Source organism: Thiohalocapsa sp. ML1, assembly GCF_001469165.1.
Classification (GTDB): domain Bacteria; phylum Pseudomonadota; class Gammaproteobacteria; order Chromatiales; family Chromatiaceae; genus Thiohalocapsa.
The window spans coordinates 57,672-114,149 of the sequence record NZ_JABX01000014.1 but is presented as its reverse complement, the minus strand read 5'-3'; the positions used below and the strand labels follow the sequence as shown (position 1 = coordinate 114,149).

At 69.6% G+C, this 56,478-nt stretch carries 50 protein-coding genes (2 of these 50 running past the window's edge); 18 read left to right on the top strand and 32 right to left on the bottom strand.

Going from position 1 to position 56,478, the window contains the following annotated elements:
* The 4 genes from hypE to ML01_RS11195 all read right to left on the bottom strand — a co-directional run.
* Window positions 1-815: the 5' portion of a hydrogenase expression/formation protein HypE gene (hypE, locus tag ML01_RS11210; RefSeq protein ID WP_058555475.1), read on the bottom strand. The gene continues 244 nt to the left of window position 1, outside the view; only the first 815 of its 1,059 coding nucleotides appear in the window; its start codon is at window positions 813-815; its stop codon lies off the left edge, out of view.
* Complete coding sequence (gene hypD / locus ML01_RS11205) at window positions 815-1,969, bottom strand: hydrogenase formation protein HypD (protein ID WP_058555507.1); 1,155 nt, start codon at window positions 1,967-1,969, stop codon at window positions 815-817. The genes hypE and hypD overlap by 1 nt, the downstream gene beginning before the upstream one ends.
* Window positions 1,970-1,983: 14 nt before the next feature.
* Window positions 1,984-2,253: a HypC/HybG/HupF family hydrogenase formation chaperone gene (locus ML01_RS11200; RefSeq protein ID WP_058555474.1), complete on the bottom strand. Its 270-nt coding sequence runs from the start codon at window positions 2,251-2,253 to the stop codon at window positions 1,984-1,986.
* A gap of 239 nt (window positions 2,254-2,492) precedes the next feature.
* On the bottom strand, window positions 2,493-3,776 hold the full coding sequence (locus tag ML01_RS11195; RefSeq protein ID WP_058555473.1) for a hypothetical protein: 1,284 nt from the start codon (window positions 3,774-3,776) through the stop codon (window positions 2,493-2,495).
* Window positions 3,777-4,273: 497 nt separating this feature from the next.
* Here ML01_RS11195 and ML01_RS11190 point away from each other — a divergent pair, with 497 nt between their 5' ends.
* Window positions 4,274-4,861 carry a class I SAM-dependent methyltransferase gene (locus ML01_RS11190; RefSeq protein ID WP_058555472.1) on the top strand — a complete coding sequence of 196 codons (588 nt, stop codon included), beginning with the start codon at window positions 4,274-4,276 and terminating at the stop codon, window positions 4,859-4,861.
* Between the two features lie 18 nt (window positions 4,862-4,879).
* Here the strand turns inward: ML01_RS11190 and ML01_RS11185 are convergent, their stop codons facing one another.
* From ML01_RS11185 to ML01_RS11175, 3 genes are read right to left on the bottom strand one after another with little or no spacing between them, the layout of a single operon-like run.
* A complete protein-coding gene (locus tag ML01_RS11185) occupies window positions 4,880-5,227 on the bottom strand; it encodes a Rieske (2Fe-2S) protein (RefSeq protein ID WP_082674170.1) in 348 nt (115 codons plus the stop codon).
* Window positions 5,224-6,207, bottom strand: a complete 984-nt coding sequence (locus ML01_RS11180) for a PfkB family carbohydrate kinase (RefSeq protein WP_058555471.1) — start codon at window positions 6,205-6,207, stop codon at window positions 5,224-5,226. Before ML01_RS11180 ends, ML01_RS11185 begins: the two co-directional genes overlap by 4 nt.
* Window positions 6,197-6,835, bottom strand: a complete 639-nt coding sequence (locus ML01_RS11175) for a hypothetical protein (RefSeq protein WP_058555470.1) — start codon at window positions 6,833-6,835, stop codon at window positions 6,197-6,199. The genes ML01_RS11180 and ML01_RS11175 overlap by 11 nt, the downstream gene beginning before the upstream one ends.
* A gap of 211 nt (window positions 6,836-7,046) precedes the next feature.
* On the opposite strand from ML01_RS11175, the gene ML01_RS11170 reads away from it, so the two are divergent.
* Window positions 7,047-8,594 (top strand): gamma-glutamyltransferase, encoded by a 1,548-nt coding sequence (locus ML01_RS11170; protein WP_254045221.1) that lies wholly within the window; start codon window positions 7,047-7,049, stop codon window positions 8,592-8,594.
* A 100-nt stretch (window positions 8,595-8,694) separates the two neighbouring features.
* Here the strand turns inward: ML01_RS11170 and ML01_RS11165 are convergent, their stop codons facing one another.
* Window positions 8,695-10,725: a PAS domain S-box protein gene (locus tag ML01_RS11165; RefSeq protein WP_058555469.1), complete on the bottom strand. Its 2,031-nt coding sequence runs from the start codon at window positions 10,723-10,725 to the stop codon at window positions 8,695-8,697.
* 470 nt (window positions 10,726-11,195) lie between these two features.
* On the opposite strand from ML01_RS11165, the gene ML01_RS11160 reads away from it, so the two are divergent.
* The gene (locus tag ML01_RS11160; protein ID WP_058555468.1) at window positions 11,196-11,657 is read left to right on the top strand and encodes an Lrp/AsnC family transcriptional regulator; all 462 of its coding nucleotides are present in this window, start codon (window positions 11,196-11,198) and stop codon (window positions 11,655-11,657) included.
* 60 nt (window positions 11,658-11,717) lie between these two features.
* Entirely contained in the window at window positions 11,718-12,161 is a 444-nt protein-coding gene (locus ML01_RS28645; protein WP_156427665.1) for a hypothetical protein, read from the top strand.
* A gap of 144 nt (window positions 12,162-12,305) precedes the next feature.
* Here the strand turns inward: ML01_RS28645 and ML01_RS11155 are convergent, their stop codons facing one another.
* From ML01_RS11155 to ML01_RS11135, 5 genes are all read right to left on the bottom strand, one after another.
* Window positions 12,306-13,991 (bottom strand): nuclease domain-containing protein, encoded by a 1,686-nt coding sequence (locus ML01_RS11155; RefSeq protein WP_058555467.1) that lies wholly within the window; start codon window positions 13,989-13,991, stop codon window positions 12,306-12,308.
* A complete protein-coding gene (locus ML01_RS11150; RefSeq protein ID WP_058555466.1) occupies window positions 13,972-16,245 on the bottom strand; it encodes an McrB family protein in 2,274 nt (757 codons plus the stop codon). Before ML01_RS11150 ends, ML01_RS11155 begins: the two co-directional genes overlap by 20 nt.
* 372 nt (window positions 16,246-16,617) lie before the next feature.
* Window positions 16,618-17,061, bottom strand: coding sequence for a glutaredoxin domain-containing protein (locus tag ML01_RS11145; RefSeq protein ID WP_058555465.1), 444 nt, complete (start codon window positions 17,059-17,061; stop codon window positions 16,618-16,620).
* Between the two features lie 192 nt (window positions 17,062-17,253).
* Window positions 17,254-19,443 (bottom strand): catalase/peroxidase HPI, encoded by a 2,190-nt coding sequence (gene katG, locus ML01_RS11140; protein WP_058555464.1) that lies wholly within the window; start codon window positions 19,441-19,443, stop codon window positions 17,254-17,256.
* 452 nt (window positions 19,444-19,895) lie between these two features.
* The gene (locus tag ML01_RS11135; RefSeq protein WP_156427664.1) at window positions 19,896-21,452 is read right to left on the bottom strand and encodes a DUF4139 domain-containing protein; all 1,557 of its coding nucleotides are present in this window, start codon (window positions 21,450-21,452) and stop codon (window positions 19,896-19,898) included.
* Window positions 21,453-21,865: 413 nt separating this feature from the next.
* On the opposite strand from ML01_RS11135, the gene ML01_RS11130 reads away from it, so the two are divergent.
* The 3 genes from ML01_RS11130 (at window position 21,866) to ML01_RS11120 (ending at window position 25,612) form a co-directional block, all read left to right on the top strand.
* Complete coding sequence (locus tag ML01_RS11130; RefSeq protein ID WP_058555504.1) at window positions 21,866-23,320, top strand: circularly permuted type 2 ATP-grasp protein; 1,455 nt, start codon at window positions 21,866-21,868, stop codon at window positions 23,318-23,320.
* A gap of 310 nt (window positions 23,321-23,630) precedes the next feature.
* Window positions 23,631-24,650, top strand: coding sequence for an alpha-E domain-containing protein (locus ML01_RS11125; protein WP_082674169.1), 1,020 nt, complete (start codon window positions 23,631-23,633; stop codon window positions 24,648-24,650).
* Window positions 24,647-25,612: a transglutaminase family protein gene (locus tag ML01_RS11120; protein ID WP_058555463.1), complete on the top strand. Its 966-nt coding sequence runs from the start codon at window positions 24,647-24,649 to the stop codon at window positions 25,610-25,612. Before ML01_RS11125 ends, ML01_RS11120 begins: the two co-directional genes overlap by 4 nt.
* An 82-nt stretch (window positions 25,613-25,694) precedes the next feature.
* Here the strand turns inward: ML01_RS11120 and ML01_RS11115 are convergent, their stop codons facing one another.
* The 14 genes from ML01_RS11115 to def form a co-directional block, all read right to left on the bottom strand.
* The gene (locus ML01_RS11115) at window positions 25,695-25,877 is read right to left on the bottom strand and encodes a hypothetical protein (RefSeq protein ID WP_058555462.1); all 183 of its coding nucleotides are present in this window, start codon (window positions 25,875-25,877) and stop codon (window positions 25,695-25,697) included.
* 207 nt (window positions 25,878-26,084) lie between these two features.
* Complete coding sequence (locus ML01_RS11110) at window positions 26,085-26,411, bottom strand: tetratricopeptide repeat protein (RefSeq protein ID WP_058555461.1); 327 nt, start codon at window positions 26,409-26,411, stop codon at window positions 26,085-26,087.
* 125 nt (window positions 26,412-26,536) lie between these two features.
* On the bottom strand, window positions 26,537-26,986 hold the full coding sequence (locus ML01_RS11105; protein ID WP_058555460.1) for a hypothetical protein: 450 nt from the start codon (window positions 26,984-26,986) through the stop codon (window positions 26,537-26,539).
* 221 nt (window positions 26,987-27,207) lie between these two features.
* Window positions 27,208-27,648 (bottom strand): TA system VapC family ribonuclease toxin, encoded by a 441-nt coding sequence (locus tag ML01_RS11100; RefSeq protein ID WP_058555459.1) that lies wholly within the window; start codon window positions 27,646-27,648, stop codon window positions 27,208-27,210.
* Window positions 27,649-27,655: 7 nt separating this feature from the next.
* A complete protein-coding gene (locus tag ML01_RS11095) occupies window positions 27,656-27,895 on the bottom strand; it encodes a hypothetical protein (RefSeq protein ID WP_058555458.1) in 240 nt (79 codons plus the stop codon).
* 395 nt (window positions 27,896-28,290) lie between these two features.
* Window positions 28,291-29,748, bottom strand: a complete 1,458-nt coding sequence (locus ML01_RS11090; RefSeq protein ID WP_058555457.1) for a TrkH family potassium uptake protein — start codon at window positions 29,746-29,748, stop codon at window positions 28,291-28,293.
* Window positions 29,749-29,826: 78 nt separating this feature from the next.
* Window positions 29,827-31,272 carry a TrkH family potassium uptake protein gene (locus tag ML01_RS11085; RefSeq protein WP_058555456.1) on the bottom strand — a complete coding sequence of 482 codons (1,446 nt, stop codon included), beginning with the start codon at window positions 31,270-31,272 and terminating at the stop codon, window positions 29,827-29,829.
* Window positions 31,273-31,323: 51 nt separating this feature from the next.
* Window positions 31,324-32,697 carry a Trk system potassium transporter TrkA gene (gene trkA / locus ML01_RS11080; RefSeq protein ID WP_058555455.1) on the bottom strand — a complete coding sequence of 458 codons (1,374 nt, stop codon included), beginning with the start codon at window positions 32,695-32,697 and terminating at the stop codon, window positions 31,324-31,326.
* A 98-nt stretch (window positions 32,698-32,795) separates the two neighbouring features.
* A complete protein-coding gene (locus ML01_RS11075; RefSeq protein WP_058555454.1) occupies window positions 32,796-34,163 on the bottom strand; it encodes a sigma-54 dependent transcriptional regulator in 1,368 nt (455 codons plus the stop codon).
* The gene (locus ML01_RS11070) at window positions 34,160-36,379 is read right to left on the bottom strand and encodes an ATP-binding protein (RefSeq protein ID WP_058555503.1); all 2,220 of its coding nucleotides are present in this window, start codon (window positions 36,377-36,379) and stop codon (window positions 34,160-34,162) included. Before ML01_RS11070 ends, ML01_RS11075 begins: the two co-directional genes overlap by 4 nt.
* Window positions 36,361-36,927 (bottom strand): DUF4390 domain-containing protein, encoded by a 567-nt coding sequence (locus tag ML01_RS11065; RefSeq protein ID WP_058555453.1) that lies wholly within the window; start codon window positions 36,925-36,927, stop codon window positions 36,361-36,363. Before ML01_RS11065 ends, ML01_RS11070 begins: the two co-directional genes overlap by 19 nt.
* Window positions 36,924-38,216, bottom strand: coding sequence for a 16S rRNA (cytosine(967)-C(5))-methyltransferase RsmB (gene rsmB, locus ML01_RS11060; RefSeq protein ID WP_058555502.1), 1,293 nt, complete (start codon window positions 38,214-38,216; stop codon window positions 36,924-36,926). Before rsmB ends, ML01_RS11065 begins: the two co-directional genes overlap by 4 nt.
* A gap of 100 nt (window positions 38,217-38,316) precedes the next feature.
* On the bottom strand, window positions 38,317-39,264 hold the full coding sequence (gene fmt / locus ML01_RS11055; protein ID WP_058555452.1) for a methionyl-tRNA formyltransferase: 948 nt from the start codon (window positions 39,262-39,264) through the stop codon (window positions 38,317-38,319).
* A gap of 99 nt (window positions 39,265-39,363) precedes the next feature.
* Window positions 39,364-39,900 (bottom strand): peptide deformylase, encoded by a 537-nt coding sequence (gene def / locus ML01_RS11050; RefSeq protein WP_058555451.1) that lies wholly within the window; start codon window positions 39,898-39,900, stop codon window positions 39,364-39,366.
* A gap of 206 nt (window positions 39,901-40,106) precedes the next feature.
* Between def and ML01_RS11045 the strand changes: the two genes are divergently transcribed.
* From ML01_RS11045 to ML01_RS11015, 7 genes are all read left to right on the top strand, one after another.
* Window positions 40,107-41,378, top strand: coding sequence for a LysM peptidoglycan-binding domain-containing protein (locus tag ML01_RS11045; RefSeq protein ID WP_082674167.1), 1,272 nt, complete (start codon window positions 40,107-40,109; stop codon window positions 41,376-41,378).
* 64 nt (window positions 41,379-41,442) lie between these two features.
* Complete coding sequence (gene dprA / locus ML01_RS11040; RefSeq protein WP_058555500.1) at window positions 41,443-42,621, top strand: DNA-processing protein DprA; 1,179 nt, start codon at window positions 41,443-41,445, stop codon at window positions 42,619-42,621.
* Between the two features lie 66 nt (window positions 42,622-42,687).
* The gene (locus ML01_RS11035) at window positions 42,688-43,164 is read left to right on the top strand and encodes a DUF494 family protein (RefSeq protein WP_058555450.1); all 477 of its coding nucleotides are present in this window, start codon (window positions 42,688-42,690) and stop codon (window positions 43,162-43,164) included.
* Between the two features lie 249 nt (window positions 43,165-43,413).
* A complete protein-coding gene (gene topA, locus ML01_RS11030) occupies window positions 43,414-45,741 on the top strand; it encodes a type I DNA topoisomerase (protein ID WP_058555449.1) in 2,328 nt (775 codons plus the stop codon).
* A 150-nt stretch (window positions 45,742-45,891) separates the two neighbouring features.
* On the top strand, window positions 45,892-46,485 hold the full coding sequence (locus ML01_RS11025) for an L-threonylcarbamoyladenylate synthase (RefSeq protein WP_058555448.1): 594 nt from the start codon (window positions 45,892-45,894) through the stop codon (window positions 46,483-46,485).
* A gap of 168 nt (window positions 46,486-46,653) precedes the next feature.
* The gene (locus ML01_RS11020) at window positions 46,654-46,941 is read left to right on the top strand and encodes a type II toxin-antitoxin system Phd/YefM family antitoxin (RefSeq protein WP_058555447.1); all 288 of its coding nucleotides are present in this window, start codon (window positions 46,654-46,656) and stop codon (window positions 46,939-46,941) included.
* Window positions 46,938-47,399, top strand: a complete 462-nt coding sequence (locus tag ML01_RS11015) for a type II toxin-antitoxin system VapC family toxin (RefSeq protein WP_058555446.1) — start codon at window positions 46,938-46,940, stop codon at window positions 47,397-47,399. The genes ML01_RS11020 and ML01_RS11015 overlap by 4 nt, the downstream gene beginning before the upstream one ends.
* Before the next feature lie 442 nt (window positions 47,400-47,841).
* Here the strand turns inward: ML01_RS11015 and ML01_RS11010 are convergent, their stop codons facing one another.
* From ML01_RS11010 to ML01_RS30555, 3 genes are all read right to left on the bottom strand, one after another.
* On the bottom strand, window positions 47,842-48,477 hold the full coding sequence (locus tag ML01_RS11010) for a hypothetical protein (RefSeq protein WP_156427663.1): 636 nt from the start codon (window positions 48,475-48,477) through the stop codon (window positions 47,842-47,844).
* 345 nt (window positions 48,478-48,822) lie between these two features.
* Entirely contained in the window at window positions 48,823-48,975 is a 153-nt protein-coding gene (locus ML01_RS28640) for a hypothetical protein (protein WP_156427662.1), read from the bottom strand.
* Window positions 48,976-48,979: 4 nt separating this feature from the next.
* Window positions 48,980-49,648, bottom strand: coding sequence for a Fic family protein (locus ML01_RS30555; RefSeq protein ID WP_254045220.1), 669 nt, complete (start codon window positions 49,646-49,648; stop codon window positions 48,980-48,982).
* 22 nt (window positions 49,649-49,670) lie between these two features.
* On the opposite strand from ML01_RS30555, the gene ML01_RS30550 reads away from it, so the two are divergent.
* From ML01_RS30550 to ML01_RS10995, 3 genes are all read left to right on the top strand, one after another.
* A complete protein-coding gene (locus ML01_RS30550; RefSeq protein ID WP_254045219.1) occupies window positions 49,671-50,336 on the top strand; it encodes a hypothetical protein in 666 nt (221 codons plus the stop codon).
* Window positions 50,337-50,592: 256 nt separating this feature from the next.
* Window positions 50,593-51,639 (top strand): cyclopropane-fatty-acyl-phospholipid synthase family protein, encoded by a 1,047-nt coding sequence (locus ML01_RS11000; RefSeq protein WP_058555444.1) that lies wholly within the window; start codon window positions 50,593-50,595, stop codon window positions 51,637-51,639.
* Between the two features lie 293 nt (window positions 51,640-51,932).
* Window positions 51,933-52,481 carry a hypothetical protein gene (locus ML01_RS10995; protein ID WP_058555443.1) on the top strand — a complete coding sequence of 183 codons (549 nt, stop codon included), beginning with the start codon at window positions 51,933-51,935 and terminating at the stop codon, window positions 52,479-52,481.
* A gap of 113 nt (window positions 52,482-52,594) precedes the next feature.
* Here the strand turns inward: ML01_RS10995 and ML01_RS10990 are convergent, their stop codons facing one another.
* Both ML01_RS10990 and rpoZ read right to left on the bottom strand, forming a co-directional pair.
* Window positions 52,595-54,961 carry a bifunctional (p)ppGpp synthetase/guanosine-3',5'-bis(diphosphate) 3'-pyrophosphohydrolase gene (locus ML01_RS10990; RefSeq protein ID WP_082674165.1) on the bottom strand — a complete coding sequence of 789 codons (2,367 nt, stop codon included), beginning with the start codon at window positions 54,959-54,961 and terminating at the stop codon, window positions 52,595-52,597.
* Window positions 54,962-55,094: 133 nt separating this feature from the next.
* Window positions 55,095-55,382 carry a DNA-directed RNA polymerase subunit omega gene (gene rpoZ, locus ML01_RS10985; RefSeq protein WP_058555442.1) on the bottom strand — a complete coding sequence of 96 codons (288 nt, stop codon included), beginning with the start codon at window positions 55,380-55,382 and terminating at the stop codon, window positions 55,095-55,097.
* A gap of 690 nt (window positions 55,383-56,072) precedes the next feature.
* Here rpoZ and ML01_RS27175 point away from each other — a divergent pair.
* Window positions 56,073-56,478 carry the 5' end (the start) of a DNA methyltransferase gene (locus ML01_RS27175; RefSeq protein ID WP_371258206.1) on the top strand. Its footprint extends 779 nt past the window's final position, so the window shows 406 of its 1,185 coding nt (coding positions 1-406); the start codon lies at window positions 56,073-56,075; the stop codon falls past the right edge of the window.

The window sequence follows — 56,478 nt, the reverse complement described above, 5'->3', positions numbered from 1 at the left end:
GCGGCGGCGACCTCGGGGCGCACGGGGATGGCGGGCTCCCTGATCTGCATGCCGACTTGGGACTGCTGGGCGAGCTCGTTCAGCGTGTTGGCGAGGCCGCCGCGGGTGGGGTCGCGCAGGCAATGGATCTCCGGCACGGCCTCCAGCATGGCGGCGACCAGGTCGTGCAGCGCGGCGGTGTCGGAGCGGATCTCGGTCTCGAAGCCCAGATTCTCGCGCTTGGACATGATGGCCACGCCATGGTCGCCGATATGGCCGGAGACGAGGATGGCATCGCCGGGCCGGGCGTTGCTGCCGGCGATGTCGATGCCGTCGGCCAAGACGCCGACGCCGGTGGTGGTGATGAAACAGCCGTCGCCGTGGCCTCGCTCCACCACCTTGGTGTCGCCGGTGACCACGGGCACGCCGGCGGCGTTGCAGGCCGCGGCCATGCTCTTGACGATGCGCGCCAAGTCCGCGAGCGGCAGGCCCTCTTCGAGGATGAACCCGGCGGCGAGGTAGAGCGGCCTGGCGCCGCACATGGCCACGTCGTTGATGGTGCCGTGCACGGCGAGACAGCCGATGTCGCCGCCCGGAAAGAACAACGGCGAGATCACATGCCCATCGGTGCTGATGGCGAGTCGGCCCGGCGGCGGCGTGAACAGGGCTTGATCGTTGCCCTGGGCCAGCAAGACGTTGTCCAGATGCGCGCGGAACAGCTCATCAATGAGCTGCGCCATGGCCCGCCCGCCGCTGCCGTGGCTCATGTCCACGGCGCCGTGCGCGATGTCGAGCCGCCCGGCGTAGCGCGGGCGCGGGTTGTCCGAGCCGGCCATCAGGCGGTCGCACCCGCGGCGGGGCGCTTTAGGTCGCGGAAGCGCCCGTAGCTCCAGTAGGCGGCGCAGGCGCCCTCGGACGACACCATGCAGGCGCCCATGGGGTTCTCGGGCGTGCACACCGTGCCGAACAGCTTGCAGTCCGTGGGCTCCATGACGCCGCGCAGCACGCTCGGGCACTCGCAGCCCTTGATCTCCTTGCCCCATTTGCCACTTGGCCCCGGCGCCACCGGAAAGCGCTGCTCGGCATCGAAGTCCGCCCAGCCGTCGGCGAGCCGCAGCGCGCTGTGCGGCAGGTGGCCCAGGCCGCGCCACTCGAAGCTGTCTCGCGGCGCGAAGACCTCCGCCATCAACGCCTGCGCCTTGCGGTTGCCGTCGCGGGTGACGGCGCGGGTGTACTGGTTCTCGACGGTGCAGCGCCCCTCGTTGAGCTGGCGGATCAGCATCAGCGTGCTCTGCATGACGTCGAGCGGCTCGAAACCCGCGATGACCACGGGCTTGGCGAATTGCTCCGGCACGAATTCATAGGGCCGGCTGCCGATGATGGTGCTCACATGCGACGGCCCCAGGATGCCGTCGAGCTGCACGCCGTCCGGCCCGGCGGTGGCGAGGATGGTCTTCAGTGCCGGCGGCGTCAGCACGTGGTTGCAGAAGGCGAAGAAGTTGGCGAGCCCCTCGGCGCGGGCGGCCTTGAGCGCGACGGCCGTCGGCGGCGTCGTGGTCTCGAAGCCGATGGCGAACAGCACAACGTGGCGCCCGGCATCCTGCCGGGCGATGGCGAGCGCGTCCTGCGTGGAGTAGATCATGCGGATGTCCGCACCGCCGGCCTTGGCCTTCAGCAGGCTCCGGCGCTCGCTCGCCGGCACCCGCATCAGGTCGCCGTAGGTGCAGAGCGTGACGCCGTGCTCGACGGCCATGGCGATGGCCTGATCGATACGGGCCATCGGCAGCACGCAGACCGGACAGCCCGGGCCATGGACGAACTTGACGTTGTCCGGCATCAGATCCTGCACGCCGTAGCGGTAGATGGCGTGCGTATGGCCGCCGCAGAACTCCATCAGCCGATAGTCCCGGGCCGGGTCCGCCTCGGCGGCGATGGTGCGGGCGAGCTTGCGCGCCAGCGTGCCGTCGCGGAACTCGTCGATGTACTTCATCGTGCTGGCGTCGTTCATTGCGGCAGCTCCCCGGTGACGGTATCGAGGTCGAATTCGGCCGGGTCAAGCTCGCCCGCGGCCTGGATCAACGCCAGCGTGCGCGCGGCTTCCTCCGGACTCACCTTGTTCAGCGCATAGCCCACGTGCACCAGCACGTAGTCACCGACGGCGGCGTCGTCCACCAGCGCCAGAGAGATGGATTTCTTCACGCCGCCCAAGGACACGGCGGCGGTTTCGCCGCTCGCGTCGACGGCGAGGATCTGGGCAGGGATCGCAAGGCACATGGCGGGCTCCAAGGGGTTTGGTCACCGGCTGGGGAAGCACCGCGGTCGGCGCTTTCCGTGCGGGGCAGGCTGCCCCGTCGTGTCCGTGGCCAGGCTGGCCGGACTGTTTTCGTTGTCGTTATCGTTCGGTTCGTTTCGTCATCGGATTCCACAACATCCGAGCACGACTAGGAGCGGACGCTGCGATCACGGGGCTTGGTTCCGGCCGTGCCGCGTTGGGGCAGCGTGTCGATCCCGCGTCAGCATACCGACATGCAGTATTCGACGCAGGGGTCGACGGCGGTGATGACAAGCCCCGCGTGGGCGGCGAGCAGCGCATCACCGCCGCCGGCGTCGCGTGCGAGCGCAGACAATGCCGTTGCGACGACGCCCTGCGGGTGGAAGTTCCACTCCGTCGGCGCCAGGATGCGATAGCCCATCACGCACGCGGACTCCGGTGCACCGCCCGTGTCCACATCCACCCGGTGCACGAGCAATCCGCGGGCGGCCGGTGCGGCGCCGATCCCGACGCGGTGGTGGTTGCCCGATGCCAGCGCGAAGCCGGCCCCGAGCGGGGCGGCGGCCTCCCGGGCTGGTGCCGCGAGCGCCGCGCTGGCTCGCGCGAGCTCCACCAGCAGCGCCGCGAGTCGCGGCAGCAGCCCGTTGCCGTGGTGCGCCGCGAGCGCGGCCACCAGCTCGCCCCGGCCGAGCTCGCGCGAAAAGGGCGTGGTCTCGGTGGGCCAGCCGTCCAGCGTTGGCGCGCCGACGAAGGCATCCGCGTCCGGCGCCGCAAGCGCGGTGGCCAGCCGCCGCAGCAGGTCCGGGTCCAGGTTGCCGTCGGCCTGCTCCGCCGGCAGGACGCCGACCTCGCAGCGTCCCAGGTCCGCAAGCCCGCCCGCCTGCAGGGCGCGCGCCAGGCCGGCCGCGGGCGTGCTGCCGGTCGCCGCCCAGCGGGTCAGATCGGCCTCCGTGCAGGTTGCCGCGAGCCAGTCGGCCGGCGGCGCGCCGAAGATCCACTCCGCCGCGATCGTGGCGAGCGTGCCGGCCGCCGACTCCAGCAGCGCCGGCACCGGCCGGGTGCTGCGTGCGCCGGGGAGGAAGGGGTCGCCGTGCGTCGCCAACGTCGCCCGCAGGGTCAGGAAGGCACGCAGGGCGCCGGCGATCGCCGACTCGTGCGCGGCGTCCGCGCCGGGCGGCGGCACCGGCGCGGCGACGCCGAGCGCGGCCAGCGCCCGCGGCCAATCCAACAGCAGCCGCCACAGGTGCTCCTTGACCGTCTCGGCGCGGAGCAGCAGATCGCGCGCAGCCTGTGCCGAGGGCGCCGGTGCGAGCCCGAGCGCCGCCTCGCAGGCGCGCACGCAGGCCAGCCCCTGGGCCGTGCCGCAGACGCTGTACAACAGCGGCAACTGGCTCGCGACGGTGGCGACCCGCTTGCCGTCGAAGACCCGCGCCGCCGTCACCGGGCGGCTCGACTGGATGCGGGCGGCGGGGGTCGGGCCCCGCGCGAGCAGGGTGATATCGAGTTGGCCGGCGAGGTCGGACACTGGCGGATGCTGCTTAAGGTGGCTTGTGGTGATGTGCTGGCGGACTAGATGGCTTGACGGCGCCGAATGCTTGCAGATGAGTCAAGCTTCGCGACGACACGGCGCTTGCAGGCGAAAGGGCCGAGGGCCGAGGGAGCCCGCCTCGGCCCTTGGCCCTTGGCCCTTGGCCCTTGGCCCGTGCTTCAATGCGCCGACGAGCGGGCGGCGCAAGACCAGGCGCCGTGCCCTGGTCGGTCTGAGGCTCTGCCTCGCTAGATGGCTTGACGGCGCCAGGTGCTTGCGGAGCACGAGGAACAAGGGAGCCCACCTCGGCCCTCGGCCCTCGGCCCTCGGCCCTTCTCACGTGCGGCAACAAGCGGGCTCCGCAAGAAGATGCTACGTGCCCTGGTCGCTCTAAGGCCTGCCTCGCTCGCCAGTGTAGATGAGATCTTTACCGGCGATCGCCATGTAAACTGCGCGCTTTCCCCAACGCCCCGCCCGGCCCGGCCGGCCCGACGATGCAGCAGCCCCCCGACCTCGCCGCCCTGCGCGCGCCCATCCGCTTCGAGGCGGAGCTCGCGGGCCGCCCGTTGCGCTTCGAGTCCACCTGGGGCCTCTTCTCGCCGCGCGAGATCGACGCCGGCACGGCGCTCTTGCTCAGCCGCGTGGAGGTGCCCGAGCACGCCGACTGCCTGGACTTGGGCTGCGGCTACGGCCCCATCGGCTGCACGCTGGCGGCACTCGCCCCGCAGGGGCGCACGCTGATGGTGGACAAGGACTTCGTCGCCGTCGAGCTCGCCCGCCGCAACGCGCAACTGAACGGGCTCGCCAATGCCGAGGCGGCGCTCAGCAACGGCTTTGAGCACATCGACCCGGCACGGCGTTTCGACCTCATCGCGAGCAACATCCCGGCGAAGGTCGGCAAGGAGCTGCTGACCCTGCTGCTCTACGACGCCCGCGCGCGCCTGAACCCCGGCGGTCGGCTGTACGTGGTCACCGTGAACGGTCTGCGGGAGTTCATGCAGCGGTATCTGCGCAACGTCTTCGGCAACTACGACAAGCTGAAGCAGGGGCCCCATTACACCGTCGCGATGGCGGAGCGCTGAGCGGCGCCGGCGGCGAGCTCAATCCACGTCGTCGAGGTCGTCCTCGTGCACCAGCACGCGCCCGTCCTCGACCAGCACTGGCAACGGCGTCAGAAAGCGCCCCAGGCAGGGGCCGTGGATGCACTCGCCCGTGTCCGGCAGGAACAAGGCCCCGTGCAGGCTGCATTGCAGCAGCTCGCCGGCGGCGTCGAGATAGCTGTTGGGCGCCCACGCCAGCGGCACCCCCGTGTGCGGGCAGCGGTCCACGTAGCCATGCAGCGCGCCGCCGCGGCGGACCACGAAGCCGCCGACGCCGTCCACCTCGAAGCCGACCGCGCCCGGGTCAGGCAGGTCCGCGAGCAGGCAGATCTCGTGATACTCGCTCATGCCGGCCGCCCCGTTGCAGGCAGCAACCCGGCGGCGCGGGCGCTCGCCACCAGCCCGCCGAGCCCGTCCTGCCCGCACTTGTGGCCGGCGAGGCGGTTGGCGCGCGCGAGCAGACCGGCGAGGCCGTCAGCATCGGCAGCGAGCCCCGTGGCGAGCCCCATGGCGAGCCCCATGGCGAGCAGGCCGTCGATGACGGCGGCGTTGAAGACATCGCCGGCGCCGAGGCTGTCGCGCAGCACCGCGGGCGGGCAGGCGCGCGCAAACACGGGCTCGGCGGCCCCGCGCGCGAGCCCGTAGGCGCCATCGGCACCCCAGGGCAGCAGCAACAGCCGCGCGTCGGTCAGCGCCGCCATGTGCAGCAGAAAGGCCCGCGGGTCGCCGGCATCTGCGCCGTCCGCGGCCTGCACGAAGGCGCGCGCGAAGATCAGCACGTCGGCGCCCTGATACAGCGCCTCGATGCCCGCGCGCGGCTTCTCGATCTCGACGGAGATGGGCAGCCCCGGCCGCTCGTCGCGGACCCGCGCGAGCATCCGTGCCGTCTCGGCCGGATTGCGCCCCTCGAAGTGCGCCCACGCGATGCCTTCGAGGGGCACATCTGCGAAGTCGGCGGCGGTCAGCTCCGGCAGGTCGCGATGGTGGACGATGGTGCGGCTGCCGGTGGCGCGGCTCAGCGCGATGTAGGAGGTCGGCGTGGCGCCGCCCGGCACGCGCACCGCGTGGCCGTGATCGATGGCGTCGGCGGCGAAGGCTGCGCTGATCCGCCCGGCCGCGGCATCCGTGCCCAGCACGCCGGCCCAGGCGCAAGGCCGACCGAGCTGAGCCAGCACTTGGAGCGTATTGGCAACATTGCCGCCGCGGGCGATGCGCTGGCCTGCGGCCCTAACCTCCGCGTCTTCGGGCGGATAGGCGGCGACGACGTTGACGATGTCGAGCGTCGCGATGCCCACGCCGAGCACCCTGCCGGCGTCGTCAGCCGACATGGGCGCTCCGCGCCGGTGCGGCGGCGGCGCTCTGCGCCGGCTGATCGATAGCCGGCATTGCGCCACCGAAGGCCGGCGGCGGCGGCAGGTGACCCGTCCACCAGAGGCCCACCGCGGCTGCCACGGCCAAGAGCGCGCCGACGAGCATGCCGATGCCGAAGGCCACCGCATCGGCCTTTTCCGGCGGCGGCGGCGGAGGAGGAGGTGGTGGCGCGTGTGAGGTCGGCTCGACACGCGGCGGCGGGGGCGCCGCGCGCTCGACGCGCCGGGAGGTCAGCTCCGCCTGCCGGCGCGCGTCCTCCAGCTCGACCTCGCGCTGCTCCAGGCGGCGGCGAAGCTCGTCGAAGCGGCGGTACTGGTCTTCAAGCTGGTCTTCCAGGGCGCGCACCTGTTCGGTCAGCTCCTTGACCACGCGGTCGCGCTCGCGCAACGCGCCACGCAGCACGTCGAACTCCTGCTGCGCGGCGATGTTCTGCGTGACGGTGCGCGGGTCGCGCCGCTCCGGCAGCGCGCTCTGCGCGAGCCTGAGGCGGCGGTCGAAGCGCTCGCGCTCGGCCTCGGCCTCGGCACGCACGCTGGCGAGCTCGGCCTCTAAGGCGACGATGCGGGCGGCGGCATCTCGTTCCACGGGTGCTGGACCTCCGTCGCAAACGTTATCCTGCTGCGCCGCGTGCACCCGCGGCAGACGCGCGGCAGGCTGACCAACACGGGCGCATCCACGACCCGTGGCAGGCGCTGGGTCGCTGGATGACATCGCGAACAGACGACACTATATCGGCTTTGCGACGCGTAGAGCCATGCTCGGGCTCGTTTCTGCGGCGCCCGTCAGGATTTCCGCCATGCCCCGCGCCATCATCGCCGCCGGCCACCCCGACACCGCCGCCGCGGCTGCCGCGGTCATCGGCTGCGGCGGCAACGCCTTCGACGGCGCAGTGGCGGCGCTCGCCGCCGCTTGCGTCGCCGAGCCGGTGCTCGCGTCCTTGGGCGGCGGCGCCTTCCTGCACGCGCGCGCCGCCGGCGCGGCACCGGTGGTCTACGACTGCTTCACGCAGACGCCGAAGGCGCGGGCGCCGACGGCGGGGCTCGACTTCCGCGGCGTGCACGCCGACTTCGGCGATGCGACCCAGGAGTTTCACATCGGCCGCGGCGCCATCGCCACGCCGGGGGCCATTGCCGGGCTGTTTGCGATCGGGCGCGAGCTGTGTCGGCTGCCCATCGCGGACCTGCTCGCGCCGGCCCGGCGGCTCGCGCGCGCCGGCGTCGTCGTCAACGCCTTCCAGCGCGACATCGCCGAGATCGTGCTGCCGATCCTCGCCGCGGACCCGGCCACCTTTGCGCTCTACGCGTCCCAAACCGACCCCGGCCGGCTTGCGCACGTTGGCGAGCGCGTGCCCTGGCCGGAGTTTGCCGAGGCGCTGGACGAGCTCGCGTCCGTTGGCCCGGGGCTCTTCTACGGTGGCGCCTGGGCCGATCGGCTCGCCGCGGACTGCGCCGCCGGCGGGCATCTCGGCGTCGCGGATCTGGCCGGCTATCGGGTGGAGCGCCGCGAGCCGCTGCCGGTCCACTACCGCGATGCGCGGCTCTATCTCAATCCGCCGCCGTCCCTCGGCGGCGCACTGCTGGCGCTGACATTGGAGCTGCTCGATGCGGTCTCCTGCGAGGGCCTCCGCTGCGGCAGCAGCACGCACCGGCTCCTGCTCGCCGAGGCCATGGCGGCGACGGCGGCGCTGCGCGCGGCGGTCGCGACCGGCGGTACCGACGCCGACCGTCGCGAGGCCGAGCGGGCGCGCTTTCGCTCGCGCATCGCCGCGATCCGGCAAGCCGGACCGCCGGCGACGCGCGGCACGACGCAGATCAGCATCGCCGACCGCGACGGCAACCTCGCGAGCCTGACGCTTTCCAACGGCGAAGGGGCGGCCTACGTGCTGCCCGGCACGGGCATCGTGCTGAACAACATGCTCGGCGAGGCAGACCTCGCCGCCGACGGCTTCCACCGCTGGCCGACGGACACGCGGCTCGGCTCCATGATGTGCCCGACCCTGGTGGAGCACGCGGACGGCGGCTGGACCGTCACCGGCTCCAGCGGCTCCAACCGCATCCGCAGCGCCATCCTGCAGGTGCTGGTGAACCGCATCGACTTGGGCCTGTCGCTGCCCGAGGCCGTCGCCGCCCCGCGCCTGCATCTCGAAGACGGCGTGCTGAGCCTGGAGCCGCCGGTCGCGGCGGACACCGTTGCGGCGCTGGCGGCGCAGGGGCTCGATGTGCGGGTGTGGCGGACGCAGAACGTCTTCTTCGGCGGCGCCCACAGCGTCGGCATCGATGCCGATGGGCGGCTGCATGGCGCGGGGGACGGGCGCCGCGGCGGGGTGGTGCTGGCGGTTGAGTAGAGGGGCTAGGGCCGAGGGCCGAGGGCCGAGGAGAGCTCCCTTGGCCCTTGGCCCTTTTGCCTGCAAGCTCATCTGCAAGGATTTGGCGCCGCCAAGCGATCTAGGGGCTAGCCCCTAGCCCCTGCTCCCGGATGCTCTTGACCAGCTCCTCGCAGGGGCCGCCCTTGCTCAGGTAGGCGACGGCGCCGGCGTCGCGCATGGCGTTGGCGACAGCGCTGTCGAGGTGCATCGAGAGGCCGATGATGCGTAGCGCCGGGCGCGCGGCCAAGAGTCGGCGCGTGGCCTCGATGCCGTCCATGCCCGGACCCAGGTTCACGTCCATGATGACGACGTCGGGATTGAGCTCCGCGGCGCGCGCGAGGGCCTGCTCGCCGCTGTCCGCCTCGCCGATGACCTCGATGTCGGTCTCGAACCGCAGCAGCCCGGCCAGCCCCTGGCGCATGATCTGGTGGTCGTCGACGATCAGCACGCGCAGCGCGTCCAGGCGCGGGCACAGATCCGCACCGTGCGCCCAGGCCGCTTGCCGCGTGGTGGCGACGGCCGTCGCCTTCACCTGCGCCATGGTCGCGGGCAGCGTCAGCGTCACCCGGGTGCCGCGACCGGGCGCACTGTCGAGGTCCATGCGGCCGCCGAGATGGGCAAGGCGCTCGCGGATGCTGAAGAGACCGAACCCGGTATCCTCGGTGCGCCGCCGGGTGACGATCACCGGGTCGAAGCCGCGGCCCTGGTCCGCGACGCCGAGCACGAGGCTGCCGGCACCGGGGCGCCGCAGCGACAGCTCGGCCTGGTCGACGCCGGCGTGCTTGGCGATGTTCCGCAGCAGCTCGCTCGCACAGGCGAACAGCAGGTAGCGCAGCTCCTCGTCGGCGGGCTCGGCGTCGGGCTCTGCATGCAGGTCGAGCCGACAGCCATGCTCCGTCTCCATCCGCTCGGCGAGCCAGGCCAGCGCGTCGATGAGGCCCGCGTCCTTCAGCACCGGCGGACTCAGCTCCAGGGTCAGAGAGCGCGAGGTCTCGAGCGCGCCGGCGAGCGCCTGCTGCGCGGCGCTGGCGGCTTGGCGCAGCCGCTCCGTGTCGGCCTCTCGGGCAATGACCCCCGTTTGCATCTGCGCCGCGACGATCAACTGTTGGATCTGCTCGTGCAGGATGGTCGCGAGCCGCTGGCGCTCGCGCTGCTCGACGCGGGCGAGCTCGGTGGCGAGCGCGCGGAGCTGCTGCGCCTGTTCGCCGACCTCGGCCGTGCGCGCGGCGATGCGCGCCTCCAGCGTGTGGTTCAGCTCTTCGAGCGCGGCCTCGGCGGCCTTGCGCTCGGAGATGTCGAGGTTCATGCCGACCCATTTGCGCACTCGGCCGTCGCCGTCGCGCAGCGGTGCCGCCCGGACGTTGGTCCAGCGCCAATCGCCGTTGGGACCCCTCAGGCGATACTCGCAGTCGAGGTTCCGCTGTGCCGCTACCGCCTCTTCCCAGTGTCGGCGAGCATGCGCGCGGTCATCCGGGTGAATGGCATCGAGCCAGCCCCAGCCCAGGGACTGCGCGAGCGTCTGACCGGTGTAGGCGCGCCAGGTGGGCGAATCGATGACGGCCTTGCCCGCCGGGTCGGTCTCCCACACCGCCTGTGCCGCGGCCTCGACCAGCGCGCTCACGCGCTCGGCGCTCTCCCGCAGCGGGTCTTCGGCCAGCCGCTGGTTGGTCACATCGAAGATCGCGCGGAGCGTGCCCGCGAGCGCGCCGCCGTTGTCGTACTGTGCAATGACATGGGTGCGCGTATAGCGCCGCCGGCCGTCCTGGGTGTGGTGCACGGCCGCCAGTACAACGAAGCCCTGCGTCTGGAGCCGGTCTAAGGCCTCATCGTCGCGCATCGAGGTGGGCTCGGCGCGCAGCAGCTCGTCGATGTGTCGGCCGAGCGCCTGCTCGGCGGGCCAGCCGTAGATGGCCTCGGCGGCGGCGGGCCAGCTTTGGACGCGCAAGCCGCCGTCCGTGCCGACGACGGCGTCCGCGATGCGCTCAAGCAGATGGCGCCAGGCGAGGTTGCCGGCATCCCACGCGTTGCCCGCGCTCGGCGAGGAAGCCGGGACGGCGTCCGCGCGAGCGTGGCGGCGGTGTCCGGGCAACGCATCGTTATCGTCGATCATGTTGCGGGCTTGCTCTGTCGGCGCAGTACGCCGCGCACCACGCGCTGCCGCTGCGGCGAGGGTCGGCGATGGCGGTTGGCAGCAAAGCCCAACAGCCTACTGCCGTCTGTCTGGTGGTGCCGGACACGTTTGCGAGCAAAAGGCGCAAGCGGCGGCGTTGAGGTGCCGATCGGTGGGGACAGAGTCCGAGCGCGAGTGCCGCGTCGACCGCATGGCAGAGTGCGCGCGCTCGGCGCCGCAGACCGGCCGCCTTGGTGGTTGCCGCGCCGAGCGAAGGCGCGTACGAAGCTGGATGCTTGCAGGCCGACCGCGCATGCGACCGAGGCGGCGACTACGCCGGTGCTCAGAAGGGCTGAATACTGCATGCGAGCGCCGCGCTCTGCTTGGGCAGCCGGGGGGCGAATGTATCCGCCCATCGCCCTCAGCCGAGCCCCTGCGCCAACGCAACCAACCCCACCCAAGCCACGCCCATGCTCGACCCTTACGACAAACGCATCCTTGAGATCCTCCAGCAGGAGGGCCGCATCAGCAATCAGGACCTCGCCGACCGCATTGGTCTGTCGCCGTCGCCGTGCCTGCGGCGCGTTCGCGCGCTGGAGGAGAGCGGCATCATCGCCGGCTACCGGGCGCTGCTCGACGCCAAGGCGCTGGGGCTCAACCTCATCGCCTTCATCAGCATCTCCATGGACCGGCACACGCCGGAGCGCTTCGCGAACTTCGACGCCCGGGTGGCCGCGCTGCCGGAGGTGCTCGAATGCTCGCTCATCACCGGCCGCGACGCGGACTACCAGCTCAAGGTCATCGTCCGCGACATGGAGGGCTATCAAGACCTGCTGCTGAACAAGCTGACCCGTATCGAAGGGGTCAGCGGCGTGCATTCGAGCTTCGTGCTGCGGCAGGTGGTGGAGCGCACGGCGCTGCCGGTGGCGTGAGGGTGGACTAGCGGGGCGCTCCGCTACCTGCAAGTTCGATGGTAGACCCCGGAGCGCGCCGTGACCCTGGAGCGCGCCGGAGCGCGTGCAACCCAGCCGAGGACCTCGCGACAGCAATCCAGCGTGCGCGGGTACCGGGTCAGAAAAACGCTCCTGCTCGGCGCCGCCGTCGAAGGGATCGTGGTGCAACTCGCGCCCGAGCACCCCGCTGCAGAAGTCGTCCCAGTAGTTGCGCGAATACAGCATGTGCAGGTGCCAGGCCTCATCGACGGCGTGCGACGGCGAGAGGGCGCCAACCCCACGCGCAATCAGGAACAAAAAGCGCCGGTACTCCATCAGCACGCGCCGGGCGTAGTCGAGGGTCCAACGGTTCTTGGCCGCCAGCCGCTTGAGGAACTGCTCCTCCGTGCCGGGCTGCCCGATGGGGAAGGTCATGATCCGGTCGTACAGGGACTTGGCGACGATGGTCTCTTCGGTTGCGGCCATGATGTGTGCCTCCGTTGACGAATGCTTGTCGAGGCCGATTCTCGGGCACTCGCCCCCGTCGCCGTCATGCCGGTAAGCACTTAAATGCAATTGCTTTTTCTGCGTAGAGGCAACTACGGAGTTAGGCGCCGGGGCGGCGCTACGCCCCGGCTATGACCCATTTCAGTGGGCGCCGATCAGCGCACGGAAGGCGGCGTCGTCATCGCCCGTGACGCACAGGGCGCCGACGCCGTGGCGGTGATGGAACTCCGGCTCCAGCAGCCAGCCGGCGCCGTGGCAGGCGGGCACCAGCAGCAGGGCGCGGCTCGGCGGGGCGCCGTTCAGGCGCAGGCAGTCGTGGTAGAGGTGGGCGGAGGTCATGGCATCGAGCAGCGCGGAGCGGGCGCTGCGGTACTTGGCATCGAGCACCTGCCAGCGCCGCCCGGCGGCGTCGTCGCGGATCAGCACGAGGTCCGGGATGTGCAGCCCGGACAGCGACACCGCCGCTCGGCGCGCCTGGTCCCAGGCCGGGAAGGTCGGCTGGAGCAGCAGCGTCGTGCGCGCGCCGTCGGCGTCTTGGTAACAAAGCGTGCGCTCGGCGTGGGGCAGGTCGCGGTCATGGCCGGCCACCGGGGCATGCCCGGCGTCCAAAAGCGCCTCTGCGAGCCGCACCAGGCACCAGCGCTCGAAGACCTCCCATGTCGGGCTGATCCAGAGCCGCTCTTCCGTCGGCGGGCCGTCGAGCCCGCGGGCGCAGGCGCGCCAGCTCTGCCGGTGCGCGGCGGCGTAGCCGGGGTGCGCGGCGATGGCGGTGAGGCCGGCGGCGGTGATCTCCGGGCGGCTGACGGCGCTGAAGGGCGAGCGGCCAAGCAGCTCGGCCAGCGCCTGCTCCAGCGCGAGCAGCACCGCCTGCCGCCGCGGCGCCCGGCTCGCGAGCGGCGTGCGGGTGGCAGATGCCTGCTCGGCGGCGGCCTGCGCGGCGAGCCCGCGACGCACCGCTTTCAGCTCCCCGAGCAGCCGCAGCGCCACGGCGAGCAGCGTGCGGTTCGGCGCGCAGTCGAGCGTCGGCTCGCTCGCGGGCACGTCGAGCCGCCGGCCGGGGTCGAGCACCGGGTCCGCGGGCGGCAAGAGCGAGCCGGCGCCGCCGCCGAGCGGCTCACCGCTCTGGTTCCCGCACTGGTCCCCGCAGAGCGCCACGGCCAGCGCCGGCTGCTGCGCGAGGGTGCTGGCGGTGAGGCGGTCGATGCGCCGCACTCGGTGCGGCGGGTGGCGCTCGCGCTCGGCACGCAGGCGCTTGAGCGGCGAGCGCTGCACCTGGCGCAGCGCGGCGATGGCCGCCGGCGCGTGGCGGCGCAGCCGGGCGAGGCGCAGCAGCAGCGATTGCCGGTCCCCGTCTCGGCCGACGGCGCGGGTGGACGGCTCCGCGCCGAGCACCAGCTCGGGATCGAAGGCCCAGAGCGCCTGCACCATCTCGGCGAAGGCGTCGCGGCCGAGCTTCGCGGGCGACGGGGCGACATCGAGTAGGCAGCGGCACGCGACGCGCCCGTCCGGGGCGATCAGCTCCGCGGTGACCTCGCCGGCGAAAAAGCCCGGCGTCCAGCACCAGCCGGGGCCGAAGGCGGTGACGGCGGTCGGCTGCGGCTCGTCGTCGATGCAGAGCGTCCAGCCCGGCGCGCCGGGGTCCGGATGCAGGAAGCAGGCCGCGGTGAGCTCCTGAAAGCCCGTGTTCTCGTCGCCGATGAGCCGGATGCCGCGCGCCGGGGCGGCCTGTTGCGGCATAAAGCACCAGGCGCAGTCGGCGGCCTTTGGCTGGCCGACATCGCCCTCGGCATCGGCCCCGGCATCGGCCTCAGCGCCAGAAGCGGGCACTGCCGAGGGTCTCCAGGTCTTCCGCCAGCTCCCGCACCTTGGCCAGCGAGCCGGGGCAGCCGTGCTGGTCCAGGACGCGCAGGCAGCCGTTCAGCGCGTCGCGAAAGCGCCGGCTGTCTTCGCCGCGGAGCTTCGGCAGCAGCTTGGCGTAGATCACCTGGTCCAGCGCGGCGTCGGCGTCGATGATGTCGGAGCCGCGGCAGTGGGCGAGAAAGTCCAGCACATCGTCCACCACGCGCCAGCCGAAGTGCAGCCGCGCCGGGCGCAGCGCCGCCATCAGCCCGGTGAGCAGGGCGCGGGCGCGCTGCTCCACCGCGGCGTCCAGCTTGCGGGCGCCCCAGCGCGGATAGGCGTCCAGGTCGATGTCCCAGAACTCGAGCGTGAAGGCCCGATCCAGCACCTTGTCGGACAGGCCATGGGTGGTCTCGTCCATGTTCACGGTGCCGATGAGCGCCAGGTTCGGCGGATAGGCCAGCTTGGACGGCACGCCGTCCACGGGCTCGGCCTCCTGGTGCAGGTCGAGCGCGGCGCCACTCTCCATGGCGGAGAGCAGCGGCGCGAGGTACTGCTCGGGGTGGGACAGGTTCATCTCGTCGAGCACGGCGACGAAGGGCCGCTCCGGCTCCTCGCCGGCGCGGATCAGAAAGTCCAGGAAGGCGGTGCGCTGGTAGGTGTCGCCGCGCAACGGGTTGAGGTAGCCCAACAGCGGCGAGGGGTCGTACCAGCCCGGCTGCACCGCGATGACCTGGAGGTTTGCGGCCTGCCGAGCGGCGTCGTCCGCGTGCAGCGCGCGGGCGTAGGCGCAGGCGAGCAGCGTCTTGCCGCTGCCCGACAGCCCCGTCAGCACTGCGAAGTGCCGGCGCCGGTGCGCCCAGAGCGCGGCGTGCAGGCGCACGACCAGGGCCGGCGGGAAGTGGCCGGCTTGGGCGACCGCTTGGGTCAGCGCCGCCTCGTCGGGGAGCTGCACCGCCTCGGCGGTTGCGGTGCCGATGCCGGTGGCGGGGCCTGTGCCGATGGGCTCGACCGTGTCGGCCTCGACCGGCAGAACCTCGGGCGTCCAGTGGATCAGCTCGGCCCAGCGGCGGCCGTCGGCGGTGAGGTGGATGGCCTGAGTGTTGTGCATATCCAGCACGCCCAGCGCCCGCAGCGTACTGAGCACCTGGCTGGGTCCGGTTAGGGACGTCCAGCCCGGGTTTGCAGCCTTGAGGAGAGCAATGAGCTCCGGCTTCGGCCTAGCCCTCCCGTGCCGGAGGAGAGAAAGCACATGGTCTGGCCCGACGACATGGGTCAAGAGCCAGTCGGCCAACTCCGCCGGGTCGCCGGTTTCAAGCAAAGCCAACCCGCGTTCCGTGGGCTGGAAGCTGCCGTCCCGCCGTTCGATCGCGCCCAGCTCGAATTGCAGGCAATAGCGGATGGCGCTTAGAGAGCTGTCCTTCAGACGCGGGTACTGAGTCTTAAGAAATGTCCGCAAATCGTCGGCGCTGAGGGCATCCTTAACTGCGTCCAGTGTTGCAACGACCGCGTTGAGTCCCCCGGTGGGAATGGACAGACTCCGCCGCCGCCGCGCCGCCGGCAACGGAATGAGCGCGGCACCGGCGGCCGGGTCGGGCTCCACGGTGGGCTCCGCGTCGCCGGCCTGCGTCAGCCGATACAGGTGCCAGGGCAGCCGCAGCCGCTTGGCCTGCGCCGCGAAGCCCGGCGCGGGCGGCCCGAGCAGCGCGTCGAGCCGCCGCCGGATCGCGACCTGCCGCGCCACGTCGCCGCTCACCTGCTTCTTGCCGGCAAGGAGCCGCGCCAGGGTGCCGGCGCGGCTGGAATCGGTGATGCAAGTAAGCTCGCCGGGGAACAGCGCCGCGAGCCCGCGTAGCGCCTTGAGCCGCGGCAACCGCGGGCAGGTCTCAAGCAGGCGCCGGCACAGCTCGTCGTAGAGCTGCTCCAGGTGCTTCAGGCGAGCCGCCGAGTCGTCCGGCAGCGGCGCCAGCGAGGCGTCGGCGAGCCAGTTGCGGAATGCAGGGTCCGCCAACACGGCGGTCACGTCGATGGTGCCCTGGCCGGTGGCGGAGATCGGGTTGTCGTCCCAGAGCCGCTGCTGGAAGTCGAGCGACGCGCGCCCGGCCCGGTCCAGGCCCGCGATCGCCTCCAGCAGGGCCGCCACGTCGCGGTGCCAGCTTCGGCTCGCGGCCTCGGCGGCATCCGCCGCCTCGGCGTCGGCCAGCGCGGCGCGCAGGCCCTCATCCGTCGTCAAGTCGTGCATCGCGTGTCGGCGTCCGTGTTGTTGTCGTTCGACCGGGGCCCGGCGACCGAGCCCCGTCCCGCCGCCGTCGGCTCAGGAGCGCACGCGCACCCAATAGGTCGGCACCGTCTCACCCTCGGCGGGCACCGTGAGCTTCCAGACGGCGATGCTGGCGTTGCCCTGTGCGTGCGGGGCGCTCTCCTCCAACATCTTCCAGTCGCCGGGGATGCGCTCCCCGAACCACCGTCCGGCGACATCTTCGTTGCGCTGCTTTCAGCGGCTGCTGCGACAGGCTGGGATCGGACGCGATGCGTGGCTGCGCCTGTAGTGGCCGCGGGTCATGTCGGCCGGGTGTGCGGGTCGCTGCCATTGGCTGTACTCGCGCGGCGCGCCTCAGCGCCCGCGATAGACCCGCTCGAAGGCCGCGCTGTTGAACCCGTTTAGGCGCTGGCCACCCACCAGAATCACCGGCACGCCGCCGCCGCCGAGCCGGGCGTAGTCCCGCTTGCCCTTTGCCGAGGTCTCCACGTCGTACTCGTCGAAGGCGATGCCGTTGGCCTGGAAATACTGCCGCGCCTTGGTGCAGAAGCCGCACCAGCGCGTGCTGTAGAGCAGGACGCGCCCCGGCGCGCTCGCGATGGGCTCGGGCAGCGCCTCGGTGGTCGGCGCGTCGTAGACATTCGGCCGAACGTTCACGATCTCGCTCGCGGCGTCGGTTGGCGGCTGGTCGCCGAAATGGACCTGACCGTCCGCGTCGGTCCATCGGTGGATCTCGGCGACTGCCGCGAGGGGGACGGTCAGGATGAGCGCGGCGAGGCTGGTGGCGGACTTGAGCATGGCGAGACATCCTTTGCTTGCCGGTGACCGGCGGCCGATCGAGGTCGGCGCCGATCGACTGCTCCAGCGCCGAAGCGGCTCAAGTGTACGACATCTTGTCGCCCGCGCCCCGGGTACGCAGACTTTAGTCGGCCCGCGCCGCGCAGCCGGATGCGGCGCGAGCCCCTCCCGGAGCCGCGCCGCACCCTATCCTCAGGCCAGATCAAACCGATCGGCGTTCATCACCTTGGTCCAGGCAGCGACGAAGTCCCGCACAAACTTCTCCTGGTTGTCGTCCTGCGCGTAGACCTCGGCGTAGGCGCGCAGGATGGCGTTGGAGCCGAAGACGAGATCCACCCGGGTGGCCGTCCACTTGACCGCGCCGGTGCTGCGGTCGCGGAGCTCGTAGCGGTTGTTGCCGGCGGGCTCCCAGCGATAGGCCATGTCCGTCAGGTTGACGAAGAAGTCGTTGGAGAGCACGCCCTCGCGGTCGGTGAAGACGCCGTGCTTGCTGCCGCCGTGGTTGGTGCCGAGCACGCGCATGCCGCCGATGAGCGCCGTCATCTCCGGTGCCGTGAGGCCCATGAGCTGGGTGCGGTCGAGCATCAGCTCCTCGGCGCTGACGGCATAGTCCTGCTGCAGCCAGTTGCGGTAGCCGTCGTGGATCGGCTCCAGCGGCGCGAAGGACTCGGCATCCGTCATGTCGTCCGTGGCGTCGCCGCGGCCCGGTGCGAAGGGCACGCTGATGTCGAAGCCGGCCGCCCGCGCCGCCTGCTCGATGCCGACGTTGCCGGCGAGCACGATGACATCGGCGACGCTCGCACCGCTGTCGGCCGCGATGCGCTCCAGCACGTCCAGCACCCGGGCGAGGCGCTCCGGCTCGTTGCCGGCCCAGTCCTTCTGCGGTGCCAGGCGGATGCGCGCGCCGTTGGCGCCGCCGCGCATGTCCGACCCGCGGAAGGTGCGCGCGCTGTCCCAAGCCGTCGCGACCATGTCGCCGATGCCGAGGCCGCTCGCACTGATGCGCGCCTTCACCGCGTCCACGTCGTAGTCCGTTCGGCCGGCCGGCACCGGGTCCTGCCAGAGCAGGTCTTCCTGCGGCACCCAGGGGCCGAGGTAGCGCGAGCGCGGTCCCATGTCGCGGTGCGTGAGCTTGAACCAGGCGCGCGCGAAGACCTCGGAGAAGTACGCCGGGTCCTGGTGGAACCGCTCCGAGATTGCGCGATAGGCCGGGTCCATCTTCATGGCCATGTCGGCGTCGGTCATGATCGGGTTGTAGCGGATGGACGGGTCTTCGACATCCACCGGCTTGTCTTCTTCCGCGATATCCACCGGCTCCCACTGCCAGGCACCCGCCGGGCTCTTCTTCAGCGCCCACTCGTGGTTCAGCAGCATGTCGAAATAGCCGCCGTCCCAGCGGATGGGATGCGTGGTCCAGGCGCCCTCGATGCCGCTGGTGACCGTGTTGCGGCCGATGCCGCGCTCGGTCTTGTTGACCCAGCCCAGGCCCTGGTCCTCAGGCTCTGCCGCTTCCGGGTTGGGGCCGAGCAGGGCCGCGTTGCCGTTGCCGTGGCACTTGCCGACGGTGTGGCCGCCGGCGGTGAGCGCGACGGTCTCCTCGTCGTTCATGGCCATGCGCGCGAAGGTGTCGCGCACGTCTCGGGCGGTGCGCAGCGGATCGGGGTTGCCGTCCACGCCTTCCGGGTTCACGTAGATGAGTCCCATCATCACCGCGGCGAGGGGGTTGTCCAGGTCGCGCTCGCCGGAATAGCGGCTGTGCGGGTTGTCGCTCGGTGCCAGCCACTCCTTCTCGGAGCCCCAGTAGGTGTCCTTTTCCGGGTGCCAGATGTCCGTGCGGCCGAAGGCGAAGCCGAACGTCTTGAGCCCCATGGACTCATAGGCGACGGTGCCGGCCAGGATGATCAGATCCGCCCAACTGATGCTGTTGCCGTAGCGCTTCTTGATGGGCCAGAGCAGCCGCCGCGCCTTGTCCAGGTTGACGTTGTCCGGCCAACTGTTGATGGGCGCGAAGCGCTGGTTGCCGGTGCCGGCGCCGCCGCGGCCGTCCGCGATGCGGTAGGTGCCGGCCGCGTGCCAGGCCATGCGGATCATGAGGCCGCCGTAATGGCCCCAGTCCGCCGGCCACCAGTCCTGGCTGTCGGTGAGCAGGGCCTTGAGGTCTTGCTTGAGCGCGTCGTAGTCGAGCGCCTGCACGGCTTCGCGATACTCGAAGCCCTGCCCCATCGGGTTCGTCTTCGCATCGTGCTGGTGCAGGATGTCCAGGTTCAGGGCGTTCGGCCACCAGTCCATGTTCGATGCGCCCGCGGATGTGTTGCCGCCATGCAGCACCGGGCACTTGCCCGGGGCCGTCTGCACGCTCGCCGTCGTGACGTCTTCTGTCATGCTTGCCTCCGCTCGTGGGTTGTCTAGTGGATCGTCTAGTGGATCGTCTAGTGGGTCGTCTAGTGGGTCGTCGGCCGGGCTTGGCTCGGCGGGTAGCGCCGCGCGGCGCCGGATGCCCTGCAGTCGCGCGGCGACAGGGAAACTCAAACCCCGCTCCGAGCCTTGCCCGACCACTGAGCCCCAAGCCTAGGCGGATGGCCCCGCAGGGTCCAATCCGATGTTTGAATGCTTGTGATCGTCGCGCGCTATCGGCGCGGACTATCAGTGTGAAGTGTTCGATAGCTCATGGCGTTTGCGCTCGGGCATCCCGGAGGCGCCCAGCGCCCTGGTTTAGGCCGACCTCAGTCCGGCCGCGCGGCGACAGCCGCGCTCTGGGCGCCGTCGTGTTTGTCCTCTGACCGTTCTGATCGGGGGCTCGGCAGCCGAGCCTGGTGCCGCCGCCCGCGGCAGGGTCAGAAGCGCACGCGCACCCGATAGCTCAGCACCGTCTCGCCCTCGGCGGGCACGTTGAGCTTCCAGACGGCGATGTTGGCGTTGCCCTGTGCGTGCGGGGCGCTTTCCTCCAGCATCTTCCAGTCGCCGGGGATGCGCTCCTGCACGGTTACGGCCTGGGGCTCGGGCTTCGCGTTCTTGATGCGGATCTCGTAGGCGCTGTCGAACTCGTACTGCCACGGGCCGCTGCCGGAGCGCTTGTCAAACGCCGTCTGTTTGCGCTTGGCGGTCACGTCGAAGGACTCGCCGAGCTTGAGGCGCAGCGTCTCGTTCTTCGGTGTGTGGTCGATGGCGTCCTCGCCGATGAACTGCGCGTTGCCGTCGGCGTCGCGCTTGTAGATGCGCACCGTGCCGGCGGGCAGCGGCATGCCCAGGTTGGAGGCCTCGTTGTTCGTCAGCTCCAGGAACACGCTCACGTCCATGTCCTCGGTGAGCTGGCCGCGCGGCCCGCGGTAGCTGCCGGGGTTGCCCTGGATCAGCAGGTCCTTCGCCACGGTCACGTCGGCGGCGTTGAGCAGCGACACCTGCTTGGTCTGGTTGTCGGCGATGGTGGTGGGGCGTTGCAGCGTATAGAGGTGGTACTCGAACAGGCTCTCCTCTTGCATGGGCGGCGGCGGCGCGGCGGTGGCGCGCGGCATCGCGTCCATCATCATCATGTCGGGCCCGGAGCGGGTCGCGATGTTGACCTCGCCGGCGACGAGCTGGAGCTTTGCATCGCGGTAGGTCGTGCCGCTGCGGTTGGTCAGCGTCACCCAGCCGGTGAGATCGAGCCGCGACTCGTCCGGCGCCAGCTCGCCGACGTAGTCCGCCTCCCAGCTCAGGCCCCCGCTGAGATACGACAGCTCCAGCTCGCGCTCGCCGCCCGCGCCGCCGTCGAGTGCGAGCACCAGCGTCGGGCGGTCGCGCAGGTTGGCCGGGATGTCGCGGTAGACGATGCGCCCGGGCAGGCTGCCCTCGCGGCCGGTCTCGATGCGCTGTTCGGCGCCGCTGCCGATACCGAGCACCACGCCGTCGCTCGCGGCGAGCACGGTGGCGGTCTCCTCGGTCTCCTCGCCCGTGGTGGGGTGGGTGCGGACGATGCCGACCTCGCGGCCGACGTACTTCTCCAGCAGCTTGGCCGGGGTGAGCAGGTCGAAGTCGAAGTTCTGCTCCAGCACCGTGAGCCCGTCCGCGCCGTCGAGCGTCCGCAGCAGCGCCGTTTCGGGGCGGATCTGCGCGCTCACGTCCCGATAGGCCATGTCCACGCGCCCGGCGGGCAGCGCCAGCCGGCGGCGGTCCTTCACCAGCGCAAGATCCTGGTTGTAGATGGTCACGGCGACGGCGGTCTGCTCTGCGAGCGTGCTCGTCCGCTCCGGCACGCCGGCGGCCGGTGCGGGCGACGCCGGGCTCCCCTGCTGGGTCAACGAAGCGGACGGATTGCCGGGCGGCGCTGCGGGCGGTTGGGCCATGATTGTCTCCGTGCCGATGAGGGTCAGGGCCGCGATGAGCGCGGCGCGGATGCCGGTGGGCTTCTGCATGGTGCACCTGTCAGTGGACGCCGGCCCACGGGGCCGGCGGAAAAAGCACAACGCGGACAGTGTAAACCGGGCTTTGGCGGGCGGCTCGTGTCTTCGGGGCCGGCGCGGCTATTCAGTTCCGCCATAAGCGCACGCGAGCGTTTCGCACCAAGACTTGCCGAGGCGCCCTAATTCGGTGCATGTCGGGTAGCGGTCCAGGTTCTTGCTGGCGCTGCGGCGGCAGACGGCGTCACCGCCAGCAACCTGATCTTGCTCGCATCGCGGCGAGGTGTTTGGCGGCTCGCGGCAGCCTGGTCATTCGCCATCTGTTGGTGCACGGATTGCATGTAGACTTCGGCGTTAACCGATAGCCCAGCCGCAACACCAGCAGAGCCCGCGTGTTCTCGTCGTTATCCTCCCCAGCGCAACGCAGCATCGGTGCTTCGGCCTCGTCCGGCTCGCCCTGCACCGGCCCGGCACGGGCTTACCACGAGTTCTACCAGGACGACTTCCGCCCGCGCGGGCATTACCTGCCCATGTGGGAGCACATCCAGCGCACCGGGCAGCACCTGCTTGGGGACAAGGCGCGGGAGGCGCACCTGGCGCTGCACACCGAGGGTGTGACCTTCACGGTCTATTCGGACTCGGACGAGGGCATCGAGCGGGTCTGGCCCTTCGATATCCTGCCGCGGATCATCACGGCGTCGGAGTGGGCGCACATCGAGGCGGGGCTGAAACAGCGCGTACGTGCGCTGAACCTGTTCTTAAAGGACCTCTACCACGGCCAGCGCTGCCTGAAGGACGGCGTGCTGCCGCCGGAGCTGATCTACAACGGCAAGGACTTCTGCCGCGAGATCATGGATATCGACGTCCCGCACGACATCTACACCCACATCGGCGGCGTAGACCTGATCCGCGATGAGGACGGCCGCTACCTGGTGCTCGAGGACAACCTGCGCACGCCGTCCGGCGTGTCGTACATGATCGAGAACCGCATCGTCGAGCGGCGCATCCTGCCGGAGTTCTTCGCGCGCTACCGGGTGCGGCGGGTGGAACACTATCCGGCGCTCTTGTTGCAGGCGTTGCGTTTCCTGTCGCCGCGCGGGCGGGAGCGCGCCAACATCGTCGTGCTGACGCCGGGCATCTTCAACTCCGCCTATTTCGAGCACACCTTCCTCGCCAAGGAGATGGGCGTGGAATTGGCCGAGGGGCGTGACTTGGTCTGCAAGAACGACTGCGTATATCTCAAGACCACGCATGGCCTCGATCGGGTGGACGTGATCTACCGGCGCATCGACGACGCCTTTCTGGACCCTTTGATATTTCGCAGCGATTCGGCGCTCGGCGTGGCCGGCGTCATCAACGCCTGGCGCGCCGGCAACGTCGCGCTGGTGAACGCCCCCGGCGCCGGCATCGCCGACGACAAGGCCGTCTACACCTTCGTGCCGGAGCTCATCCGCTACTACTTGGGTGAGGCGCCGATCCTGCAGCAGGTGCCCACCTACCAGATGACGAACGCGGAGGAGCGCGCCTTCGTGCTCGACAACCTGGAGCGCATGGTGGTCAAGGCCGTCGCTGAATCCGGCGGCTACGGCATGCTGATGGGACCGAGCTCGACGCCGAACCAGCGGGCGGAATTCGCGCGCAAGGTGCAGGCGGACCCGCGCAACTACATCGCCCAGCCCGTGGTCCAGCTCTCGCGCCACATCTGCTATCTGGACGGCGAGCTGGAATCCCGGCATCTGGATCTCAGGCCCTTCATCATCTACGGCGACGGCATCGACGTGGTGCCGGGCGGCCTGACGCGCGTCGCCATGACCAAGGGCTCGCTGGTGGTGAATTCCTCGCAGGGCGGGGGCAGCAAGGACACTTGGGTGTTGGCGGAATGAAAGAAGAAGAGTACGGGGTACGGGGTACGGAGTACGGAGTACGGAGTACGAAGTACGGGGAGCACCGCGAAGCCCGGGTTCCCGGACATTTGGTAGTGCTTGCCCCGACGAGACTTTACGCTGCGGAACGGCGAAGCTGCGCCACCGTACCCCGTACCCCGTACTCCAGAATTGGTCGCCTAGCGCGCGACCGGATTCCGCCACCGTACCCCGTACTTCGTACTTCCTACTCCGTACTCCAGATTAGTCGCCTAGCGAGCGACCGGACTCCGCCATCGTACCCCGTACTCCGTACTTCGTACTTCTCAACATGCTCAGCCGCATCGCCGAATCCCTCTATTGGATGGGCCGCAACCTGGAGCGCGCCGACGATACCGCGCGCATTCTCGACATCAACGTCCGCCACATGCTGGAGGCGGACGAGGGCGCTACGGAGGAGATGCAGTGGACGCCGCTCTTGACCATTGTCGATGCCGATGCGTCCTATCTCGCCCGGCACCCGGACGGACAGGTGACGGTGCAGCGGGTGATTCGCTACCTGACCCAGGACAAGGACTATCCGGGCTCGCTTTACAACAGCCTGCGCCTCGCCCGCGAGAACGCCCGCGTGGTGCGCGACCGCATCACGCAGGAGATGTGGGAGGCCATCAACCAGTTCTGGCTCAGCACGGACCGCCATCTCAAGACCCGGCTCCAGCCTTGGCAGGCGGCGGAGTTTTACAGCTACGTGCACCGCGAGGTGGCGCTATTCTTCGGGCTCACGCAGAGCACCATGATGCGCGGCGAGGCCTACGGCTTCACGGCGCTCGGCAGCCTGCAGGAGCGCGCGGACATGACCGCGCGCATCCTTGACGTGCGCTACCACCTGTTGCTGCCGGACCTGACCCTGGTGGGCTCGCCGCTCGACTATTACCAATGGGGCGCGCTGCTCAAGTCCCTGTCCGGCTTCGAGTCCTACCGGCGCCGGTACCACTCCGGCATCCGCCCCATCGATGTCGTGGAGTTCGTGCTGTTGGACGCGGACTTTCCGCGCTCGCTGGCCTACTGCCTGGACGGCATGGAGCGTGCGCTCGCGCGCATCGGCGACGTGCCGGACGGTGCCGTGCCCGAGTGCATGGCGGCGCTGCGCGCCCGCCTCGCGGGCCTGTCGCCGCGCCGCGTGCTGGAAAACGGGCTGCATGAATACCTGGAGGACTTTCTCGACCGGCTCGCCGCCCTCACCGACGCCCTGCAAGCGGACTACTTCGAGGCGCACATGGCCGACGCCGACCAACTGTCCGACACCGACGCGTCTGCGCCGAGGGCGGCGCGCGCGGGCGCCGGCGCATGAAGCTGCGCATCAAGCGCCGCGAGCGCATCGCCTTCGACGCCCCGGTCCGCGAGCATCACCTGGAATGGCGCTGCGCGCCCTGGGACGATGCGGGCCAGCGGCTGCTGCGGTGCGATGTCGCGTGCGAGCCCGCGGCGACGCTCGCCTCCCACCGCGACTGCTTCGGCAACCAGGTGCATCGCACCGCGCTGCTCTCGACGCACGATGGGCTGGTGCTGTCCATGCAGGCGGAGGTGGAGACGCTGCTGGACGACCCCTACGCCGTGGAGCCCGTGGCGCTGGAGCGCGAGCGCGCCTGGATCGCGGACAGCCTGCACCAGGCGCCGCGGCTGTGGGATCTCGTGCTGCACCGCGACGCCGCGGCGCCGTTGCTGGAGGCGCTGCTCGTCGGCGAGGCCCCGGCCGATGTCGGCGTGCCGGCGGACATGGCCGAGGGCTTGCCGCTGCTGCGCCCGAACGTGGCGCTGTTCGTGCAACTGCAGGACGCGACCACCTGGATCACCGCCGGCTGCACCGTCGCCGACACGCCCGCGCGCGCCGGCGAGACCGCGGCGGACGCGATCGCCCCCGTCGCCGAGCCCAGTGCCGCGCGGGTGCTCCAGAGCGCCACCGGCACCGCCGCCGAGCTCGCGCTGCTGCTGATGGCCCTCGCCCGCGGCTGGGGCCTGCCCGCAAGGCTCGTGGCGGGCTATGTGTATACCGGCGCCGCGGCAGCGCCCGTCAGCGCCGAGTCCGGCGTGTGCGGCTTGCCCGGCGGCTTGCACCACTGGGCCGAGGTGCTGGTGCCCGGTGCCGGCTGGCGCGGCTTCGACCCTGCCCGCGGGCAGGTGGCCGATGCCGCCTACGCGCGGCTCGCGGTGGGGCGCGATTGTGCGGACCTGCGCCCGCTTCGGCAGAGCTGGAAGGGGGAGGGGCGGCTTGGGGCCTGCACCACGGAGCTGCGCATCGAGCGCGCTGTCTGAGGCCGGCCGGCCCAAAAGACAAAGCCCCGAGCTTGCGGCCCGAGGCTTGGTGTCCCGACCCTCGCGGGGCCGGTGCGTCGCATCAGTTCAGGAACGGGCTCTTCGCGGCGTCGGCCTCGGCGCCGGCCTCGGGCGCCGGTGCCGTTTGCACCTCGGTGGCGACCGGCTGCCGGTCCTGCTTGGATACCGCCTCTTCGTCGGTGATGACGGCGGCCGTTGAGACGCCGCCCACGAGCAGGGCAGCAATGGCGATGGTTTCGAGCATCGGGACTCTCCGTAGAGACGTTCAGTTAACGATTGCTCATTAGTATATGAGCAAACGCTAATGTAATAAGTAAAAAAACGTAACAGCTTGTATCCAAGCCGGTCAGCTACTTGCAGGCAAACGGGTCGAGGGCCGAGGGGCGAGGGCCGAGGGCTGAGGGAGCCCTCCTCGGCCCTTGGCCCTCGGCCCTTTGGAGGCCCTGCCTCGCTACGGCTGCTCCAGCTCCCGCTGCGAGCGTGCTCGGAACACCCGCATCTCCTTCGCCGCCTGCACATCGCCCTTGGTCTCCGCGGTGGCGATGCCGTGGTCGAAGGCGGTGACGGCCTCCTGGTGTCGGCCGGCGGTGGCCAGGCTCTTGCCGAAGAGCTTCCAGGCCGCGGAATAGTTCCGGTCCATGCGGACCGCCTCGGCCAAGTGGGTCAGCGCCTCGTCGATCCGGTCCTGTTTCAGGTATTCGTTGCCGAGGCTGTAGCGCAGCAGCGCGGAGTCCTGCCCGCGCACGCGCAGGGTTTCCAGGTTGTCGATGATGCTCATGCTTTTCTCTCCCCGTCGCGTCGTCGTTTGTGCGCGTACGACGTGGGGATGATGGAACCCGAGCGGAAGCGCTATCGTGCTCGGTTGTCGGCGCCATTCCGACGTCCTTGTCGGGCGCCTTGAGATCAAGCCGCGTAGCGCGCCTTCGCCTCCTGCGCGGCGCGGGCCTGCTCGGCGTCATAGGCGCGGCCGGACCAGAGCATCTCGTAGGCGACCTCCTCGTTGCCGTTCTCGCAGAGCGCGAGCACTTCCTGGAACAAGGGCTGGAAGGTCTCGCTGCGGTGCGAGTCCTCGTGGTGCTCGAAGCTGTCCCAGAAGGTCACGACCAGCGCCTCGCGATCCTTCAGCGGGCTCTCCACGGCCTGGCCGGTGGTGGAGCCCTCGTTGGAGATGGCGCCGCTGTTCATCGCGACGAAGCCGCCGATGAAGCCGGTCTCGGAGTGGTAGGTCTTCACGTTCTCGCACAGCATCGCGACCCGTTCCTGCAGGTCGTCCACGTCGTACTCGGGCTTCAGGATCACGCGGTTCAGGGTGATGACGCCGTCGCTCGGGAAGTTCGGGATGAAGTTGTTCATTGGTCATACCTCTATCAGCATTTCGCCAAATTCTGGCGTTGTTGGGTTTGACCTAGTGGCGGCGGGCGGGTTTCAAAGCCCCGGCGCAGCGATTCAGGGGCCAAATTCAGCCATGAGATATGCATGGAATTGGCTGCAACCGAGCACGGACGTCGGCTCGGGTGGACGATTCGGGATCAGGCGGGCAGCAAGGAGGCGGCCACGGGCCGCGCCCGGGATGCCTATTCCGGCGATTGCGCGAGGGGATTCCAGACGCGGGAGAATCCAAAGTCGTCGAAGTGCTTGCTGTTGGCCGTCGCGAGCTCGTTGACGCCGTGATGGATCAAGGTCAAGGCGATGCGGGCGTCGAAGATCCGCCGGCGGGCGAATTCGGGCTGGCCTGCCATTGTCCACACCCGGTCCATCACGGGGGCGTTCTCCACCAGGCGCCAACGGGGATGACGGCGGTAGGTGCCGCAGGCTTCCGCGGCCTGCTGCGCGGACAACGGCTCGGCGATCACGGTCGGATTGCGCAGCAGGATGTACAACTCCACCAAGACAAGCTCGCAGAGCGCGACATCGTCCCGCTCGGAGCAGGCGGTCAGGAATGCAAACGCCGGCTCATGCTCCTGGCAGTCCCGGTTGTAGGCGTACAAAAGGATATTGGTGTCGATGGACAGCACGACAGGGTCAGTCGGCCGGGTCGTTCGCCAGCACGCGCCAATCCTCTGCAGGTGCCTTGAAGGGACCCAGAGAGCGCGGTCGCGGGGGTTGCCACGGACCCTGTTGGGGCTCAATCGGCGGGTAGACCCGGACGATGTATTCGACACCGCGGCGCATCACCTCGGCCAACGAGATCTCGCGCTCGCGAGCGACCCGCTTCGCCTCTTGGTAGAGGCCGTCCGGGAGCTGGACTTGTGTCTTGATCATGCTGGCAGATTACCATCATGCCGCAAACGCCACCAACAGAAGGGGCTTGCCTTTTGCCACGGCAAAAGGCAAGCCCCCGCTCTGTGCGAGCAGAAGACTGGGCAGGAACCCGTCGTCGGTCGGGCTGAGGAACGAAGCCCGACGGACGGCCGAACGCAACCGCTTAAATGGTGAGCCGCCTTCGTTGGCCCAACCTTGGCGATGGCGGATTCGTCGAGCGAATGCAGCGCAGGATCGAGCGCGAGCGGAGGGCGGAGAAGCGCAAGCGCAATCGAGCGACGATCCTAACGAGAAAATCCGCTGTGCCCCGCAAGGGAACCCCGTCAGCGTACGCTTTTGGCAGACTTTCGCTCTTGCGGACTCCGTACCGCCCGAGATCACACCACCGCCAAGCCTCACCGCCGCCAGAACGCCGGCGTCAGCAGCACCAGGATGGTGAAGATCTCGAGCCGCCCGAGCAGCATCGCGAAGGTCAGTATCCAGATGCCCGGGTCGTGCATGTCCGCGTAGTGGGCACCGACATCGGCGAGTCCCGGCCCCAGGTTGTTCAGGCACGCGGCGACCGCGGAGAAGGCGGTGATCAGGTCGAGCCCCGTGGCGGCGAGTGCCAGGTACATGATCACGAAGGTCGCGACGTACAGCGAGAAGAAGCCCCAGACCGCATCGACGACGCGATGGTTGATGACCTTGTTGCCGACCCGCACCGGCAACTGCGCGCTTGGGTGGATGAGCCGCCCGATCTCACGCACGCCCTGCTTGATGAGCAACAGGAAGCGGATGACCTTGATGCCGCCGCCGGTGGAGCCCGCGCAGGCGCCGACGAAGGCGAGGAACAGTAGCAGGATCTGAACGAACGGCGGCCAGTCGTAGAACTGCGCCGTCGTGAAGCCCGTCGTCGTGCCCACCGACACGACCTGGAACAGTCCCAGCGTGAAGGCGTCTCCCCAGTTGAGGTAGGTGTCGGTGGTGAAGAGCGCCACGGTGACGATGAGCGTCGTGAGCGCAAGCAGGAAGATATAAAAGCGGAACTCGCTGTCCTGCCAGTAAATGCGCGGGTCGGTCCGGCGCACCGCGACGAAGTGCAGGGCGAAGTTGACGCCGGAGAGCAGCATGAAGACCACGGCGATCATCTCGATCAGCGTGCTGTCGTACCAGCCGATGCTCGCGTCGTGGGTGGAGAAGCCGCCGATGGCCACGGTGCTGAAGGCATGCCCGATGGCGTCGAACGGCGTCATGCCCGCGGCCCAGTACGCCAGCGCACAGGCCACCGTGAGCCAGACATAGATGTACCAGAGCGCCTTCGCCGTCTCGGTGATGCGCGGCGTCAGTTTGGTGTCCTTCATCGGCCCCGGCATTTCCGCGCGGTAGAGCTGCATGCCGCCGACGCCGAGCATCGGCAGCACCGCCACCGCCAGCACGATGATCCCCATGCCGCCCAGCCATTGCAACTGCTGGCGGTACCAGAGCACGGAATGTGGTAAGTCGTCGATGCCGACGATGACGGTCGCGCCCGTCGTCGTGAGGCCGGACATGGACTCGAACACCGCGTCCGTCAGCGACAGCTCGGGCTGCGGCGAGAGCAGAAAGGGCAGCGCCCCGGCCAGTCCGAGCCCGACCCAGAACAGCACCACCACCAGGAAGCCATCGCGCAGGCGCAGATCCTCGCGCCCCCGCGCCACCGGCAACCAAATGAACCCGCCGGCGCCGAGGATGACGAGAAACGCGTAGATGAACGGCATACCGCCGCCGTCGCCGAAGACGAGCGCCACCGCCGCCGGCGGTAGCATCGTGACGCTGAACACCATCAGCAGCAGGCCGAGTACCTTCTGTACGGCCGTGAAGCGCTTGAGCATTGTTGCGGGCGGCGTTCTCGGTGAGAGTAGGATCGTTGACTGCTACCGCGAGGCCCCGTGACGAGCGGTGCGGCCTTGTCAGTGACGCCAGAAGTCAGGCACGAACAGGACCAAGAGCGTGAAGATCTCAAGCCGCCCGGCGAGCATGCCGAAGGCGCCGAGCCATTTGACGGCATCGTTGACATGGGCGAAGTCGGTTGCGACCTCACCGAGGCCCGGCCCGAGCAGGTTGATGGTTGCAACCGTCGCTCCGAACGCGGATTCCATATCGAGCCCGGCGGCCATCATGGCCAGCGTGAGCAGCAGGCTCACCAGCACATACAGCACCGAGAAGCCCCAGACCGAGAACAGCACATCCTCCATGATCGGCCGCTGCCCTACCTTGACCGTGATCAGCGCATGCGGATGGGCGAGCTGTTTGAGCTGGCGCAGCCCGAGCTTGGCCAGGATCAGCACCCGCAGCACCTTGATGCCGCCCGCGGTGGAGCCGCCGCAGCCGCCGGTGAACGACAGCACGACCAGCAGCATGGGAATGTGCAACGGCCAGGCCGCGAAGGTGGCGGTGCCGAAACCGGTGCTGGTCAGCACCGACGCGGCCTGGAAGCTCGCATAGCGCAGCGACTCCAGCGCCGATCCATAGGCGTCCGCCGCGTATAGGCTGGCGGCGATGAGGAGCGTCCCGCCGGCAAAGATCGCGACGAAGGCGACCGACTCGGTATCGGCGATGTAGGCGCCCGGGCTGCGCTTGCGCCAGGCGATAAAATGAACGGCGAAATTGATGCCGCCCGCGAGCATGAAGACGATTGCGATCACCTCGATGGCGACGCTGTCGAAGTGGCCGATGCTGGCGTTGTAGGTCGAGAAGCCGCCGGTGGAGACGGTGGCAAAGGCGTGCCCGATGGCATCGAACGGCCCCATGCCGGCCACCCAGAAGCAGAGCGCGCAGGCCGCCGTGAGCGCAAAGTAGAGCGCCCAGAGCGCGCGCGCCGTCTCGGAGATGCGCGGCGTCGGCTTCTCGTGCTTGGCGACGCCGGAGGTCTCGGCACGGTAGAGCTGCATGCCGCCGACCCCGAGCAGCGGCAGGATGGCCACCGCCAGCACGATCACGCCCATGCCGCCGAGCCATTGAATTTGCTGGCGGTGATAGAGAATCGACGGCGGCAGGGCCTCGATGTCCGCGACGACGGTCGCCCCGGTCGTCGTGAAGCCGGACATGGACTCGAAGACTGCGTCCGCGATGCCCCAGTGCAGCGCGAGCATGAAGGGCAGCGCCCCAAGCACGCCGAGCACCGCCCAGAACAGCGTGACGACCAGAAAGCCGTCGCGCACCGAGAGCTCGTTGCGGCAGCGCAAGTTGGGCAGCCACAGCACGGCGCCGGCCGTTGCGGCAATGAGCAGCGACGCGGCGAATGCCGGCCATTGTTGGTCCGCGTAGCCGAGCGAGACGAGGCCGGACGGCACGAAGCTCGCGCTGTAGATGAGCAGCAGGATACCGAGCAGCCGAAGAATCGCGCGCCAGTGCATCCGATTGTTGACTCCAGCTGCGGGGGCGGCGGCGACGCTTGCCGTGCCGGATCAGAAGAACGTCACGCCGACCTGAAAGAGCTTCTCGACCTCGGGCACCCGCAGCTTGTCCTGCAGAAACAGGATCACGTGGTCCTCCGGCTCGACGACCGTGTCGTGGTGGGCGATGACCACCTCGTCGCCGCGCACGACGGCGCCGATGGTGGTGCCCTTCGGCAGGTTGATGGCCTCGATGGGACGGCCGACGACCTTGCTGGAGCCCTCGTCGCCGTGGGCGATGGCCTCGATGGCCTCGGCGGCGCCGCGCCGCAACGAGTGCACCATCACCACGTCACCGCGGCGCACGTGCTTGAGCAGGCTGCCGATGGTGGCTTGCTGCGGCGAGATGGCGATGTCGATGGGGCCGGCCTGCACCAGGTCCACGTAGGCGGTGCGGTTGATCAGCGCCATGACCTTGCGCGCGCCGAGCCGCTTGGCGAGCATCGCAGACAGGATATTGGCCTCGTCGTCGTTGGTGACGGCGCAGAAGACATCGGTATCCTCGACGTTCTCCTCCAGCAGCAGCTCCTCGTCGGCGGCGTCGCCGTGCAGCACGATGGTGCGCTCCAGGGTCTCGGCGATGTGCTTGCAGCGCTCTAGGTCGCGCTCGATGACCTTGACCCGGTAGTGCTTCTCGGTAGCCCTGGCAAGCCGCGCGCCGATGTTGCCGCCGCCGGCGAAGATCAGCCGCTTGTAGGGCTTCTCCAGCCGCCTGAGCTCGCTCATCACCGAGCGGATGTGCTTTGGTGCGGCCACGAAAAACACCTCGTCGTCGGCCTCGATGACGGTGTTGCCCTCGGGCTGGATGGCGCGGTCGTGGCGATAAATGGCCGCGACGCGGGTATCCACATGCGGCATGTGCTCGTACAGCGTGCGCAGCTCGTGTCCGACCAGCGGCCCGCCGTAGTAGGCGCGCACCGCCACTAGGCGCACGCGCCCGCCGGCGAAGTCCGTCACCTGCAGGGTGCCCGGGTTCTCGATGAGCCGCAGGATGTAGTCCGTCACCAACTGCTCGGGGCTGATGCGCACATCGATGGGCAGCGCCCCCGGGCCGAACAGCTTGTCCTGCTCCATGAAGCTCGGCGAGCGCACGCGGGCGATCTTGGTCGGCGTGTGGAACAGCGTGTAGGCCACCTGGCAGGCGATCATGTTGGTCTCATCGCTGTTAGTCACGGCGATGATCATCTCCGCGTCCTCGGCACCGGCGCGGGCGAGCACGTCCGGATGGGCGCCATGACCCTGCAGCGTGCGCAGATCGAAGCGGTCGGCGAGCTCGCGCAGGCGCTGCGCATCGGTGTCGACGACGGTGATGTCGTTCGCCTCGCTGACCAGGTTCGCGGCCACCGAGGTGCCTACTTGGCCGGCGCCGAGAATCAAAATTTTCATGAGTTGCTAGGAGCTAGGCAGGCTAGGAGCTAGGAAATCCGGTTGTTGTGGCGGAGCGCGAACCCCTAGCTCCTCGCCCCTAGATCCCAGATCCTGATTCATCGCCGCTCCTTGATCTCGATGCCGAGGGAACGGAGCTTCCGGTAGAGGTGCGTCCGCTCCATGCCCGCCTCCTTCGCCATCTTGCTGACGTTGCCCGCGTGCTTTTCGAGCTGGTATTCGAGATACGCCTTCTCGAACTGCTCCCGCGCGGAGCGCAGCGGTTGGTCGAACGACACCAGGCCTTCCAGCGGCTGCGTCAGCACCGGCGGGGTCGAGCCCAGCGCCGTCTCCACCTCGGTCTGCGCGATCTCGTCGCCAGCGCCGAGGATCAGCACGCGTTGCACCAGATTCTTGAGCTCGCGCACGTTGCCGGGCCAGGTGTAGTTGCGCAGGAAATTCTGCGCGCCGACGCTGAAGCGCCGATACGGCAGCTTCTCGTGGGTCGCGAAGTAGTCGACGTAGTAGCTCAAGAGGTCTGGGATGTCCTCGGCGTGCTCGCGCAGCGCCGGCACCTGCAGCGGGACGACATTGAGATGGTAGAACAGGTCCTCGCGGAAGCTGCCGGCGCGGACCTCTTCCTTCAGATCGCGCTGGGTCGCGGCGATGATGCGCACATCGATGCGCACCGGGTCGCTGCCGCCGACGCGCAGGAAGGAGCCGGTGTCGAGTGCGCCTAAGAGCTGGCCCTGGGCCTCGAGGTCCATGTCCGCCACCTCGTCCAAGAGCAGCGTGCCGCCGGCGGCCTGCTCCAGGCTGCCGTAGTGCAGGTGGCCGTCTTCCTCGCTGCCGAACAGCTCGCGCGCCGCGTTGCCGCGGGTGATGGCCGAGACGCCCAAATCGATGAACGGGCGCTCGCGCCGCGCGCTCTGCGAGTGCAAAAACCTCGCGAAGGTCTCGCGCCCGCTGCCCGGCTCGCCGGTAATCAGCACCCAGGTGTCGTGCTGGGCGATGCGCTTGACCTGCTCGCGCAGGCGCTGCATCGACGCCGAGCGCCCGGCGGGCTCCTGCACCAGCGGCACGCGCCGGCGCAGCCCGACGTTCTCACGCGCGAGCTTGTCCGCCTCCAGCGCCCGCTCCACCGTGAGCAGGAGCTTGGCCATAGACAGCGGCTTTTCGAGGAAGTCGTAGGCGCCGAGGCGCGTCGCCTCCACGGCGGTTTCGACGTTGCCATGGCCGGACATCATGATCACGGGGCAGGGCAGGCCCTCGTCCTCGTCCCATTCCTTGAGCAGGCTGATGCCGTCCAAGTCCGGCATCCAGATGTCGAGCAGCATGAGGTCCGGCCGACGCTCGCGCAGCGCATGGCGCGCCGCCTCGCCGTTCTCGGCATTGGTGACGACGTAGCCCTCGTCTTCGAGGATGTCCTGCACCGTTTCGCGGATGTCCGGCTCGTCGTCGACGACCAGGATGTGGGTGGCACTCATGTTTCTCCTGCCCGCCGCAGCGGCCTCAATGACGCGGCGGGCGCGTCGCGCCACACGGGCAGCCTGGCCGTGAAGCGAGCCCCCTGTCCCGCGTTTTCCGCTGCGATGATACCCCCGTGTTCCTCAATTATCTTCTTGACGATGGCGAGCCCTAAGCCGGTGCCTTTGGTCTTGGAGGTGACATAGGGCTCGAACAGCCGATCCAGCAGGGCAGGATCGATGCCGCCGCCGTTGTCCTCGATGTCGATCTCGACGCAGGGCGTGTCTGCGCTGAAGGCATAGCCCGTGCTCACCCGCACCCAGCCGTCGGTGCGGGCCTCCAGCGCCTCGATGGCGTTCTTCAGCAGATTGTGGATGACCTGGCGCAGGCGCTTGGAATCGCCGCGGATCTTCGCCTCCGGTGCGCCCAGCTCGGCGCGGATCTTGACCCGGGCGGCCTGATAGAGCTCCAGGACCTCGCCGATCAGGGTGTCGACCGCGAAGGGCTCGTCCTGCATCTCGGGCGTACGGGCGTAGCTGGCGAAGTCGTTCACCATGGCCTTCATGGCCTCCACCTGCTGGCCGATGGTGTGGGTCGCGCGGTCCACAATGCGCGCCTCGGCCTCCGGGACCTTGCCCAGGAGCTTGTGCCGCAGCCGCTCGGCGGAGAGCTGGATGGGCGTCAGCGGATTCTTGATCTCGTGCGCCAGACGCCGGGCGACCTCGCCCCAGGCAGCGTCGCGCTGGGCGCGGATCAGCGTGGTGATGTCGTCGAACACCACGACATGGCCGGTGGACTGGCCGACCTCGGCGGCGGGCAGCGGGCTGCCCCGGCACATCAGGACCTGTCGGCCGTCCGCGCCGAGCAGCGTCACCTCTTCGCGCCAGTCGCTGCCGGTGGGCACATGGCGGCGGATGGCATCGCCCCAGGGCGCAAGGCGCGGATAGACGTGCTCCAGCGCTGCCAACGCGCGGCCTTCTTCCTCATGGCCCGGGATCTTGAGGATCTGGCGCGCCGCGGGGTTCATGGTCATGAGCCTAAGGTCATCGGCGAAGGCGATGACGCCGCTCGATAGGCGCCCGAGCACGGTTTCGAGATAGGCCCGCTGTTCCTCGACGGCGCGCTGGCTCTGCGCCGCCTGGTCGCGGGCCTGGGCGATGCGCCGGGTCATGGCGTTGAACGACGCCACCAGAAACGCGAGCTCATCGTCCTGCGACGGCAGCGGCAATTGCTGCTCGTAGTCGCCGTCGGCGACGGCGCGCGTGCCGCGGGCGATGTCCGCCACCGGCGCCACTAGCCGCTGCGCCGTGCCGAAGGCCGCGAGCAACGCTGCCAAGAGGCCGAAGACGAGCACCAGGGACAGCGTCAGCGAGAAGCTTAGCTTGAGCGAGCGGCGCAGGTAAGACAGCTCCGTGTAGCGGTTGTAGGCGTCTTCCAGCCCCGAGGCCAGCTCGTCGATGCGCGCCGAGGTCGGGAAGATTGCCTGCATCATCAGGCGCCGTCCGCGCGGGTCGTTGACGAGCACGCGCACGACCAGGGTGCCGTCGGCGGTGGGTTCCAGCGCCACGTAGTCGACGCCCATGCGCACGCCCTGCATCACCTCGCGCCCGGGGTGGTCCGGCACGAGCTGGGTCGGGTCGTCGATGGCGGTGCCCATGACCTGGCCGTTCGGCTCAAACAGCGTCAGCTCCAGCGCGCCGGCCTGGCGGCGCAGCTCATCGAGCGCCAGCGTCAGCGCCGTGGCGGAGCGGTCCTCGATGCCGGTCAGGATCTGCTGGCTGTACTTGAGCAGCACGCGCTGGTTCAGGTCCAGCGAGGCCTGGTTCAGCGTCAGCGCGTCGGCCATGGCGCTGTCGATCTCCACGTCGAACCAGGTGTCGATGCCGCGCAGCAGAAAGCCCAGGGAGTAGTAGTAGACGACGCCGACCGGCAACAGCGAGATCAGCGCGAACAACAGCACGATGCGCGCTGTAAGCCGCGAGCCCGGTGCGCCCCGCCGGCGCTGGTTGACCAGGCGCACGATGTTGAAGCCCACCATCGCAAGCAGCGCCGCGAGCCCCGCGAGCACCACCAGCAGCAGCGGCACGAAGGCCCGGCTCAGCGCATCGGAGTTCTGCACGGCGCTGCTCATCAGGTGCAGCGCCACCAGCAGCGCGAGCAGCAGCAGGCCGACCACGATGGTGCCTGGGTGCCGCCAGACCCGGCGCGGCGGCCGGCCTAGGGGCGCAGGGGCCATGCGGTCCACTTGCTGGACTGTTTCCAGGACGGGTACAGGTACGCCATGGGCCGCAACGGCAGCGGCAGCTCCTCGACGTCCAGCGACACGCGCACATGCAGCTCGTAATCCTGCTCGGGCGCGAGGCGCTCGGGGCTCAAGAGCGGGATACCGCGTAGCTCGCCTAGCGCCGTCAGCGCCACATCGCGGGTCACATAGGTGCGGCCGGCTTCACCCGGCAACTGCGAGACCAGATAGCGCTCCGACAGCGGCCTGTACCGAATCCGGTAGCGCAGCCGGCGGTCCAACAGGCTCTCCCGCCAGATCCAGTCGCCGACGGCGCGCACCTGCAAGTGCACCTCGACGGTGAGGGGCACGCCGTTGTCGAGCGCCTCCAGCGCGCGCTCGCTGAACTCGTAGCGGACATTGGCGTCCATGACCAGCGTGCCGTCCGCGAGGCGGGTTTCGACATTTTCGACGGCGAAGTCCCGCGTCGCCGCCGACGCCCACGGCAGCAGCAGCAACAGGGCCGCCAGCAGCGCCGGCAGGCGGTGCCGGCGCCGCCTCACGGCCGGCGCTCCAGCAGCGCGAAGTAGAAGCCGTCGCCGCCGTGTGCGGCGGGCAGCAATTGCACGCCCGGCGCGCAGGCGAGCGCGTCCGGCAGGCCCAGCGCCACCGCGTGCGCGTCGGGGTGCGCAGCGAGGAAGGCCTGCACGCGCGCCTGGTTCTCGTCCGGCAGCACCGAGCAGGTGGCGTACAGCAGCCGGCCGCCGGGCCGCAGCAGGGGCCACAGCGCGGCGAGGATCGCGTCCTGGGTCGCGGTCAGCGCGGCGATGTCCGAGTCCCGGCGCAGGTACTTGATGTCGGGATGCCGGCGGATGACGCCGGTGGCGGAGCAGGGGGCGTCGAGCAGGATGCGGTGATAGGGCGCGCCGGGCCAGTCGGGGGCGGCGGCGCGTGCGTCGGCGGCGAGCACGCGGGCGCCGAGCCCAAGGCGCGCCAGGTTTTCGCGCAGCGGGGCGAGCCGGTCCGGGTCCAGGTCCACCGCGGTGAGATCCAGCCCGCCGCCGGCCTGCTCCAACAGATGCGACGTCTTGTTGCCCGGTGCCGCGCAGGCGTCGAGCACGGACTCGCCCGCCCGCGGGTCGAGCAGCGCCGCGGCCCATTGCGCCGCGGCATCCTGCACCGACACCAGGCCGTCTGCGAACCCGGGCAGCCGGCGCGTCGGCACGGGCTCGTCGAGCATCAGCGCGGCGGGCAGGCCCGGCAGCTCGCGCGCGGTGAAGCCGGCGTTGGCGAGCATCGCCGTGTACTCAGCGCGGCTGGTACGCAGCAGATTCACGCGCAGCGTCATGGGCGGGCGCTGATTGCTGACCGCGATGATCTGCCGCCAGTGCTCGGGCCAGGCGGCCTTGAGGCGCCCGACGAGCCAGTCCGGGAACAGTGCCGGGTCGGCATCGTCGTGGCCGACGCGCGCGAGCAGCGCTGCCTCTTCGCGCTGGAAGCGGCGCAGCGCCGCGTTGACGAGCCCCGCGGCGCGCGGGCGCTCCAGCGTCCGCGTGGCGGCGACGGTCGCCGCCACGGCGGCGTGCGCCGGGATGCGGGTGGAGACGAGCTGGTACAAACCCACCGCCATGAGCGCCTGCAGGATCCTGTCTGCGCGGCGAAGCGGCCGCGTCAGCAGTATAGCGATGAGCGCATGCAGCCGCGGTAGCAGCCGGAGCGTGCCGTAGCAGAGCTCCTGCAATAGGGCTAGATCCCGGGCGGGCAGCGCCCCCTCGACCGCCGCCAGCGCCGTCGTCAGCGAGCGCCCCTCGACCTGCACCGCGTGCACCACGCGGGCGGCGGCGGCACGCACGGCGGCGCCGGCCGGGGGCGTGCCGGAGGGGCCGGTCGGGCGCCGGGCTTGGCCGGGGCGCGCCGAGGGTTGCGGCCGGCCGGCCTTGGGGCTGCCCTGTTCAGCCAAGCAGGGCGCCGTCCAGGCGGCGGGCGTTGACGAACTCGCGTGCCGCCATGCGCCGCTTCCCCGGCGCCTGGAGAGCCGTGATGCGGAGCAGGCCGTCGCCGGTGACCACGTCGATGCCGTCCGGCCCGCTCTGCGCCACGCGGCCCGGCTCGTCGCTCGCGCTCGCGCTCGGTGCCGGCGCCGGTAGCGTCGCGCCCCACAGGCGCAGCACCTCATCGCCGAGGCGGGTCTGCGCGACGGGCCAGGGGTCGAAGGCGCGCACCGCGCGCTCGATCTCGGCCGCGGGCCGGCTCCAGTCGATCCAGGCCTCGTCCTTGGTGAGCTTCTTGGCGTAGGTGGCCGCGGCCGGGTCCTGCGCTGCCGGCGCGAGGCTGCCGTCAAGGATGCCGGGCAGGGCATCGAGCAGGGCCGTGGCGCCGAGCTCCGCGAGCCGTGCGGTCAGGCTCCCGCCCGTGTCTTCCGGGGCGATGGCGAGCGGCGCGAAGCGGTACACGGGCCCCGTGTCGAGCCCCGCCTCCATGCGCATGATGCTGACGCCCGTCTCGCTGTCGCCGGCGAGGAGTGCGCGCTGGATCGGCGCCGCCCCGCGCCAGCGCGGCAAGAGCGATGCATGGATGTTGACGCAGCCGAGCCGAGGTGCGTCGAGCGCCGCCTGCGGCAGGATCAGGCCGTAGGCCGCCACCACCAGCAGGTCGGCGTCCCAAGCGGCGAGCTCGGCCAGGGCTGCGGGCGCCTTCAGCGTCGCGGGCTGGCACACCGGCAAGCCCGCGGCGAGCGCGCGCTGCTTCACGGGCGAAGCGGCGGGTTGGCGCCCGCGGCCGGCGGGCCGGTCGGGCTGCGTGTAGACGGCGGCCAGGTTGTGGCCGCTGTCGATGAGCGCGGACAGTGCCGGCACGGCGAACTCGGGCGTGCCGGCGTAGAGGATGCGTGCCGGGGACATGGGGGACTCAGGCTGCGGGCGGGGCGCGACCGGCGCGGGCGGGCGGAGCGGGCTGCCCCGCTCCGACGTGTGCGCGGACTCCGGCGGCGGCGGGCCGGCTCAGATGGCCTGCCGGCGGCCTTCCGCCGGGGCGGGCGCGGCCTGGCGGCGGTCCTTTTCGAGCTTTCGGCGGATGCGCTGGCGCTTCAGCGACGAGACGTAGTCCACGAAGAGCTTGCCCTCGAGGTGGTCGATCTCGTGCTGGATGCAGACCGCGAGCAGGCCGTCGGTTTCCAGCTCGAAGGGGTTGCCGTTGCGGTCGAGGGCGCGGACGCGAACACTGTCGGCACGGGTCACGTTCTCGTAGAAACCCGGCACCGACAGGCAGCCCTCCTCCATCTGCTCTTCACCGGTGCGCTCCAGAATCTCCGGGTTGATGAGCACCAGGGGCTGGTCCTTGTCGTCGGATGTGTCGATGACGATGACGCGCTTCGGCACATTGACCTGGATGGCGGCCAGCCCGATGCCGGGGGCGGCGTACATGGTCTCCAGCATGTCGTCGACGAGTTGGACGATGTCGGCGTCGACGCGCTCCACCGGCATTGCACGGCGGCGCAGTCGATCGTCGGGAAAGGTCAGGATTTCCAGTTTGGCCATGGATTTACGCAATAGTGTTGATTCAGGGCACAAGGTTTGTCGATTGCGCTACTATGCGCATCATACACCAACAGATGGGGCGGGCCGGCTCGGCTCAAAGGGTCGGAAAAGGCTTTCAGGCCAGCCGCTTGCAACGCGAGGAACCGGCCGGCTGCCCCGCCGGCGCGCTGCCCGGTGCAGGCCTGGCCCGGCTCGCAGGAGTCGCTATGACTATCGACACGTCCGTGTGCCACGCCGTTCACGCGCCGACGGCCGCGCCGTTGCTGCGCCGGCGTGGTCCGTGCTCCCGGCGCACCGGTCTCGCGCTGTTGTTGCTGTCCCTGCTGTCCCTGCTGTTCGGCGCGGCGAGCGCGGCCGACGGGCCGCTGCGCGACGGCCACCCGGAAACCTATGTCGTGCAGCCCGGGGACACGCTGTGGGAGATCGCGGAGCAATACCTGCACGAGCCCTGGCGCTGGCGCGAGGTCTGGCAGGCCAACCCCGGCGTCGGCAACCCCAATCGCATCTACCCCGGCGACGTCCTCGTCGTCGACTATTCCAGCGGCAACGCGCGCATCCGCCGGGCCGAGCGCGCGAGCGGCGGCATGCGCACCGTGAAGCTCTCGCCGCGGGTGCGCGTGTCGGATCTGGACCGGGAGATTCCGGCCATTCCGCTCAACGCCGTGGCGCCGTTCCTGTCCCGCCCGGTGATCACCGATGCGACGGAGATCGACGCGGCGCCCTACGTCGTCGGCTTCCCGGAGGAACAGCTCATCGGTGGCATCGGCAACACGGTGTTCGTGCGCAGCATCCTGAGCGCCAGCGATGACCGCTGGGAGGTGCTGCGCCCGGGGCCGGCCTACCGCGACCCGGACACCAACGAGCTGTTGGGGTTCGAGGCGGCGTCGGTGGCCACGGCGCGGCTGGAGCGCCTGGGCGATCCGGCCACCCTGGTCATTACGCGCTCCTACATGGAGGTCGGCATCGGCGACCGCGTGCGCCCGGCGCGCGACGAGGAGCCCATCCGCAGCTTCTTCCCGGTGCCGGCCCCGGCGAGCCTGCGCGGCAAGATCATGGCGGTGCTGAACGGCGTGACGCAGATCGGGCAGTACGATGTGGTCGCGCTGAACCGCGGTGCGCGCGATGGCGTCGCGGTGGGCCATGTCTTCGACATCTACAGCGGCGGCGAGCTGCGCCGGGATCCGGTGCGTACGCGCCGCACCGACTGGAACTGGCGCAACGAATCGCCGGCCGACACGTCCTTTTGGTTCGGCGACTGGGAGCTCGACGGCTGGGTCGAGAACAAGCCCGACCCGAACGCCCCGTTGCCGCTGCACCGCCGCGCCTCGCGCGGCTGGGATCAATACATCGTGCCGGATTCCCGTTCCGGCACGCTGATGGTGTTTCGCGTCTTCCCGAAGGTCAGCTTCGCGTTGGTGATGTTCGCGAATCGCCCGATGTTCGTCGGCGAGATCGTGGCGCCACCGCGCACGCCATGAGCAGCGCGGCGCCGCAGAGGCCGGCCGGCCACCGCCGGGGCTCGTCATGGCGGCGCCCCCGCGCATGAGCGCCCACGAGCGCGAGCGGCTCACCGACTGGCTCGCCCTGGCACTGGCGCCGGGCGTCGGCCCGCGCCGCATCGCGCAGCTTATCGAGCGCTTCGGCAGCCCGGCGGAGGCGCGCCGGGCGAGCCGCGCCGCGCTACGGGACGCGGGCATCCCCACCGCCGCCATCGCCGCCATCGGCACCCCGGACGCCGAGCGCGTGCAGCTCGCGCTGGACTGGGTCGAGCACGACGGCGCGCATCTGCTGACGCCGGACGCACCGCTCTATCCACGGCGCCTGCTGGAGCTGGCCGCACCGCCGCCGCTGCTGTTCGTGCGCGGCGATGCGTCCCTGCTGCAAGAGCCGCAGATCGCCATTGTCGGCAGCCGCAATCCCACGGTCGGGGGCATGGAGACGGCGCGGGACTTCGCGGCCTATCTCGCCGGGCTCGGGCTGGTCATCACCAGTGGTCTCGCCCTCGGCATCGACGCCGCCGCGCACGAGGGCGCCCTTGGCTCCGGGCGCACCATCGCCGTGCTCGGTACCGGGCCGAATCGGGTGTATCCGGCGGCGCACCGCGACCTCGCGCGACGCATCGCGGCCACGGGCGCACTGGTCAGCGAGTTTTTGCCCGGTACGGGGCCGCACGCCAGCCATTTTCCGCAGCGCAATCGCATCATTTCGGGCCTGAGCCTGGGGACGCTGGTGGTGGAGGCCGCGCTCGGCAGCGGCTCGCTGATCACTGCACGGCTCGCGAGCGAGCAGGGGCGGGAGGTCTTCGCCGTGCCCGGTTCCATCCACAATCCGCTGGCGCGCGGCTGCCATGCGCTGATCCGCCAGGGTGCGAAGCTCGTGGACAGCGCCACGCAGATCCTGGAGGAGATCGGCCCGCAGCTCGGTGCCTATCTGGACGAGCACGCCGATACATCGGGCTTCATCCTGCCGATTCCGTCCGGCGCCTCGGAGCTCGCGCGTGCCCCACTTGATGACGATCACAAGAGGCTTCTCGCCGGGATGGGGTATGATCCCACGTCCCCGGACGACCTGATCGCCCGCACCGGCCTGCCGGCGTACGAAATCGCCTCGATGCTCCTCCTGCTGGAGCTGCAGGGCCGGGTGCAATCCCATCCCGGCGGGCGCTACAGCCTGCGCGCCACCCGCGTCGGCGATGATCCCGGCGATAATCCCGGCGCCTGAGCCGCCGCGGCTGCCGCCCCCCACCAAAGGCAGCGCTTTCCCGTCCTGGCCGACGAAGGAGTCAGCATGAACGAGAGCATGGTCGACGTCCTGATCTACCTCTACGAGAACTATCTGGACGGCGCCACCCGGCCGGACATCGACCAGGATGAGCTCGAGGTTGAGCTCTCCCGCGCCGGCTTTTCCAACGCCGAGATCAGCCATGCGCTGATCTGGCTCGATGAGCTCGCAGCGCGCATGGATGCCACGGAGTATCCGCCCCGCGACGCCGGTGCTATGCGCGTCTACACCGCCGGCGAGTGTGCGAAGCTCGACATCGAGGCGCGCGGGCTGCTGCTGTTCCTGGAACAGAGCGGCATCCTGGACGCGCTCAGCCGCGAGCTCGTCATCGACCGTGCCATGGCCCTCCAGCAGAGTGCGGTGAGCGTCGAGGAGCTGAAGTGGGTCGTGCTGCTGGTGCTGATGGGGCGCCCCGGTCGGGAATCAGCCCACAGCCAGATGGAAGAGCTGATCTACAGCGACGCCCCCGCGCTACTGCACTGATCTGGCGTCACGCAACGCTTGCGGCAAGCCCCGGCCGGGGCATCGGCCCGGACCGCCGCCGAGCCCCGACCCGGCCGCTCCGGCGGCCCTCCAGGGCCGCGCCGAAGCCCGCACGGACAGTGCCTCCCGGCAGCCTGCGCCGCCGCCTTTGTTGCGCCTTGACGCCAGGCGCGGAGAAACCCCACCTTGACGCGGCCTCGGTTGTTCGTATCTGCTTAGCCGCCCCGCGACTCCGCCTCGGAACCCTTCATGCACCTCGTCGTCGTCGAATCCCCCGCCAAGGCCAAGACCATCAAGAAGTACTTGGGTCCCGATTTCGAGGTCGTGGCCTCCTACGGGCACGTGCGCGACCTCGTGCCCAAGGAGGGCGCGGTGGACCCGGAGCACAACTTCGAGATGAAGTACCAGGTCATCGACCGCAACGAGAAGCACGTCGCGACCATCTCGAAGCTCCTGAAGAAGGCCGACGTGCTCTATCTCGCGACCGACCCCGACCGCGAGGGCGAGGCCATCTCCTGGCACCTCTACGAGCTGCTGCATGACCGCAATCTGCTCGGCGACCGGCCGGTGTACCGCGTCGTGTTTAACGAGATTACGCAGCGCGCCGTGCAGGACGCCGTCGCCAACCCGCGCCAGCTCTCCCATGACCTGGTCAATGCCCAGCAGGCACGGCGCGCGCTGGACTATCTCGTGGGCTTCAACCTGTCGCCGCTGTTGTGGAAGAAGGTGCGGCGCGGTCTCTCCGCCGGGCGGGTGCAGAGCCCGGCGCTGCGCCTCATCGTCGAGCGGGAGCTGGAGATCGAGGCCTTCAACAGCCAGGAGTACTGGACCGTCGAGGCGGACGCCACGGCGCCGGACGAGCAACTCGGCCAGAAGCCCTTCACGGCCAAGCTCACGCTGTTCGGCGGGGAGAAGGTCGAGCAGTTCACCATCGCGGACGAGGAGCGCGCCCGGGTCGTGGAGGCCGCACTGATGCAGGCGGCCGACGGCAAGCTCCGCGTCGAGCAGGTCGAGCGCAAGCAGCGCAAGCGCAACCCGGCACCGCCCTTCATCACGTCCACGCTGCAGCAGGAGGCGGCGCGCAAGCTCGGCTTCACCACCCAGCGCACCATGCGCACCGCGCAGCAGCTCTACGAGGGCGTGGACATCGGCCAGGGGGCGGTCGGCCTCATCACGTACATGCGTACCGACTCCGTGAACTTGGCCCAGGAGGCCGTTGCGGAGCTTAGGGACTACATCGGCGAGCGCTACGGCAAGAAGTATGTGCCCGAGGCGCCGCGTGCCTTTAAGACCAAGTCCAAGAATGCGCAGGAGGCCCATGAGGCCATCCGGCCGACGTCCATCCGCAACCTGCCGAAAGACATCAAGGCGCACCTGAGCGCGGACCAAGCCAAGCTCTATGAGCTGATCTGGAAGCGCACCATCGCCTGCCAGATGGCGCATGCGCTGATCAACCAGGTGGCCGTGGATCTGTCCGCCGGGGCCGGCAACCTGTTCCGCGCCACCGGCTCCATGGTGGCCGAGCCCGGTTTCATGCGCGTCTACATCGAGGGTCGCGACGACGCCACCGGCGCCGACGACGACGAGGAGCGCATGCTGCCCGATATGACCGAGGGCCAGGTCGTGGACCTCCTCGCGATCCGCCCGGAGCAGCACTTCACCGAGCCGCCGCCGCGCTACAGCGAGGCATCCTTGGTGAAGGCACTGGAGGAGCTCGGCATCGGCCGGCCGTCCACCTACGCATCCATCATCTCGACGCTGCAAGAGCGCGAGTACGTGCTGTTGGAGAAAAAGCGCTTCACGCCGACGGACGTTGGGCGCATCGTCAACAAGTTCCTCACCGAGCACTTCACGTCCTACGTGGACTACGACTTCACGGCCAAGCTGGAGGACGAGCTCGACGCCGTCTCCCGCGGCGAGGAAGACTGGATTCCGCTGTTGGAGCAGTTCTGGAAACCGTTCAAGGACCGCCTCGATCACACGCAAGAGAACGTCGAGCGCAAGGACGTGACGCAGGAGAGCATCGACGAAGCCTGCCCCGAGTGTGGCGGGCCGCTCTCCAAGCGGCTCGGGCGCAACGGCTTCTTCATCGGCTGCACCAACTATCCCGAGTGCAAGTACACGCGCAACATCGATGAGGGCAAGGGCGAGAAGGAGGAGCCGACCATCGTCGAGGGCCGAAACTGCCCCGAGTGCGGCTCGGAGCTCGCCATCAAGCGCGGGCGCTATGGCAAGTTCATCGGCTGCACCGCCTACCCCAAGTGCCGCTTCATCGAGCCATTGGAGAAGCCAGTCGATACCGGCGTGACCTGCCCCAAGTGCGGCGAGGGCACGCTGCAGAAGAAAAAGTCGCGCCGCGGCAAGATCTTCTTCTCCTGCTCCACCTATCCCAAGTGCGACTACGCCGTCTGGAACCAGCCCTTGCCCGAGCCCTGCCCGCAGTGCGGCTGGCCCATCCTGACGCTCAAGGTCACCAAGACCAAGGGCGCGCAGAAGGTCTGCCCGCAGAAGGAGTGCGGCTATGCCGCGCCGGCCGACGCGGCCGAGGTGGAGGCGGTGGATCAGACGAGTACCTAGGGCTGCGCCGCGGCGATCCCGAGACTGTTTGCCCTCGTTGTCGTCAGCGCGGTCGTCATCGCCTATCCGAACGGACGGCAACGGCAACGGCAACGGCCAACGGCCAACGGCAACGACAACGAGAAGAGCCTGCCACGAGAGCCCCTGATCATGCGCACCGTCGGCACCAGCCCTTTCGGCCTGCGTGAGGCCGCCCGCGTCGTCGCCGGCGGCGGCGTCATCGCCTATCCCACCGAGGCCGTCTTCGGCCTGGGCTGCGACCCGCTGGACCCGGACGCCGTGCTGCGCATCCTCGAGATTAAGCGTCGCGACATGGACAAAGGCCTCATCCTCATCGCTGCCGACTTCGGCGCGCTGCTGCCGTACGTGGAGCCGCTGCCCGTCGAGCGCATGGCCGAGATCCGCTCAAGCTGGCCCGGCCCCAACACCTGGCTGCTGCCCGCCCGCCCGGAGACGCCGCAGTGGCTCACCGGCAAGCACGACACGCTCGCCGTGCGCGTCACCGGCCACCCCGCGGCCGCCGCCCTCTGCCGCGCGGCGGCCCGCTACGGCAGCCACATCGGCGCGGGCGCGCTCGTCTCCACCAGCGCCAACCTGAGCGATCTGCCCGCGGCCCGCACCGCGCTCGACGTGCGCCGCCAGTTGCGCGACGCCCCGGACCTGCTTGTTGCCGGGCGCTGCGGCGCGCACCCGAAGCCCTCCACCATCCGCGACGGGCGCAGCGGACGGGTGCTGCGGGGCTGACGCGCGGCGTTCGTGGCGACGCGCAACGGACGAGCGGCCCGCTCGGCGCGTGCTCGGCTCGGCCGCGGGACCAGGCTGCGAAGCGCCCGGCCTGCCCCCCAATAGCTTGCTGTCAAACCTGTCCTGGGCTAGCATCTGGTCATGCTGACCAGATGCGTAGGTTCCGACATGAACGACATTCCTTTAGAGATCGCCGACGGGCGCGGCCCCTGGAAGCTCCAGGACGCCAAGGCCCGTTTCAGCGAGGTCGTGCGGCTCGCGAACGAGGCAGGCCCGCAGCGCGTGACCGTCAACGGTCAGGAGAGGGCCGTCGTGCTGTCCGCGGAGGACTATCGGCGCCTGCGGGGGGAGCCAACGGGTGACGCGCTCATCCGCCTGCTGGCGGAGGCCGACCTCGACGACGTGCAGTTCGAGCATCCGCCGACGCGCGGCCCGGTGCGCGCTGTCGAGCTGTGAGCGGCTGGCTGCTCGACACCAACGTCCTCTCGGAGCTTCGGCGCAAGCAACCGGCACCCGCGGTGGTGGACTTCGTCGCGGGCCTGCCCCTGCACCGGCTCCACGTCAGCACCGTCAGCTTCGCCGAGATCCGCTACGGCATCGAGCTGCTCGACGACCCCGAGCGCCGCGCCACGCTGACCCACTGGCTCGACCATCGCCTGCGCCCGATGTTCGCGGGTCGCGTCCTGCCGCTGTGTGAGCTCACCCTGCTGCAATGGCGACTCATCATCGAATCGGGCCGCAAGCGCGGGCACACCTTCAGCCATCCGGACGTGCTGATCGCCGCCAGCGCCGCGCGCCATGGGCTCACGGTCGTGACCAGGAACACGGGTGAATTCGACATGGCCGGCGTCGCGGTGGTCGACCCGTGGCAAGCGCCGAAGCGCGAACCGCCAGGCCGCCGCCGCGGGGTCTAGGCGAGTTGGACCCTCGGCGCCGTCTCATGACACCGCTCCGCGGTGTTCACCCCCCGGACGGAATGCCGGCCGGAATGCCGGCCGGAGTGCCGGCCGGAGTGCCGGCCGGAGTGCCGGCCGGAGTGTTGACCTCCAGGTCAACACGAGCCAACCGCGACAACTGCCCGCGAGCCCGCCCCAATCGTTCGCGCACATGCGAGCAGTGTCGGCCGGAGTGTTGACCTCCAGGTCAACGCCCAACCTCCCAGCACACACGCCCGCGAACCCGACGCGCACCCGTTCGCACAACCGCGCGCAGCGTCGGCCGGAGGCCGACCCTCCGCAAAGAACCGCCGCGCTCGCCGAAAAAAGGCCGCGCCGGAGCAGGTCCGGCGCGGCCTGGTCGGGGGCAGGCTCAACCCCGGTCGCGAGGTCCGCCAAGCGCCCGTGCGGTGTCTGCAGCTCAATCGCGCCGCGGCGCCCGCCGCAGCGTCCGCAGCCCGAGCAGCCCGCCCGCGAGCAGCAGGGCCGTGGCCGGTGCAGGCGCCGGGTTAGGGTCGGAGTACTCGCTGATGTTGAAGGAATCGAGCTCCGACAAGACAAATCCACCTCCGCTGATCGTGTGGGTCAGGGTATACATCTGCCCGGCGGCGAAGAACGGGATGCTGCCCATGTCGAACGTGAAGGTGCCGACGGTGCTCATGTCGTTGAGACCGCTGGTGCCGTTGGCGCCGGCGAGCTGAAAGCCGCCTGTCGGGCCGAGTTGGATATAGCCCACCGTGTACTGGTCGATCAGCGTATCGGTGTCGAAGACGATGCTGAAGCTCGTCGCGGCAGTACCATAAGAGGACGTGGCACCTGCCAGATAGATGCCATCTCCGTCCACTCCCACAGCGTTACCTCCGTAAGCGCTCAGCACATTGCCAAAGGTCAGCACGATGCTGCCGCCGGTGGCGGTGTCGCCGTTGTTGAGTAGATTGTCGTTGAAATCCGGGTTGCTGTTGTCAAGCGGCACCAGCGCGGCCCCGGCGGGTCCGGCGGCGAGCACCAGCGCGGCGGCGCAGAGGGCTCCGCGCAGAACGGGAGAGACAAGTGACATGGTGTATTCCTCGGGCGCTTCGCCCGCGTAGATGAAAGGGTAGGGATCGAGTTGCTGCTGTGCGATGCCGTGACGCGTGCCCTGCGGCTTGGCTTACGCCGACATCGGTGAAAAACTTACCCCCCCCCCGGCGCCCGCGTCAACGGCTTTTCTGTGACGGCGCAGCGGCCATCGGCCGGCCCGAAGCGGCGAGGGGAGACTTGATTGCGCCGCCGTGCGCGACCCAGCCGCTGTGCGGGGCGCCCCGCGACGCGCCGCGCCGACGCTGCGGGGCTCGCGCACTGGCGAACCTCTGCCGGTCGGTGGCGGGATCATGGCAGCGTCCGGTCTGCGCCGGCGCCGGGCTCAAGCACAGGGGCTGCCGAGCGCCGCTTGCAGGTCCGCCAGCGTGATCATCAAGGTCATCGGCGCACGCGGCGATGCCTCGAAGCCGAGCCGCAGATAGAACGCCTGGGCCGCGTCGTCGACGGCATGGGTCAGCAGACCGCGGATGCCCATGCCGTCAGGGCGCCTCCGGAAACAACCCGGGCAGCCAGCGCGCCGCGAGCCGGGCCGGGAAGGCGATGCGCAGCGGCGCCCGGGTGCTGGCGGCGTGGACCACGCCCTGCTCGGCGAGCGCGGCGACGACGCGGCGGGCGCTGCGCTCGCTGGCGGCGAGCAGGTCGGGGACCTCGCCGCGGGGCAGCTCGCCGCGGTAGAGGATGGCCTCCAGCACGCGGCCGGCCTTGGGCGGCCGCTCGCCCAGGCGGGCGGCATCGTCGCTCCACAGCAGGATGCGCTCGCGCAGGCGCTCCGGCTGGGCCAGCGCCTCCATGAAACGGACCTGATCCAGGCAGGTTTCCAGAAAGAACCGCGTGAAGTCGGCCAGGGCCTCTTCGCTGAGATGTCCGCGACCGTCGAGGTCGTTGCGGCGCGGCAGGTCGCAGGCGGCGAGGTGGGCCTTGTAGGTGCGCACGCTGCGGGCGAGGCCGCGGGCGATGGACCAGACGCTGCCCGTGTCCAGGGCATCCAGCAGCAGGGCGTGGGACAGCAGCCGCGCGACACGGCCGTTGCCGTCGAGGAAGGGGGGGATCCACAGCAGCCGATGGTGCGCGGCGGCGGCGCCGATGATGCCCTCGGCCTTGCCGAGGCCGACGTAAACGCTGGCATAACGCTCCAGAAAGCGCGGCACGGCGCCCGGGCTGACGACGGGAGTGGCGGCCGACCCGCACGTCGCGCCCCCGCAGCGCCCCCGGCAGCACGTGCAGCCGCTCGCTGCTGTCCGGGTCCTCGGTCCACAGCAGCGCCTCCGGCAGCAACTCGCTGAAGCGCCAATGGATCTCGCGGATGCCGTCCAGGATCAGGGAACGGCCGGCGAGACCGCCCGCGTCGATCCATTGCTGCACGGCGATGTGGGCGCGGGCCTCAAGCTGGAGGTTGCGCTTGCCCGCGTCGGCGCTGTAGGCGTCGTGCAGCGCCCGCTCGATGTCCACGGAGTGGGTGTCGTGGCCCTCGATGAGGTTGCTGTAATAGCAGTTCATCGCCCGCACCAGATCGGCAAGCGCCGCGAGCACGCCCTCGGGCAGGCTGCGGCGGAAGCCTGCCGCCGCTGCCGCCAGCTCCAGCGCGAGGTCGGCGAGCCCGGCACGATGGCGCGAGGTCTCCGGGATGCGCAGCGGCTCCATCGCGGAGACGGGCTCGCCACGGTCTGCCGGCGCCTGCGTGCCGGTGCTGGCTTCCGCTGGTTTGGCCGCTTTTCTGTCCGCCTCAGGCTCGCCCATATCGGCGTCTATATCAGATTGTTGCGAGCGGTGAGCGGGGATTTCGGTACCGCTGTTTGGCCGGATTTTTGGCCGCTTTTCGAGCGCTTGCGCAGCTAGTTGGCCTGAATGCGGCTTCGGGGGTGTGCACGGGCCGTCGGCCACGACAACGACTAGGGAGGCAGAGCCTCAGACCGACCAGGACGCGGAGCGCTTTCTCGCGCAATCCGGTCGTCGCCGCAGGTGAACCAAGGGCCGAGGAGGGCTGCCTCTGCCCTCGGCCCTCGGCCCTATTCGCGGGGTGGTGTCCTTGCAACGCGCCACCTTGGGCAATACCTGGACAACCTGCGAGAGCACAAGCGACAAGGGAGCAACTATGCCCATTTCCGAAGCCAGAATCCTCGACTGGGTCGAACGCGGCCGGGTGCCGGACCCGGTGGTGCGCGCCGGCATCCGCCAGCGCTTAAAGAAGATGTCAGACGAGCTGCCGGGCCGGGAGCCCGAGGCCGCCTGGGCGCACAAGCGGGATTTTCTGGCGCTGATGGATGCCTCGCCCGTCGCCGCGGTGCCGGAGCGCGCCAACGAGCAGCACTACGAGGTGCCGGCCGAGTTCTTCGACATCGTGCTCGGGCCGCGCCGCAAGTACAGTTGCCTCTGGTGGCCGGAGGGCGTGGACGACCTGGCCGCGGCGGAAGAGGCCTCGCTTGCCGTCACCGCCGAGCGCGCGGGCATCGCCGATGGCCAAGATGTGCTGGAGCTCGGCTGCGGCTGGGGCAGCTTCAGCCTCTGGGCCGCGGAGCGCTTCCCCGGCAGCCGCTTCACGGCGGTTTCCAACTCCGCGTCGCAACGCGCCTTCATCGAGGGCGAGGCGGCGCGTCGCGGCATCGGCAACCTGACCGTCATCACCGCGGACATGAACGTCTTTGCTACGGACGGGCGCTTCGACCGGGTCGTGTCGCTGGAGATGTTCGAGCACATGCGCAACTGGCGCGTGCTGTTCGGCCGCGTGCATGGCTGGCTCAAGCCCAGCGGGCGCTTCTTCATGCACGTGTTCTGCCATCGCGAGCATCCTTACGCTTACGAGGACACGGGGCCTGATGACTGGATGAGCCACTATTTCTTCGCTGGCGGCATCATGCCGAGCGATGATCTGCCGCTGTACTTTCAGCACCAGCTCAAACTGGTCGATCGCTGGCGCTGGAACGGCAAGCACTACGAGCGCACGCTGAACGCCTGGCTCGCGAAGCAGGATGCCGCGCGCGAGCAGGTCATGCCGATCTTGGAACAGACCTACGGCGCCGAGAACGCGCCGCTCTGGTGGATGCGCTGGCGGCTCTTCTTCATGGGCTGTGCGGAGTTCTTCGGCTTCCGCGACGGCACGGAGTGGTACGTGGGGCACTATCTGTTCGAGCGGCCGGCATAGGCTCGCCGCGAGGGCCGAGGGCCGAGGGCCGAGGGCCGAGGGCCGAGGGCCAAGGCACTCCTGCTCGGCCTCACTTCGCTGGTGACACCCGCGGCTTGCAACACGGTGCTGCCTGCGCTTGTCGGTCTGATGCTTCGGCTCGTTAGCGCTCGGTTTCTGGGGAGATCTCCGCGTTTCCCCGCGTCCGGATTCCCGCACCCGCGCACAGGCTTCCCTCCACCTCTGCGGTATAGTTGCGGCGGTGTGTGCTCCGGGTCGCCGGGGTACGCCGCTCACGACCGCGGGGAAAAGCCATGCGCGCTAGCCGACCAGTCCCTTCTGCCCTGATCGCCCTGCTCGCCGCGCTAGGTCTCGGCGGCTGCGCGAACGAGACGAAGGAGCAGGTGGACTTCAACCTGCTCTTTACGAACGTCGAGCCCATTGAGTACGCGCGCATCCTCTGCCGCGGCATCGAGATGCAGGACCAGCACACCTGCATGACCTCGGTGATCAAGCACTACTCCGACACGCGCTACGACGACTTCACGCCGAGCCAGATCACGGGCGGCCCCTTTGTCGTCGTGCTGGACGACGATCTGTACCGCGGCACCTACGTCTCCCAGCCCTTCGCCGCCGCGTTCACGGTCAGCAACGGCTACAACCTCTGCCGTGGGCGCTATAACGCGTTCGCCGGCGACACCAAGGCCAGATTCGCGGTTCGGTGCGATGACGGCAGCAGCGGCACGGCCAAGCTGATCCTCGACGTCGATGGCCGCAATGGCATCGGCAAGCTGGAGTTCTATGACGGCCGCGAGGGCGATATCGTGTTCGGCTACCGTGCGGTGGGCGGCAACTTCCTCTGAGCCGCAAGTTGAGTCAAGTGTCACGACGACACGGCGCTTGAAGGCAGAAGGTCCGAGGGCCAAGCGCCAAGGGAGCCATCCTCGGCCCTCGGCCCTTGTGACGCTCTGCCTCGCTAGCGCGCGAGCCGCGTGATCCGCAGCACCAGCGGGATCTGCCGCAGCCGGCGCATGATGGTGGCCAGATGCGCGCGGCCCTGCACGTTGATCGTGAAGTCCAGCGTTGAGGTCATGCCGTCCTTCTCGCGGGAGTTCACGTACTCGATGTTCGAGCCCTGCTCGGCGATGGCCGTGGCGATGGTGGCGAGCGCACCGCGGCGGTTGCCGACTTCAACGCGGATCTCGGTCTGGAATTCGGCCTTCGGGTCCTCCGCCCACTCCACCTCCAACCACTTGTCGCGCTTCGACTGGAACTCGCCCAGGTTTCGGCATTCGCAGCGGTGCACGACGATGCCCTTGCCGGGGCTGAAAAGGCCGGTGATGGCATCGCCCGGGATGGGCCGGCAGCAGCGGGCGAGGTTCACGACCATGCCTTCGGTGCCGCGGATGGAGAGCCGCCTGGGGCTGCCCTCCTCGGGCACCTCGGTCTCGGTGCCGGCCTTGTCGGCGCCGGCCAGGCGCCGTGCCACCAGGAGCGGCAGCCGGTTGCCGAGGCCGATGTCGGCGAATAGCGCCGCTGGCGTGTCCAGGTGCACCTCGCGGGCGTATACGGCGATGACCGACTCGCCGATGGTGTCCACATCGAGCCCGAAGCGCGCGAGCTCCGCGTTCAGCATGCGCCGCCCGAGCGCCTCCGCCTCCTGGCCCTGGAGGTTCTTGAGATAGCCGCGCACGTTGGCGCGCGCCTTGCCCGTCACGACGAAGTTGAGCCAAGCGGCGTTGGGTTTGGCGCCCGGCGCGTTGATGATCTCCACCGTCTGGCCGCTGCGCAGCACCGTGCGCAGCGGTGACAGCCGGCGGTCGATGCGCGCGGCCACACAGGTGTTGCCAACGTCGGAATGGATGGCATACGCGAAGTCCACGACCGTCGCGCCCTTCGGCAGCACCAGGATGCGGCCCTTGGGGGTGAACACGTAGACCTCGTCCGGGAACAGGTCGATCTTGACGTGCTCCAGGAACTCCTGCGAGTCGCCGGAATCGCGCTGCATCTCCAGCAGGTTCTTGAGCCAGTCGTCGGCGAGCGCCTTGGCGCCGATGCCCTCGACAGCGTTCTTGTACAGCCAGTGCGCGGCGATGCCGGCGTCCGACAGGCGGTGCATGTCCACGGTGCGGATCTGCACCTCGATGGGCGCGCCGTTGGGGCCCACCAGCACCGTGTGCAGCGACTGGTAGCCGTTGGACTTGGGGATCGCGATGTAGTCCTTGAACTTGCCCGGCACCGGCCGGTACAGGCTGTGCACCTGACCCAGCACCCGGTAGCAGGTGTCCACCCGGTCCACCACGACCCGGAACGCGAACACGTCCACCATCTCTTTGAACGAGCGCGACTTCTCGTGCATCTTGCGATAGATGCTGTAGAGGTGCTTCTCGCGCCCGCTCACCTCGCCGTCGATGCCCTCCTGCTCCAGGCGCCGACGCATGGCGGTCTCGACCGTGGCCACCAGCTCGCGCTGGTTCGCCCGTGCGCGGCACACGGCCGCTTCCAGCACGTGATGGCGCCAGGGCCAGAGGTGGCTGAAGCCCAGGTCTTCGAGCTGCAGCCGCAGGCTGTTGATGCCGAGCCGGTTGGCGATGGGGGCATAGATCTCGAGCGTCTCGCGGGAGATGCGCCGGCGCTTCTCCGCCGACATGACCCCGAGCGTGCGCATGTTGTGCAGCCGATCGGCGAGCTTGATCAGGATGACCCGGATGTCGCGGGTCATCGCCAGCATCATCTTGCGGAAGTTGGCGGCCTGCGCCTCGGCGCGGGACGGAAAGTCAATCTGCGTGAGCTTGCTGACGCCGTCCACCAGCTCCGCGACCTCGTCGTCGAACACCGCCGCGAGCTCGGACTTGGGCTTGCCCGTGTCCTCCAGCACGTCGTGGAGGATCGCCGCCATCAGGCACTTATAGTCCATGCGCAGCTCGGCCAGGATGCGGGCCACGGCGATGGGATGGTAGATGTAGGGCTCGCCGGACTGGCGCTCCTGCCCGGCGTGGGCCTCGGCGCTGAAGAGGTAGGCGCGGTAGACCTCCGAAACCTGCTCCGGCGGCAGATAGCGATAGCTGTCCAGCTCCGCGCACAGGTCGCTGATCAGGTAGCGGGGCTTTTCCGCCGGCGTGCGTGCCCCGGCGTCGCGCGGGCGCGTGCCGGCCCGCCCGCGCTTGGGCTGCTGCGGGGGCTCCGCAGCAAGGCCCGCGACGCCCGGGGGCTGGACCCGCGCCGTCTTGGACGGCTCAAGCGTTCGCTCCGCGGCCGGGTCCAGCAGCGCCGCGGCGTGCTCCGGATCGGCGTGGCCGGCGGCGTGCAGGGCCGCAGTGAGCTGCGACGCCGGCGTGCTCATACCGAGCCCCCGCCATCGCCGCCGACCAGGCAGCGGCGCCCGTCCCGGGTGGTCCCGGGGACGCTTCGGCCGACTAACATGCCGCTGCACATGGCGAGCTTCGGGCGCTGCAAGTGACGCCGACGAGTGGCCGTCAGGCCTCGTCGTCGTCCTCGGCACGCATGCCCAGCTCCGCCGCGAGCGCCTTCTCCAGCGCCTCCGCGGCGTCGGCCGCGGCGCGGTCGGCCTCGGCCAGGGTCTCGGGCTTTACCAGCCCTTCGGCGATCTCGCGCAGCGCCATGACCGTGGGCTTGTCGTTCTGCCAAGGCAGCATCGGCTCCACGCCGTTGGCGAGCTGACGCGCCCGCTTGGACGAGATCAGGACGAGATCGAAGCGGTTATCGACATGATCGAGGCAATCCTCGACAGTAATACGGGCCATGGAAGCCTCTCCAATTGATCGAGTTGCGGCGCCCAGCCCGGCGATCGCCGAGCCTTGGCTTAAGGAAACATTGTCGTGACCGGCCACCGACACAAGGGTGCACAGGGCGCGGCTGGGCCGGGCTCGGGACGACGGGCGACCGTTGAAAATACCAGAAAACGCTTCGCCTTACCCTGCGAAGGCGGCGGTGCTGTTGAGTTGCCGTGGGTGCCCGGCAGCCGTCGGCTTGAGCGCCGGTCAATATGCTGTCCCCGCTGTCCCCGCGCGGCCTACGCCGCTCTCCGACTTGGCAACTCGGGGTTACTCATCGGCGTCCCCACCCCGTCCGCTCGTCTGACGATCAACGGTGGCGTACACTCAGGTCGCAACGGCCCGAGGTGTACGCGCTGCCGGATACTGGAGGAGACGATACACGGCAGAGGATAAGTTAGACAAGGCATGGGCACGCGCCTTGTCGGCGACCGATTGGCCCGGCCGGCATGCCGCCCTACCGACGTGGTCGTGGCCTGTCCCAGAGCTCGCTGATGAATTCGCTGGTCCCTGAATTCGTTGATGGGGCTTACTGGTTGATGGCGCTTACTGTGGGATGCCGGTGATGTGCTTGGTTCCAAGTCGCTTGGCGTTTGGGCCATTGGCGTTTAAACTTTCGATGACTGCTTGCATGTTGCGCCACTTTGCCACAACGATAGGATGCGCGGCGGCTTTCTCTGCCCGCATAAGAGTCTTATGCCAGTGCAACAACCTCGCCCAGCGCAACTAGGCTTACCCTTTGTGGCCGAAGAGTGCGGTCACAGGCATCTAAGTCCCGATGCTCCGGGGACTGCGGTTCCAGATAATGCGCATTGGCGATTGCACCTAGGCGATGTCTCTGATGTATACTCTACGTGGCCGGCACCGTCAACGATCATTTCAGATGGGGCTTACGGCGTCGGCGGATTCCCAGGAGACCCGAGAACCCCGACTGACTTGGTTGAGTGGTATCGTCCGCATGTGCAGGCTTGGGCGCACTCCGCACGCCAAGCGACAACTCTATGGTTTTGGAACACAGAGGTGGGCTGGGCTACGGTTCATCCTTTGCTGATCGAGAGCGGCTGGG

What these genes read in the sequence shown, in the direction of transcription:
- ML01_RS11105 (WP_058555460.1), bottom strand. Translation starts at nt 26,986, where the DNA reads ATGAACAACTTCATCCCGAACTTCCCGAGCGACGGCGTCATCACCCTG.
- ML01_RS11170 (WP_254045221.1), top strand. Translation starts at nt 7,047, where the DNA reads ATGCCCCGCGCCATCATCGCCGCCGGCCACCCCGACACCGCCGCCGCG.
- ML01_RS11165 (WP_058555469.1), bottom strand. Translation starts at nt 10,725, where the DNA reads ATGATCGACGATAACGATGCGTTGCCCGGACACCGCCGCCACGCTCGC.
- ML01_RS11020 (WP_058555447.1), top strand. Translation starts at nt 46,654, where the DNA reads ATGAACGACATTCCTTTAGAGATCGCCGACGGGCGCGGCCCCTGGAAG.
- ML01_RS28640 (WP_156427662.1), bottom strand. Translation starts at nt 48,975, where the DNA reads ATGGGCATCCGCGGTCTGCTGACCCATGCCGTCGACGACGCGGCCCAG.
- rpoZ (WP_058555442.1), bottom strand. Translation starts at nt 55,382, where the DNA reads ATGGCCCGTATTACTGTCGAGGATTGCCTCGATCATGTCGATAACCGC.
- ML01_RS11035 (WP_058555450.1), top strand. Translation starts at nt 42,688, where the DNA reads ATGAACGAGAGCATGGTCGACGTCCTGATCTACCTCTACGAGAACTAT.
- ML01_RS11000 (WP_058555444.1), top strand. Translation starts at nt 50,593, where the DNA reads ATGCCCATTTCCGAAGCCAGAATCCTCGACTGGGTCGAACGCGGCCGG.
- ML01_RS11010 (WP_156427663.1), bottom strand. Translation starts at nt 48,477, where the DNA reads ATGTCACTTGTCTCTCCCGTTCTGCGCGGAGCCCTCTGCGCCGCCGCG.
- def (WP_058555451.1), bottom strand. Translation starts at nt 39,900, where the DNA reads ATGGCCAAACTGGAAATCCTGACCTTTCCCGACGATCGACTGCGCCGC.
- ML01_RS11145 (WP_058555465.1), bottom strand. Translation starts at nt 17,061, where the DNA reads ATGCTCAAGTCCGCCACCAGCCTCGCCGCGCTCATCCTGACCGTCCCC.
- ML01_RS11185 (WP_082674170.1), bottom strand. Translation starts at nt 5,227, where the DNA reads ATGAGCGAGTATCACGAGATCTGCCTGCTCGCGGACCTGCCTGACCCG.
- ML01_RS11180 (WP_058555471.1), bottom strand. Translation starts at nt 6,207, where the DNA reads ATGTCGGCTGACGACGCCGGCAGGGTGCTCGGCGTGGGCATCGCGACG.
- fmt (WP_058555452.1), bottom strand. Translation starts at nt 39,264, where the DNA reads ATGTCCCCGGCACGCATCCTCTACGCCGGCACGCCCGAGTTCGCCGTG.
- ML01_RS11085 (WP_058555456.1), bottom strand. Translation starts at nt 31,272, where the DNA reads ATGCACTGGCGCGCGATTCTTCGGCTGCTCGGTATCCTGCTGCTCATC.
- ML01_RS11120 (WP_058555463.1), top strand. Translation starts at nt 24,647, where the DNA reads ATGAAGCTGCGCATCAAGCGCCGCGAGCGCATCGCCTTCGACGCCCCG.
- ML01_RS11110 (WP_058555461.1), bottom strand. Translation starts at nt 26,411, where the DNA reads ATGAGCATCATCGACAACCTGGAAACCCTGCGCGTGCGCGGGCAGGAC.
- topA (WP_058555449.1), top strand. Translation starts at nt 43,414, where the DNA reads ATGCACCTCGTCGTCGTCGAATCCCCCGCCAAGGCCAAGACCATCAAG.
- ML01_RS11045 (WP_082674167.1), top strand. Translation starts at nt 40,107, where the DNA reads ATGACTATCGACACGTCCGTGTGCCACGCCGTTCACGCGCCGACGGCC.
- ML01_RS11090 (WP_058555457.1), bottom strand. Translation starts at nt 29,748, where the DNA reads ATGCTCAAGCGCTTCACGGCCGTACAGAAGGTACTCGGCCTGCTGCTG.
- ML01_RS11025 (WP_058555448.1), top strand. Translation starts at nt 45,892, where the DNA reads ATGCGCACCGTCGGCACCAGCCCTTTCGGCCTGCGTGAGGCCGCCCGC.
- ML01_RS11115 (WP_058555462.1), bottom strand. Translation starts at nt 25,877, where the DNA reads ATGCTCGAAACCATCGCCATTGCTGCCCTGCTCGTGGGCGGCGTCTCA.
- ML01_RS11125 (WP_082674169.1), top strand. Translation starts at nt 23,631, where the DNA reads ATGCTCAGCCGCATCGCCGAATCCCTCTATTGGATGGGCCGCAACCTG.
- ML01_RS11190 (WP_058555472.1), top strand. Translation starts at nt 4,274, where the DNA reads ATGCAGCAGCCCCCCGACCTCGCCGCCCTGCGCGCGCCCATCCGCTTC.
- ML01_RS10995 (WP_058555443.1), top strand. Translation starts at nt 51,933, where the DNA reads ATGCGCGCTAGCCGACCAGTCCCTTCTGCCCTGATCGCCCTGCTCGCC.
- ML01_RS11160 (WP_058555468.1), top strand. Translation starts at nt 11,196, where the DNA reads ATGCTCGACCCTTACGACAAACGCATCCTTGAGATCCTCCAGCAGGAG.
- dprA (WP_058555500.1), top strand. Translation starts at nt 41,443, where the DNA reads ATGAGCGCCCACGAGCGCGAGCGGCTCACCGACTGGCTCGCCCTGGCA.
- ML01_RS11200 (WP_058555474.1), bottom strand. Translation starts at nt 2,253, where the DNA reads ATGTGCCTTGCGATCCCTGCCCAGATCCTCGCCGTCGACGCGAGCGGC.
- ML01_RS11075 (WP_058555454.1), bottom strand. Translation starts at nt 34,163, where the DNA reads ATGAGTGCCACCCACATCCTGGTCGTCGACGACGAGCCGGACATCCGC.
- hypD (WP_058555507.1), bottom strand. Translation starts at nt 1,969, where the DNA reads ATGAAGTACATCGACGAGTTCCGCGACGGCACGCTGGCGCGCAAGCTC.
- trkA (WP_058555455.1), bottom strand. Translation starts at nt 32,697, where the DNA reads ATGAAAATTTTGATTCTCGGCGCCGGCCAAGTAGGCACCTCGGTGGCC.
- ML01_RS11070 (WP_058555503.1), bottom strand. Translation starts at nt 36,379, where the DNA reads ATGGCCCCTGCGCCCCTAGGCCGGCCGCCGCGCCGGGTCTGGCGGCAC.
- ML01_RS11095 (WP_058555458.1), bottom strand. Translation starts at nt 27,895, where the DNA reads ATGATCAAGACACAAGTCCAGCTCCCGGACGGCCTCTACCAAGAGGCG.
- ML01_RS11135 (WP_156427664.1), bottom strand. Translation starts at nt 21,452, where the DNA reads ATGCAGAAGCCCACCGGCATCCGCGCCGCGCTCATCGCGGCCCTGACC.
- ML01_RS11150 (WP_058555466.1), bottom strand. Translation starts at nt 16,245, where the DNA reads ATGCACGACTTGACGACGGATGAGGGCCTGCGCGCCGCGCTGGCCGAC.
- katG (WP_058555464.1), bottom strand. Translation starts at nt 19,443, where the DNA reads ATGACAGAAGACGTCACGACGGCGAGCGTGCAGACGGCCCCGGGCAAG.
- ML01_RS10990 (WP_082674165.1), bottom strand. Translation starts at nt 54,961, where the DNA reads ATGAGCACGCCGGCGTCGCAGCTCACTGCGGCCCTGCACGCCGCCGGC.